This window comes from Streptomyces sp. NPDC008125 (assembly GCF_042957125.1).
Classification (GTDB): Bacteria; Actinomycetota; Actinomycetes; order Streptomycetales; family Streptomycetaceae; genus Streptomyces.
The window spans coordinates 1-56057 of record NZ_JBIBHR010000016.1 but is presented as its reverse complement, the minus strand read 5'-3'; the positions used below and the strand labels follow the sequence as shown (position 1 = coordinate 56057).

The window sequence follows — 56057 nt, the reverse complement described above, 5'->3', positions numbered from 1 at the left end:
GACCACCCCCGCCCTCCACCGCCGGCTCCCCGCGACCCCGGTTCCCCACCTGTACACCACGGGACCCGACCACCCCGACGGCCCCGGCGGCGGTACCGCCCCGGCCCGCCGCCCGCTTCCGGAGCACCCCGCGTACGTCATCTACACCTCCGGCTCCACCGGCCGGCCCAAGGGCGTCGTGGTCACCCACCGGGGCGCCGGCGCCATGGCCAGGGCCCAGCGGGAGCGGCTGCGCGTCACCCCGGACAGCCGGGTGCTGCACATGGCGTCCGTCAGCTTCGACGCCGCGTTCTGGGAACTCTGCATGGCACTGCTCTCCGGGGCCTGCCTGGAGATCGACGAACGCGACGCCCTGCTGCCCGGCCCCGCCCTCGCCGCCACCGTCCGCGAACGCGGCGCGACCCATCTCACGCTGCCACCCGCCGCGCTCGCGGTGATGCCGGCCGGCTCGCTGCCCACCGGAACCACCCTGGTCCTCGCGGGCGAGGCGTGCACCCCGGCCCTGGTTCGGACCTGGGCGGCCGGCCGCTTCCTCGTCAACGCCTACGGCCCCACCGAGACCACCGTCTGCGCGACCATGAGCGCCGCCCAGCACCCGGAAGGACCGCTCGCCCCCGATCGCACGGTGCCCATCGGAGTACCCGTCGACGGCACCCGGGTCCACGTCCTGGACGACCGGCTGGCCCCCGTCCCGCCCGGCGTCGTCGGCGAACTGTACGTCTCCGGTGCGGGAGTCGCCCGCGGCTACCACGACCGGCCCGGTCTCACCGCGACCCGCTTCGTGGCGGACCCGACCGACCCCACGGGGGGCCGCATGTACCGCACCGGCGACCTGGTCCGGTGGACCACCGGCGACGGCCTGCACGGTGAACTCGTCTACGTCTCCCGCGTGGACGACCAGGTCAAGCTCCGCGGCTTCCGCATCGAACTCGGCGAGATCGAGGCCGCGCTCACCGCCCTGCCCGGCGTGGCGGCGGCCTGCGCCGTCGTCCGCGAGGACCGTCCCGGCGACCGTCGCCTCGTCGCGTACACCGTCCCGGCCGACGGCACCGCCGGACCGGACGGGTCCGAGCTGCGCGCCCGCCTCGCCGCCGCCCTGCCCGCCCACATGGTTCCCGCCGCCTTCGTACGGCTCGACGCGCTGCCGCTGACCCCCAACGGCAAGACCGACCGGCGGTCCCTGCCCGCACCCGACCGGGCCGCGCCGGCCGGCGGTCGCGCCCCGCGCACGGACCGGGAGCGGGCCCTGTGCGAGGCGTTCGCGGAGACCCTCGGCATCGACGAGGTCGGCGTCATCGACGACTTCTTCGCCCTGGGCGGCCACTCCCTGCTCGCGGTGGCCCTCGCCCAGCGGATCGAGGAGCGCTGCGGCCGGCGCCCCTCCCTGCGCGCCCTGTTCGCGGCACCCACGGTCGAGGGGGTGGACCGCCTCCTGGGGAGCGCGGCCGGAGAGCAGAGCGCGCCGGAGACCACCGCCGAGCCGGACCTCGCCGCCGAGGTCCGGCTCGCTCCGGACATCACCGGCTCCGGCCGGAACGCTCCGGTACCCGCACCGGCCCGACGCCCCGCCCGGCCGTCCGCCCGCCCGCTGCTGACCGGCGCCTCCGGCTTCCTCGGCGCCTACCTCCTGCGCGATCTCATCGAGACCACCGGCGGACCGGTCGACTGCCTGGTACGGGCCGAGGACGCACCCGGTGCCGCCGACCGGCTGCGCACCAATCTGGAGCGCTACGGGCTCTGGCACTCCCGGTACGCCGAGCTGATCCACCCCGTCCCCGGCGACCTCGCCGCTCCCGGACTCGGCCTGTCGCCCGAGATCCGGACCGCCCTGGTACGCCGCCTCGGCCCCGTCCTGCACAACGGTGCGCACGTCAACTTCGCCGCTCCGTACGGAGACCTGCGCGCGGCCAACGTCGCCGGGACCGAGGAACTGCTGCGCCTGCTCGCCGAATCGGCCTCACCGGGGATGCACTACGTCTCGACCACCGGCGTCCACGCCCCCTCCCCGGTGCCCGTCACCCTGACGGAGACGAGCCCGACCGGCCCGGCCGCCGCACTGCCGGACGGCTACGCGCGGAGCAAATGGGTCGCCGAGGGGCTCGTCGGCCTCGCCCGGGAGCGCGGACTTCCGGTGACCGTCCACCGCCCGGGGCGCATCAGCGGCGACACCGCGACCGGCGCCTGCCAGGACCGGGACCTGCTCTGGCAGCTGATCAAGGGGTGTCTGCAGGCGGAGGCGGTACCGGACCTGGCGCACGGCTCGACCGACTGGGTGCCCGTGGACCACGTCAGCGCGGCGGTGGTGGCGCTCGTCCTCGCGAAGGGGCCGGCCGGCGAGACGTACCACCACACCAACCCGGACGCGCCCGGCCTGGACCGGGTCTTCGAGGCAGCCGTCCGCCTCGGTCACGAGGTGCGTACCCTCCCCGCCGAGGAGTGGCAGGCCCGCGTCGCGGCCCAGCCGGACAACGCGGCCCAGTTGTTCCTCGGCGACGGGGAGCGGGCGGGCGGCGGCGCGGCGGACCACCGCCGCTTCGACTCCGGCCGCACCGCCGAGGCGGTGGCCGCCCTCGGCGTCCGCCTGCCGCCCCTCACCGACGAGGTGGTGACCCGCTACCTGACGTACTTCCGGGGAACGGGGTTCCTGCCGGACCCCCGAGGGGTGCCGGCGTCGTCGTGACACACGGCGGAGGGCCGGGGAGGCGGACGCCGCTCCCCGGCCCTCCGTCCGGTCAGCCGTTGGTGATGCGCACCACCCCGGTGACGGTCCCCTGGTAGACCACGCCACCCGGGGCGATGGAGCCCACCATCTGGAGGGAGTCGAAGAGCGAACCGGTGCCGACGGACTTGGTGCGGACCGTTCTGCCGGTCGCCGGGTCGATCTCCGCGTAGGCGAAGTTGTCGAGGAGGGACGTGCTGTTGGTACCCGGGATGAGCGGGCTGCGCACGATGGTGTGGAGGAGACCGTCGGCCGTGGAGAGCCGGGGCACGGCCGAGGAGCGGATGCTGGTGTCCCACTTCAGGTCGCAGCCGGAACCGTCCGCCCGCACGTCGACCCTGCTGAAGCCGCCCGTGAAGTCGGCGGAGGCGGGGACGCTGGTGCCGGCGTTCTCCGGAAGCGCCGGGTAGGGATAGCCGTAGGTGCTGGCGACGAAGACCGAATTGCCCACGGCGACCGGTGAGTTCTCACTGCCGCTGCCCGATTTCAGCACCGGGACCGAGCAGACCTGGGCGCCCGTGTCGGTCCGGTACACGAGGAGGTTCTCGGTGGGCGAGGCGTTGTCCACGATGGTGACGTAGTCGGTGCCGGTGTTCGGGCCGAAGAACGTCGGGGTCGAACCGGTGCCCCAGCTCAGCTGGCCGGGCTTGCGGGCGGGCCCGCGGTCGTACGGCTGCCGCCAGGTGATGGTGGGCGTGCCGTCCGCGGCCGCGTTCAGCAGGTACGTGGCGTGGCTGGTGGCGACCGAGGTGCCCTCCGGCGCCGTCGAGATCGAGTTGTCGACGCGCTCCCCGGCGGGCAGGACCAGCGAGCGGACGGTGCCGGTGCGGTCGTCCGCCGTACCGACCACGCCACGGCCCGTGGCGAACCACACCCGGCCCTGCCAGTCCGGCGAGACCCCGGTGACGGCGTCGCCCTCCGGGACGGCCCCGGCCAGCGATAGCGAACTCGCCACGTAGAGCTCCCAGTTGCCCGAAGCGTTGCGGCGGTGGCCGATGCGGAGCAGGGTGCGGTTCCCGTCGACCGCCACGAGCCGGTCCTGGCCGTCGAGGTAGGCGTACACCCCGCCCAGCAGCGAGCCCTTGGCGATGGTGAGCGTCGTCAGCGAGTCGCCGGACGCGGGGTCGAGCAGATGCACCGTGGGCACCTGGCCGAAGATCGGCGTGCACAGGGCGACCGGGTAACCGTCGGAGCCGACCAGGATCGTGGGGCAGGCGGACTGGAGGGCGACCCGCTTCGAGGTCAGCGAACCGGCCCCCGGTCCGGGGAGCGGCGTGGCGTCGGACGATCCGGTGTCGCCGTGCATGGTCGCGGTGCCCTGAGGGCCGCTGTACGGGTTGTGCGGCGGCAACGGTGAGAACGCCGTCGCGGCCTGGGCCGGGAACGCGGCGGCCAGGGCGAAGAGGGCGGCGGCGCCCAGCACCGCGGCACGGGGGAACAGGGACGGACGAGGCACGGGGGAGTCCATTCGGGAGAGGACGGCAGGGGGGGTGGCCGGCACCGGCGGAGGGCGGCTGGGGACAGCGGACATCCGCGGGCGACCGGCGAAGGCTGACCGGCGGAAGGCACCGGCGGTCGGTTACCGAGGGAGGCAGCACCCGTCCGCCCGCGGAGCGGGACGCGACGGAGTGGTCCGGTGGTCGTCACTGCCAGGGTGCCGACGGGCCGGAGCCGCTGCGCGGCGGGCCGTCGGGGAGAAAGAACCCGGGGGCGGGGAGAGCGCCGCGGGACGGCGGAAGATCCCGCCGCGACCGGACCGGTGGGGTCAGCGACAGAGCGCGCTGGACTGCCTGCACTGGTCCACGTGGCGACGGGCCACGAGCAGGGCGGGCGTGTACCCGAGTTCCCCGAGGGTTGTCATGGTCATGGACCTTGGCAGTCCGTATCGCCGGGGGCAATGGGCGGTCCACATGGTGGACTCGCGGGTGCTCCCGTACCACGCCGATGCCCGGCAGGGTGACGAGCTCCCCTGCCGGGCATCGGGGCGGACCGGGTCGAACCGGAGCGGTTGCTCCGGACCGGTCAGGCGACGGCGCAGGCCGTGCCGCTGAGGTCGAAGGCGGTCGGCGCGGTGTTCGTGGACCCCCGGGTGCCGAGGAAGCCGAGGGTGACCGAGGAGCCGGCGGCGATCGCGGAGGTGTACGAGGCCGGGGCCACGCTCACCGCGCTTCCGCTCTGGGTGGGCGTGCCGCCCCACATGCTGCTGACGGTCTGGCCGTTGGCGAAGGAGAAGCCGAGCTTCCAGGCGTTGATGGCGGCGGTGCCGGTGTTGCGGACGGTGATCTCACCCTGGAATCCGCTCTGCCAGTCGCCGACCACGCGGTACGCGACCGAGCAGGCGGCCCCGGAGGAGCCGCCGCCGGTGGCGGTGGTGAGACTCACCGCGGCCGAGCGGGCCGAACGGTTTCCGGCCGCGTCGCGCGCGTAGACGGCGAAGGAGTACGCGGTGCCGGAGGTGAGGGAGCTGACCGTCACGCCGGTGGTGGTGGAGGAGGCGACCGCCGTCTCCGTGGTGCCGCTGACGCGCACGACGTCGTAGCTCTTCACGCCGACGTTGTCCGTCGAGGCGGCCCAGTTGAGGGTGGCGGAGGTGGACGTCACCGCTGAGGCGGTGGGGGTGCCGGGAGCGGTCGGGGCCTGGGTGTCGGCCGTCGCCTGGCCGAAGACGGTGGCCTCCTTCGAGGTCTGCGCGATGCCGTTGACGCCGTGGAAGATGCGCTCGCCCCAGGAGCTGAGCCGGGTCGGGTCGAAGTCGATGACCAGGTCCAGGATCGGGTCCGTGTTGCCGCTCCAGGACCAGGCCAGGTAACCGAGCTTCAGCTGCTGGGCGGTGGCCATCATGGTGTCCTCGTCCGGGTCGCCGTACTGGTCCGCCGGTCCTCCGAACTCTCCGATGAGAATGGGCAGTCCGGCATCCACGAAGGCGTGCAGGTAGTCGGTGACGGCCTGCGCGGTGTTGTAGACGCTGTACATGTGGATCGAGAAGATCAGGTTGCCGGTGGTGTCGGCGTTGTACACCGACTGGGCGTTGGCCCGCATGACGCCCTGCCAGTCCTGGCCCCAGTTGGGTGCGTCCACCATGATCGTGTGCTGGAAGCCCGCCGTCCTCAGCTTCTGGACGGCGCTGATGGTCGGTGCGGTCCAGCCGGCCGGATTGGTGTTGCCCCACGGCTCGTTGCCGATGTTGATGATGATGTAGCTCTCTTCACCGGCCAGCACGTCCTTCAGGCTGATCCAGTAGTCGGCCGCGTGGTCGAGGGTGCCCGCCGCGGAGTCCTCGCCGTAACCGGTGGTGTCGTGCACCTCCAGTACGCAGATGAGCCGGTTGGCCTTGCACTGGGCGACGATCCCGGCGACCTCGGCCGGACTGTTCTTCGTCCATCGGTACCCGTCGGAGAGTACGACGCGGACGGTGTTGGCGCCCGTCGCCTTGATGTCCGCCAACGACTGGGTCTCGCCCGGGTACCAGGTGTGCGCGTGGTTGACCCCGCGCATCACGAAGTCGTTGCCGTTGCCTTCCAGGAGACGGCCGTTACTGATGTGGAGCCCGGTGGTGGCCTCCGCCGACCGGGTCTGCGCCAGCGCTGTCGCCGGGGCCAGGGCGCCGACGAGGATGATCCCGAGGAGAGCGGTCAGCGCTCTCCTGAGGAGGGTGGTGGGGTGGGTTCGTGCCGTGCTTCTCGCTGTTCTCACTGCGGCTCCAGAGGATGGACGCGTCGAGCATCGGGCGATATGGGAGCGCTCCCACAAATGGGAGCGCTCCCATGAAGCCATTCTGTTGGGGGCACGTCAAGACATCGCGCAGGGTCGGAGTGATCAGGGGGCGATCCGGCTCACCAGGCCGGCGCGACCGACGGTGCCAAGCCGGTGACGATCGTCTCCGGCACCCTCGAACGCCAGTGGGTCGCCGAGGAGTTGGGAGACGAGAACCACGCGCTGCAACGGCGCGTCGAGGCCGCCTTCGACCCGCACGGAATCCTCAACCCGGGAAAGGCCGTCTGAGCGCGAGGGGAAGGAGGCGGCGGAGGCGGCGCGACGGGCCGGGACGCCGCCCCCGCCGAGCATCCGGGCGGCTCGGGACCGGCGTCCGAAACGGCTTGACCCTGACACGGTGACAAGGTCTTCACTGCTGTGTGAGGAGGTGGTCCCGATGACCACGACAACACCGGCCACGGACGCGGCACGAGCACTCCGGGCGCTGGAGGACAGCAGCCCGACCGTACGATTGCAGGCCGCTCTGGCCGTCGGCACGAGGCCCGACCCGTGTTTCGTCGGCAAGCTCGTCGAGCGTTGCGCGGTCGAGCCCGAGTTCTTCGTCCGCGACATGCTGACCTGGGCCCTCGTCCGACACCCGGTGAACCTGACACTCCCCGAGCTGCTCCGCGAAGTCCGCTCCGAGCGGGCGCAGGCGCGCAGCCAGGCGCTGCACACGCTGTCCAAGATCGGGGACCGGCGGGCGTGGCCGGAGATCACACCGGCCCTGCTGTCGGACGCCGACGACGAGGTGGCGCGCAGCGCGTGGCGGGCCGCGGTCGTGCTCGTACCGGAAGGCGAACAGCTCTCCCTGGCCACGGTGCTGGTGACACAGCTCGGACGCGGTGAGCGACCGACAAGGCTGAGTCTCAGCCAGGCGCTGGTCGCGCTGGGTGAGGCGATCGTGCCGGCCCTGGACACCGCGACGACGCACCCCGACCCGCGTGTGCGTACCCACGCGCTCGCCACCACAGCCCTGTTGCGCGAACCGGAGGCCGGATTCGAGTGCGCGATCGAGGAGGCCAAGCGCGTCGCGGCCCTGACCGGAGCCCCCGGGGCGGACGATGAGAACCGTGCTGATCGGTGAGGTGTCGAAAAGGTCCGGGGTCAGTTCCCGCATGCTCCGGCACTACGAATCGCTCGGCCTGGTACGGCCCTCGGGCCGTACGGGCTCCGGCTACCGGGAGTACTCCGCACAGGACATCCGGCGGATCTTCCACATCGAGAGCCTGAGGTCGCTGGGGTTGTCGCTGCGGGAGATCGGGCGCGCGCTCGACGATCCCGGGTTCACGCCCTCGGAGCTCGTGGACGACCTCGTCCGCCGGACCGGCGAGCGCATCGCGGCCGAGACCGAGCTGCTCACCCGGCTGCGCCGGATCGACGCCGCGGACCCCGCCGACTGGGAGGGCGTCCTCCAAGTCGTCGCGCTCCTCCAGGCGCTGGGGTCGCCGAGCGCCGACGCGCGCCAGCGCGCCGCGCTCTCCTCGGCCGACCGGGCTCCCGTGCCGGTGGAGGCCCTGGTCGAGGCGGTCCTGGGGGAGACGGACCCGTACGTCGCCGGTGCCCTGCGCTGGGCGCTGGCCCAGTCGGGTGCGGGCGGCACGGCGTTGCTGGCGAAGGGCCTCGGCTCACCGGTGGCGGCGGTGCGGAACCGTGCCGTGCGGTCCCTCGCCGAGATGCCCGGTGAGGAGGCGTCCGTCCACCTGCGGGAGGCCCTGGCACATCCCGACGAGGTGGTGCGCCGGTACGCGGCACTGGCGCTCGGGACACGTGGAGAGGTGGAGGCGATCACGACACTCCTCGACATGATCGTGGAGGGCGGCAACGACACCGACGCGGCCGACGCGTTGAGCGAGCTGGCGACCGACCCCGCAGCCGCTGACCGGATCGCGACGGGGCTTGTCGATCTCCTCGCCCGTGACACCACAGGCGCACCCGCACGCGGACGGCTGACCCAAGCACTGGCGGGCATCCCCGGGGCGACGGCGTCACGCGCCCTCGTGGAGCTCTCGCACGACGAGGAGCGCGCCGTCCGGCTGACCGCGGTCTACCTCCTCCGGCTGCGGGGCTGAGCGCACCGGCCGTCGCCGGGTCACGGTGCGGGACGACCAGGGCGTCTCCGTCGGGTCACGCTCCGGCGGCGTCCCCTTCCGCCTGCGGCCCGCGCCGTGATCATCGCCGCCAGCGGTTCCGCCGGCGGTCGCACGCAGACCGCTTCCGTCCCGCCCGCCGCGTCCGTCGTGAGGGTGCGGGTGCGGGTCGGGCGCGGGGCACCCGACCAGAGCCGGGGGCGCGGGACAAGCCTCCCCGCGTATCCACCTGCCGTGGAAAACGGGTTCGGCCGCCCGAGCGGTACGCCGTACGCTTCCGTCACCGGCAAGCGCACCGAGTGGCCGACGCGACAGGGGGCGGGGGATGGGCGTGAACGACGGCATCGGCGCCGGGGCGGCGCCCCTGCCGCCGGACTACGCATTCCGGCCGTACCGGGGTGCCGAGGACCACGGCGCGATGGCCGGCGTACGGCTGGGCTGCATGGCGCGGGACCGGGTGGACGCCCGCTCGGTCGTGGACGGTCTCCCGACGGCGGCCGAACTCGCCGCATCCTGCGCGGAACTGGTCGATCCGTCGCGGAACCAGCTTCTGGTGGAGTACGGCGGAAGCGTCATCGGGTACGCGACGATCAGGTGGTGGCAGGAGCGGGACGGGACATGGCTGTACCTGCACCGAGGTCATCTCCTTCCCGGCCATCGAGGCCGTGGGGTCGGCTCGGCCATGCTCGACTGGGCGGAAGCGCGGATCCGCCGGCTCGTGCGGCAGCACGGAACCGCGCCCACGGCCGTGTTCGGTGCGAACGCCGCGGCCTCGGAGCAGGACGCGACGGCGCTCCTGCTCGGAGCCGGATACCTGCGTGTGTTCAGCCTGGTGGAGCTGGAACTGGCCGACCTGCGTCAACTCCCAGGCAGCGGCCCGTTGCCGGCCGGCGTCCGTATCGGTGCCGTTGCCCGGAGCGACTACCGCGAGGCGTGGAAGACGGTCGTCGACTCGTACGCGGACGCGGCCTTCACCGAGAGCTGGACCTACGGGAGGTTCCTCGCCACGGCCGTCCCGGCCTGCTGGCGGGCCGCGCGGGACGGTGAGCGGATGGCAGGGGTCGCCCTGTGCTCCCTGCGCCGCCACGACCCCACCCTGGGCGAGGTCGAGGAGCTGAGCGTCCGCGCGGAGTCGAGGCGGCTGGGCCTCGGCCGTGCCCTCTTGCTCGACGGACTGCGGTGCCTTCGCGAACACGGCGCGCAGAGCGCCAGGTTGTACACCGGGACCGCCAATCCGTACCGGTCCTACGACCTCTACGAGAGCGTGGGATTCCGTCGCCTGAACGAGTACGTCCGCTACCGCAAGGCGGTCTCCGGCTGAACCGGCACGGGCGAGGGGCCGTCCGCCGACGACGGACCGTGGGCCCGGGTACCTACCGGTGACCGGTGTGGATCGCCTGGGCGGGGCCGGGCCACGACCGGCGATTGCCGCAGGGCCTCGGTGGACGCGTCGATCTGCGCGCGACGATGCCTGCTGCCCCGGCGGAGTACGAGGTGATCCCCGAAATCCAGCCCCTTCCACCACCCGATGTGTTGGACGGGCGGTCCGGACGGCAGCGCCCCACGCGGAAGGACATCTCCAGGGCCGAGCACGGGCGACCCCGGCTCTCCCCCTCCCACCAGGAGGGAAATGAAATCCGCCGACCGCCGGTCCGCCCGTGAAACCGATCAGCTCCGAGCGATACTCAGGCCGCAGGTGCGGGGCCTGTCGAACAATTGTGTCGAGGAATCCGGCTGGGTCGACCTAAGGGCTGTCCCGCAATTCCTGGCGGGTGCGCGACGACAGCTACGGCACCTCGCCGCGTTGTCGGAACGTCCACATACATCCAGTATGCGGACGCCCCTCCGCCTTGCGATGCACCGCATCTGACGCCGCGCACTGATCCACCACGAATTGCGGGACAGCCCTTAACTTAAAGTTAGGGTCAGCGCCATGGTCTCCATGAAGCTCTTCGACTCCGAGCGCCGCGTCATCGAGGCTGCGGAACGGCTCGCTGCCGCCCTCGGAAGCTACCCGAACCACACTGTGGCCGCAGCGGCGATGGACACGGCCGGCAGGATCCATGAGGCGGTCAACGTCTACCACTTCACCGGCGGGCCGTGCGCCGAACTCGTCGTACTCGGTGTCGCCGCAGCGGCGGGAGCCGGCCCGCTCGTCACCATCGCCGCCGCGGGAGATCAGGGTCGCGGCCTCATCCCGCCGTGCGGCCGCTGCCGCCAAGTGCTTCTCGACCTTCATCCCGATGTGTTCGTCGCCGTACCGACCGACGACGGGCCGACACTGCGGCCGGTTCGGAAGCTACTGCCGGACACCTATTTCTTCCCCGATGCGGATGCGCGACGCATGGTGCGGTTCAACAAGCGCTACTACGAGGCCATTGCCACCGCGGGGAAGACCTCCACCGTCCGCTACGACGATCCGATCGCCCTGGGTTCCGCGATCTTCCTGTTCGAGGACGACGAAGCCCACCGCACGTTGGACGGCACCGTCACCGGCGTCGAACGCCACCGGCTCGATCGCCTCACCGCCGAACAGGCCCGGCTCGATGGCGACACCAGCATCGACGAGCTCAGGAGTGGCCTCCAGGGCCACTACCCCGGCTTGCCCTCCGATGCTGAGATCGAAAGCGTGACGTTCACCGCCGAAGCGCCGGACGCTCTGCAGTGATGCCGCCGTCTGTCCGATACTGATGCGTCGCTCGCGGGGGTACTCCGAGCAGGATGATCTCGGAGCCGGCGCCATGCGCTGCGTGTTTCGCCCGCGAGGGCGTCGACGCGGTTGGCGTACTCGTGACGGGACTTGCGCTGTGAAACCGGAAGGACGGGAGTGGGGAGTGAAGAGCGGAGCCCCCGGTCCGCGAAGGTCGTGGAACCGGTCGGACGGCACTGAACATCGTGATCAATCAAAAAATGTCGTCAGGATTCCGCAGAGTCGGTGGTGCCGAATCCGCCACAGGGTACGGGTGTTCACATGCAGGGTTTCAAAGGTTCGAGCAAATCTTCCAGACGCATCCTGCGCCGCCGCTCATGGGTGGTGATGAACTGGCTCGCCATTGTCACGCTCTGGGGGATGTACTCCTTGGCCCTGTCGGTATTCCTGGACGGCGAGAATTACTCGGACGTTTTCTTTTTGGCGGCTGCGATCGCTGCAGTAACAGCTCTCGTACGCAGAATCTGCAGCTGTAGGGTGGTATTGCGTGCCGGAGAGATTGCGGTGGAAAATCCTGTATTCACCTTTCGGGTCCCTTCTGGGATTGTTCAAAGCGTAGAGACTTCACCTTCGGGTGGAGTGACGATCCAGACTCCGTGTGAATCTGTTGAGGTCTTCGCATTCGGCGGCTCGCTCGTAGATTACATATTCGGAACGCGCGAAAAAGCGGCCTCGGCGATGCGGGAGAGATTGAGGTCCGGCCGAAAGAGGGGGAGTGGTGAGCAGATGTCGACCACGACACGGCATGTACGCCACTGCTGGTCGGCCGACATCCTGCTCATCCTGGCCGCGGCATGTGCCTCGGCCGGTGCCGTGGTGAAGCTCGGCTGAACGACGTCGCATCTCTGTGTCGTGGAAGGTGCCGCGGCGAGCGATGGCCGGCACGATCCGTCGCCGGCGGATGCGGTCGCGTCGGCCGGCCGTACTTCGTCCGGGCGCTGCCAGACGTCGGACGGCTTCGTTCCAGTCCCGCAGCCGCAGCCGCAGCCGCAGCCGCAGCCGCAGCCGCAGCCGCAGCCGCAGCCGCAGCCGCAGCCGCAGCCGCAGCCGCAGCCGCCGCCAAGGTCGGCAAGCGCCACGGAACACCGGTACGGACCCGGAACCGCATGCCTTCGATCAGCTTCCGCCGAGGCCGGACGCTCCGACGACGCGGCGGGGTGCCGTAGCTGTCGGCGCGCGAACCCACCATGGATTGCGGGATGGGGCGGCCCTTGGGTTGGCGGTTGTCCCAGCCGGTTCCGGTGTTCCCTGAGCGATCCGGCGTGTTTGGCGGTTTTCTCGGGATTGCCCCGGAGAGCCCGCCGGGAGTCCCCGCGGGGCGCGGGGAGGACTTCCGGCGGGGCTCTCCCCGCTTCCTCACTGTGCGGCGTCCGCCGCCTCCTCCCGCTCGGGCCCCGGGGGCATGAGGCGCCACACGGTCCCTTCCTCGTTGGCCGACAGCAGCAAGGCGCCTGAGGGGTCCGCGGCGAGTCCGGCGAACGACTTCGGCACTCCGGGCATCCCGTGGGAGAACAGCGCCCGAGGTGTCCCCGGGGCGTCCAGGGACGGTACGACCGGCAGGTCCTCGGCGTCCGTCCGGGTCTCCCCGGTCGTGAGCGAGACGGCGACCAGCCGTCGCGTACCCGTCTCGACCGTGAAGACCTCGGCCCCGAGGACCGCCAGCCCCTGGGGCCGGTCGAGACCGTCAGCGAGCACACGCGGGCCGTCCTCGTCCACGCGGAGGACGGCACCGAGCGCCTCGTCGCTCACGTAGCAGGTGCCGTCCGCGTCCAGGGCCACGTCGACCGGCCCCGGGAGTCCTCCGGCGAACACCCCCACGACGTCGTTCTCATCGATCGTCAGGATCCGGCCGCGGTCGGCCTCGACGACGAACAGCAGACCGTCCCGGTGTGCTGCGATCCCCAGCGGCCTGGCCAGACCGGTGGCCCGGACCCGGGTGGTACCGGTCCCGGGGTCGTAGGTGGCGACTTCTCCGTACTGCGAGGTGGTGTGCAGCAGTGTGCCGTCGGACGCGATGCCGTGGGCGAACGTGCGCAGCACCGTCGAGGCGTCGGCAGCCGTCCGCGGTTCGGCGCCCTTCCGCGACGGGCCCTCGGGTGCGGTCAGCCGGTAGTGGTCCGCGGTGAAGACCGTGCTCCCCAGGCCCGTCACCCCGTAGGGGCCCACCAGCCCTCGCCTGACGACGTCGCGGGTCCGGCCGTCCGGGTGCAGTTCGCTGACACCGCCACCGGCGTAGCTGGAGACGAACATGCGGTTCTCCGCGTCGAACGCCGCATTGTCGAGCCCCACCAGGCCGGAGGTGACGAGGGAGCGGGACCCCGTCCCGTGGAGGTCGATACGCGTGACGAAGCCGGCCACGCCCCGGGAGAGCACGTGCAGGACGCCACCCCGGTCGAAGCGGACCGCGACGGGCTCGTGCACGTCCCGTGCGACCCTCTCCGGTACGCCCCCGTCGGGCGGAACCCGCCAGACCTCGCCGGTCATCATGTGCGGGTAGTAGAGGCAGCCGTCCGGACCGGTCTGCATCGCGTTGCCCATGGCGAGGCCCTCCGCCAGAACCACCGGTTCCCGGCCGTCCGTGAAGAGCTCGACCAGTCGGCCGCCCATCCTCATCTCGTTGACGAAGAGGCGGTCGCCGACGCAGGTGATGCCGTTGGGGAGCACCACCTGGTCCGAGACGACGGAGTACGCGCCGAGCGGGTCGCGGCGCCAGACGATGCCGGGCACGAGATCGGCGACGTACATCGATCCGTCGGCCCCGAAGGCGAGGTCGTCGGGGGACCGCACCGGGCAGTCCTCCGGTGTCACCGCGTCGATGTCGCCGCTCGCGAGGTCCACCGCGCTGATTGCGCCCAGCAGGTACTGGGCGACGTACAGCCGCCCGTCCGGACCGAACGCGACACCGTTCGAACCGCGCAGCGGATTGGGGTCGTTGAGGCGCTCGGCCCGCCGTCGGCGCCGCTCGGACGGCTCCGGCCCGGCCGGGAGCCGCCCAGGCCCCCCGGGCGTCCCCGCCGCCGGCTCGGCACCGATGCCGGTGCGCCGCTGCCTCACGCCCGGTCCTGACCGGCCTCGGCCAGCACCTCGTCCAGGCCGTCGCCCTCGCGCCATTCCCGCAGGAGCGAGTGGAACGCGACCGGCCCGTCCCCGAACGACTGGCCACGCTTCCTCGGGTTGCCCTCGTTGTTGTAGTAGCCGGGGGTGCACTCCGCCTGGAAGGCGTGCAGATCCGCCGCCTTCTCCCGGATGGTGGCGACCCAGGCGCTCTCCGCCTCCGCCGTGGGCTCCACGTACGCGGCCCGGCGGTCACGTGCGGCGGCGACGACCTCGGCCACGTGGCTCGCCTGTTCGTCCAGCACGTGCGTGTAGTTGACGGAACTGGCGTTCTGCAGCGGGCCGAGCTGGAAGAGGTTCGGGAAGCCGTGGCTGTAGAAGCCGTGCAGGGTCCTGGGGCCCTGCTGCCAGGCCTCCTTCAGGGTGATCCCACCCCGGCCCGTGACCGGCAGGCTGCCCGTGAGGACGCCGGAGGCGCCGACCTCGAACCCGGTGGAGAAGATGACGCAGTCGACCTCGTAGGCGGTCCCGCCGACCACGACGGCGTTTTCGGTGATCTCCTCCACCCCGTGGCTGTCCGCGGTGTCGACCAGGGTGACGTTGGGGCGGTTGAACGTCTGCAGGTAGTGATCGCTGAAGGTGGGGCGTTTGCACATGTAGCGGTACCACGGCTTGAGCAGTTCGGCGGTCCGCGGGTCGTCCACCACCGACTCCACCCGTGCGCGGATCTCGTCCATCTTCCGGAAGTCGGCCAGCTCGTAAGCCTGTTCGCGCTCCTCGCTCGAAAGGTCCTGGTATCCGTCGCTCGGGATCAGCTTCTGCTGCAGGCGCGCGGTACTGGTCCAGCCGTCGTCCACGAGATCCTCGTCCACCTGCCCGCCGGTGACGAGCGCGAGGAAGTTGTCCCGGCGGCGGCGCTGCCAGCCGGGCTCCAGCGCGGCGGCCCACGCCGGGTCGGTGGGACGGTTGCCGCGGACGTCGACGGAGGAGGGAGTGCGCTGGAACACGTACAAGTGCTCTGCGTCCGCGCCGAGATGGGGCACGCACTGGATGGCGGTGGCGCCCGTGCCGACGAGGGCGACACGCTTGTCCGCGAGTGCGCTCAGGCCGCCGTCCGCGCTGCCGCCGGTGTAGGCGTAGTCCCACCGGCTGGTGTGGAACGTGTGCCCGGCGAACTTCTCGATCCCGGGGATGCCGGGGAGCTTCGCCTCGCTCAGCGTGCCCTGGGCCGTGACCACGTACCGGGCGAGCACCTGGTCTCCGCGATCGGTGCCGACGAGCCACGCGGACTCCTCCTCGATCCAGCGCAGGCCGGTGACGCTGGTCCGGAAGAGCGCGTCGCGGTAGAGGCCGAAGGTCCGGCCGATCGCCCGTGCGTGCTGACGGATCTCCTCGCCCGGCGCGTACCTCCAACGAGGGACGTAACCGACCTCCTCCAGCAGCGGCAGATAGATGTACGACTCGATGTCGCAGTGGATCCCCGGGTAGCGGTTCCAGTACCAGGTGCCGCCGAAGTCCGCGCCGCGCTCGATCACCCGGATCGAGCCGACGCCCGCCTGGCGGAGGCGGGCCCCCGCGAGGAGTCCGCCGAAGCCGCCGCCGACGATCGCCACGTCGACGGTGTCGTGGTGCGGCTCCCGTACGAAGTCCCCTTGCGCGTGCGGGTCTTCCCGGTAGTAGCCGAAACTTCCGGTGGTCGGCCGGTACTGCTGCGCACCGTCGGTCCTGATCCGCCGCTCACGCTCGGCCCGGTAGCGGGCCCGGACCCGGTCGAGGTCGAGCGCGGAGTCGGGGCCGTGCTCGTACGACCTCCTGCCGGAGGGGCCGACGGAGGGTGCCGCGGAGGAATGGGGGGAGGGCATGCGTTCTCCTTGCGTCGTTCGGATGCTTGTCGGCGGGACGCCGCATCCCGGCCGGTGCGCAGCGGCTTCCGCGGCCCGATGCCTGTACGACTCCGATGGCGGTGTGCGTGCGTCGCGGCGGAGCGGACGGCAGCCGCCCGCTCGGCGGGGAAGGGCCGGCCGACGGGTCTCTCGTAGGCCCCCGCTCCCCTGCCGCGCCTCGCCGGGCGTCTTCTTCGCGCGCCGGCCCGACGCGCCGCCGGGGCGGAACCGGGCCGCGGGCCAGGCCCGGCCCAGGACAGGGGGCGTCCATGACGAGACTCCTCGCGTGGGGTGGGGGAGCGACGGAGTGATGCGATGCGGCGCTATGCATGATACATGCGATGTGTGTAATGCACGAGGATGGTCGGCCCTTCAACTTCCTTACGGGGAGGGCGAACCGGGAGGGGATGGGCCGATCAGGGGCGGGGTGCGCGCATGTGGATCAAGGCCGCCATCCGTTCAGGTACATACCATCCCCTGCGGCTTTTGGGTGTGTGCAAAAAGGGTGATTATGCGGTGAAAGCACCACTCGTTACGACCCACAAAGGGAGTACACATGCTTCGCCGTATCGCGATCACGGTGGCCACCGTCGCCGCTGCCGGGCTGATGGCCGCAGGTCCTGCCGCAGCTCACGACAACGACAAGGGCGGCGAGTCCGTCGAGGTCGCCGCGGGCTACTTCCAGGCCGAGGCCTCTCGTGACAGCGCCGAGTACCTCAACCTCGGTGGCCCGTACGGAATCACGTACGCCAACGAGGAGCACGAGGCCGCCTCGCTCGAGGGTGGCTTCCTCTGGGCTCAGTACCTGAACAACAACTGACCCATTCCGCCTGGTGCGGGGCCCGCTTCCCTGACGGGGGAGCGGGCCCCGTCCGCGTTCACGGAGAGGTCGTGAGCCGGGCGGCAGCCCGGACAGGGCGGCCCGGCGGGCAAAGGGAGAGGCGTGGGGAATGACCGTTTGCCGGGTTCGCCGCGCCGCACCGGCCTGGCCGTCCGGCCTGTTCCGCCCCGGCCGGTCGGCGGTCCGGCCGGCGGACGGAGGAGCCCGGGGCGGCGCACGCTCGCGGGGCCGGGAGTGCCTGGTCGCGGCGGGGTGGGAGGCCCTCCGCGCCCGGCCGGCCCCGGCGGTGGCCGAACACGTCGCACGGGTGGCGGAGCTGTTCGCCGGCCCGCGGCCCCGCCAGGCGTCCATCTGGGCGGGCACGGCCCGCGGTTCGTACGATCCGGAGGCCTTTGGCGGGGTCCTGCGCGGGGAACACCGGACGCGCCCCGCCGACTGACCGCCGGGCCGCGGTTCGGGGCATGCCCGCCCGCGGCCCGGCAGTGAGCGCCCGGCCTACTTCGTGGTGCGCCTGGTGTTCGCCGTCTTGCGCGCCGGGACGCGCTTCGTGGTGCCGGTGCTGCGGGCGGCCTGCTTCTCGGTGGCCTTGCCGCCGGTGCTGAGCGTGCCGGAGCTGGTTTCGAGGTGGGCGCGGACGAACCACTGGAACTGCTCCAGCCCGCGCAGATGCTCGATCAGGAGGTCCTCGGTGACCGGGTCGATGGCGCCGACACGTTCCACCGCCTTCCGGTGGCTCTCGATGATGCCGGTGTAGACCAGGTCCAGGGCGGCGAGATGGGAGATCGCGTCGGCCCGGCCGATGCTGTAGTCGTCCCAGGTGCGCTCGGCCACGAGGACACCCGGCGTGCCCTGCGGCTCGCCCCCGAGGGCGGAGATGCGCTCGGCCGCCGAGTCCGCCATCTCGCGGACGGCGACGGTCTGCGGGTCGAGCATCTCGTGGACCGCGATGAAGTGCGGGCCCACCACGTTCCAGTGGATGTGCTTGAGGGTGAGGGCCAGGTCGTTGAGCGCGTGCAGACGCAGCTTCAGCGCGTCGATCACCTCGGCCCCCTCCTTGGTGGAGAGGCCGGGGACGGTGTACTGGGGGGAAGGGGTCTTGGGGGGCATGTCGCTCCTGGTCGTGTGAGGGTCTACCGGGTCAGGCCGTGTCCGGCGGTTCGCTTCGGATCGGCGGGTGGCGCCCGGTGCGGTGCACCGCAGGGCGGAGGGTCACCTCTGTACTGGATGTACGCGGGTGGCCCGGCGACGCCGCGAGGTGCCGTGCCGGAGACCGCCCGCTCGGCGGAATCGGTCCGGGCACGGCGAGGGCGTGTGCCGAAAGGCCCGCCTGTCCGGCGACGCCCTGCACGCACGCGCGCCGCATTGTCGGGACCACCCCCGATACATCCAGCACCGGGGCGGCCCTCCGCCTCGCGATCGCACGCACCGGCCGCCGCCGGACCCGCCCTCCGGGCGGACGGCGCCACTTTCGAAACACGCTCCTAGGCCTGCCCCCGCTTGCCCGGACCCCACTCCCGTGACGGCGCCGTGCCACTGGACTGGTCCCGCGTCAGGTACCGGTCGGCCCACCGGACCCCGAGCCGACCGGCGGTGCGGGGTCGCGCGGGAGCCGTAGCGGTCGGGCCGAGGGGTGACCCTCAACGTCGGCGGGCGGACCAGCCGGCGCCTATCCCCGCCACATGCAGGGCAAGGGCGAGCAGGCCGAGCAGCATGACGTTTCCGGACGAGAAGACATCGTTCGTGGTGATGTCCGCGGCGTTGATCAGGAAGGAGATGAAGAACAGGACCGCTGCGACGATGGCGAGCATGGAAGGGTTCCTCTCGGAAGGAGACGGCCTTCTGGGGCCGTGTCCGCGGAATCCCGCCGCGTCCGGGGCGGGACATGACGTCCAGTACCCCCGAACACCGCGCTCAGACGGGCCACTTCACCGCTCGTGTCGCGGCGGGGCGGCCGGGTGGTGTCCGGCCGGTCGAAGCGGGACGGGCCGTCTCGGGTGCGCGGGCCCGGCCTCGATCCGCTGGACACCGTCAGGCCGCCCCAGCGCCCCCACCGTGCCCCCACCGCGCGCACCGCGCCGCGCGCACCGGACCGCGTGCCGCCGGTCGGTGCGAGAGGAATCTTGTGCAGTACGTTCGCCTGGTGACCGATGTCAACTGGTTCATTCTCAGATGAGCGATTCCTCCTCGGTGCTGCTGGTACTGGCGGCCGTGATCGTGCTGTTCTCGTTGAACCGCCTGCCCGTCGAAGCGGTCGCCCTCGGCTCCGCGCTGGCCCTCGTGGGCATCGGAGTGCTGACGCCGGCCCAGGTCTTCTCCGGCTTCGGCGACCCGGTGGTGGGTTTCGTGGCGGCGCTGTTCGTGGTCAGCGCGGGCCTCGAAGTGACCGGGGTGACGGCCAGGGCGGGACAGATCCTCGCGGCCCGTACCGGGAAGAGCCGTGGGCGGCTGATCGCGCTGACCCTGGTCTCCGTCGCCGCCCTGTCGGCGCTGATCACGATGAACGGCGCGGTCGCCGCGCTGCTGCCGGTGGTGGTGATGCTGGCGGTCCGGGTGGGCATGCCACCGTCCAAACTGGTGATGCCGCTGGCGTTCGCCGCGCACGCCGGGTCGATGCTGGTACTGACCGGAACTCCGATCAACGTGCTGGTGTCCGACGCCGCGAAGGAGGTGACCGGCCGGGGTTTCGGCTTCTTCTCCTTTCTCTGGGTGGGCGTCCCCCTGGTCGCCGGGACGGTCGCGGCGGCCGTCTTCCTCGGCGACCGGCTGCTGCCCTCCCGCCGTCCGGCCGCACTTCCGCCGGACCTGAGCAACCACACCCTCACCCTCGTCGCGCACTATGGTCTCGGCGACAACCTCGGCGGTCTCGTGGTGCCCCCGCGGGCGCCGTGCGTCGGTTCGACGTATCCCTCGCTCGGCACCGGGGGCGGCGGCCTGGTCGTGCTCGGGGCGCTGCGCGGGGACTCGGAGGACCACGAGCTGCGCAGCACCGACGAGCTCGCCCTGGGGGACCAGGTCGTGGTGCGGGGAACGCCCGAGGAGCTGAACGCCTTCGCGGAGCTCCACGGGCTGGTGCCGCAACGGGCCCGGCTGGGTGAACAGCGGGCCGGTGCGCTCGTCAACCGGGAGGTGGGGCTGGCGGAGGTGCTGATCTCGCCACGGTCGTCACTGGTCGGCGCGCGCGTCTTCCCCGGCCTGCTGACGGAGGCCCAGGACATCGTGGTGCTCGCCGTGCACCGGGACGGACAGAACGCCGACCCCGGCACCGTCACGCTGCGCGCCGGCGACACCCTTCTCCTGCACGGGCCCTGGCCCGCGCTCAGCGGAACCGCGTCGGTCCACTCCGACGATCTGCTGCTGGTCGACTCCCCGGCGGCGGTCCGCCGCCAGAACACCCCCGTGGGACCCGCCGGACGGCGGGCTCTCGCCGTGACGGCCGCGATGGTGATCCTGCTCGCTTCCGGGTTGGTCTCCCCGGCCGTCGCCGCCCTGACCGCCGCCGTGGCGATGATCCTTCTCAAGGTCGTCTCCGTGCACGAGGCGTACGGGGGCGTCTCCTGGCCGACCGTGGTGATGGTCGGAGCGATGTTCCCGCTCTCCACCGCGATCATGAAGTCCGGTGCCGCCGACTCCGTCGCCCGACTCATCGTGGACGTCGCCGGCAGCAGCCAGTACGCACTCCTGGCCGGCCTCTTCCTCGTCACGGTCGTCCTCGGACAGTTCGTCAGCAACACCGCCACCGCGCTGATCGTCATCCCGATCGCGACCGTCGCCGCCCGTGACGTGGGGGTCTCCGTGCTTCCCGTCCTCATGGTGGTCGCCGTGGCCGCCGCCGCCGCGATGCTGACACCGGTGGCCACGGCGGCCAACCTCATGGTGTACGAACCCGGGGGCTACCGCTTCGGCGACTACTGGCGCTTCGGTCTGCCCGTCGTCCTCTGGTTCCTGGTGGTGGCGCTGACGGTGGTGCCCCGGGTCTGGCCGCTGTGAGACGTACCCGGCCGGCGGTCGTCGGTCAGGCGGCGACGAGGAGGAGCGCGTCGGCGGCCGGCATCACCGCGGCGGTGTCGTGGACACCGCAGGCGGCCGACTTCGGCCCGCCGGCGCGCAGCACGATCGACGCGTCGCCCACGGGTGCGCAGGCGGTGGCCGGCATGACCCAGCCCGGCAACCGGGTCGGACCGGCGGCCAGCAGGACCGGGTGGTGCACGGGGCCGACGACGGCTGTCCGAGCGATCCCCTAACCTGCGCCCATGACCACGGAAGAGCACCTTTCGACGATTGACGCGTTGGCCGTACGGCCGTTCCCCGAGGCGCCCCGTACCGACGCCACCGGGAGCGGGGGACCGCGGCATCATGTACGCGTCCTGCAGGTCAGCCGGGACTTCTGGGACGACGACGACGGGCAGGCCTGGGTCGAGGCCGAGGCCGACATGATGGCCTGCCTCGACGACCTGGCAGCACACCTGACGACTCGGTGGGGCCATCCGTTCTTCGTGGAACTCGGACCGTTTCTCAGCGCCGCTCTGGACGGCGAGTCGGTGCCCGAGCCGCTGGACGAGCTCAGCCAGCAAGCCGTGAGCATGCGGGTGTGGCCCCTCCCCGGCGCCGATCGCTGGCTCGCGCTGGCGGTCGGCCAGGCCGACAAGGAACTGCCACTGATCCTGTTCGTTGCGATAGGCCATGCTTCCGCGCTCGACTTGGACGCGGTCAGCCGGACATGAGCGGATCCGAGCGACGGAGTCGCGGCCGAGACGGGTCCGGGGCATGCGCAGCCGCCGGGCCGTTCTCATCGGGGAGTGGCCGGTGATGTGATGGCTCCATGCGACGCGAGAACTGTGCGACGAGGAACCACATCACGGTGTGGCACGAGCGTGTCCTGCCGGCAGCTCCGGAACGGGTCACCTTCCCGACGGTGGTGCGCGGCTCTTGCCTGCCGCTCCTGGTCTGGGCCGGCGTGGCAGGTTTCGCGTGTGTCGTCCACGAACCAGGGGTGACCTTCGCGCTCGGCGGGCTCTTCGTGCTGTCGTTCGTCCTGGGATACGGGCTTCGCCGCAGAGCACGGCACACGGTCCGGTGCAGCGCCTACGGCGCGATGGGTGGCGTATTCGACAAGTCCATGGACGGATTCTGAAGCGTCGCGCCCGAGGCCGTTCGAAGTCCGGCACTCGGCCCGAGCCGCCCCCGGGCCCGCCCCGTCCGCCGGACGGCGCCCTCACTCCCGACGGTCCTCGGCCGCCGAGACCTGGTGCAGGGTGCGCCCGGTCCGGGCGGAGCGTGCGTGGTACGGGTCGGGGGTGCCCGGCCGGTCCCGTACCGCCTGCTCGTCCTTGGCCTTGATCAGCAGCCACGCCTCCTGTCCGTGCCCGTCCGGCCCCTCGCCCGTACGGAACCTGATCAGCGCGAACTCGCCGCGGAGTTTCTCGCCGACGAGCCGGAACGTGGCGTGGCCGCGCTCCAGGGACTCCACGAACGGCACCCGGACCCCGTGCTCGTCGTGGCCGAGAGGTACGTAGGTGCCCTGGTCCCAGACGATGACGGTGCCGCTTCCGTACTCTCCCGGCGGGATCACCCCTTCGAACTCGCGGTACTCCAGAGCGTGGTCCTCGGTGGGGACCGCCAGCCGCCGGTCGCTGGGGTTGTCCGAGGGGCCCTGCGGTACCGCCCAGGACCGCAGTACGCCGTCGACCTCCAGCCGGAAGTCGAAGTGCATGCGCCGTGCCGCGTGGATCTGCACGACGAAGCGCGGCAGGGGGGTTGCGGATTCGTTCTGCATGCCGGGCTCCCTCCGTCGTCCCCGGGGTGGGGCCGTTCCGCTCCTCCCTCCACTGTGCGGCCCCACCCGGACGGCCGCATGGCGGGCGGTGACCCCGTACCGGACCGGTCGGCCCGGGCGGCGCAATAACATGATCTCCATGGAACAGCGCACTCTCGGCAGGACCGGCCGTGACGTATCGGTCGTCGGACAGGGAACATGGCAGCTCGGAGCGGACTGGGGCGAGGTGGGTGAGCAGGAAGCCTTCGGCGTACTCGACGCGGCCGTCGGATCGGGCGTCACCTTCTTCGACACCGCGGACGTCTACGGCGACGGCCGCAGCGAACAGCTCATCGGCCGCTATCTCAAGGACCGGCCGGATGCCGGCGTCTTCGTCGCCACCAAGATGGGGCGCCGCGAGGCCCAAGTGCCGGAGAACTACGTACTGGACAACTTCCGCGCCTGGAACGACCGTTCGCGCACCAATCTGGGCGTCGACACCCTGGACCTGGTCCAGCTCCACTGCCCGCCCACCAGCGTCTACGCGACCGACGCCGTCTTCGACGCGCTCGACACCCTCGTCGCCGAGCAGCGGATCGCCGCCTACGGGGTCAGCGTCGAAACCTGCGAGGAGGCACTCACCGCGATCGCCCGCCCCGGCGTGGCGAGCGTGCAGATCATCCTGAACCCGTTCCGGCTGAAGCCGCTGGAGAAGGTCCTCCCGGCCGCCCTCGCCGCCGGCGTGGGCATCATCGCCCGGGTACCGCTCGCCTCCGGTCTGCTCTCCGGCCGGTACACGGCCGAGACCGTCTTCGCTCCGGAAGACCACCGGACGTTCAACCGCCACGGCGAGGCGTTCGACCAGGGCGAGACCTTCTCCGGCATCGACTACACGACCGGGATCGAGGCCGCCGCCGAGTTCTCCGGCTTCGCGCCCGAGGGCGCCACCCCCGCTCAGACCGCCCTGCGCTGGATCATCCAGCAGCCCGGCGTCACCACCGTCATTCCCGGAGCACGGTCCGTGGACCAGGCCCGCGCCAACGCCGCTGCCGCGGCGCTCGCCCCTCTGCCACAGCCGACCCTGGACGCGGTGCGCGACCTCTACGACCGCCGCATCCGCGCGGGTGTGCACGACCGCTGGTAGTCCCCGCACATCGGCAGGGGCGCGGGGCGACACTCAGTCGTCGTCCCCGCCGCCCTGCTCGTCCCCGCCGCCCTGCTCGTCCCCGCCGCCCTGCTCGTCCTCGTTGCCCTGCCCGTCCCCGTCGCCGGGGTCCTGCTGTCCGCCGCTCCGGACATCGGACGCGGTGGGGGCGGGGGAACCCTCGCCCTGCGGGGTGACGCCCTGCGAGACTCCGGGCCCCGGGGGTACGGCGGAACCGGAGTCGGGCGCGAAGATCACCGTGCCCAGATAGACGGCCACCACGAACGCGATCGAACCCGCCACCGCGCTGGCCACCCGGGGGCGCCGCCGAATGGCTTCGCTCGCGGCGAGTCTGCGACCGCCGGCTTTCGCCGTACCCCGGCCCGCGGCCCGGCTGCCGGATCGGCTCCCCGCCCGCGGCGCCGCCCGGGTCACCGGCGGCGCGGCCCGTCGCCGTCCCCCGGACGGCCCGGTCCGGTGCCCCGGACCGCCCGCGTCCACGGAAGTGACCGCCGACGCGGTGGAACGCGACCCGCCCGCCGCCCTCGGCGGCTCACCGCGTCCGCGCCACGCCGCCGTACGGAACCAGTCGGCCGCCTCCTGCGCCGTCGGCCGCTCCTCGGGCTTCTTGGCGAGCAGGCTCAGGAGATACGCGTCGAAGGCCGGCGAGATGTCGACCCCCTGGTCCCGCAGCGGTACGGGCGGAGTGTCCACATGCTGGTACAGCGTGGCGGCGGCGGTGTCCGAGCGGAACGGCGGGCGGCCCAGCAGCAGGTGGTAGATGACGCAGCCCAGGGAGTACATGTCGGAGTCCGCGCCCGCCGTCCGGCCGAGCGCCCGCTCCGGTGCGAGGTACAGGCTCGTCCCCACGATCTGGCCGGCCGTCGTGAGAGCCGTCGACGGATCGTCGACGAACTGGGCTATCCCGAAGTCGCCGATCTTCACGGAGCCCTCGGCGTCCAGCATGAGGTTGCCCGGCTTGATGTCGCGGTGCACCACACCCTGCCGGTGGGCGGCGGCGAGCCCGGCAGCCGCGTCGCCCGCGATCCGCGCCACCTGCTCGGGGTGGACGCTCTCCTGCGCCGACAGCAGGTCGCCGAGACTGCGCCCCTCGACCAGCTCCATCACGAGATAGAGCCGGTCCTCCCAGGTACCGAAGTCGAAGACCGCCACCAGGTGCGGGTGGCTCAGCCGGGCGGCCGTCTGCGCCTCCAGCCGGAAACGTGCGGTGGAAGAGGAGTCGGCCCGGTCCCCCAGCAGCAGCTTGACGGCGACGGCGCGGCCGAGGACCTCGTCCGTCGCCCGCCACACCTCGCCCATGCCACCACGACCGATGGGGGACACCAACCGGTACCGATCAGCTACCAGCACCTGTACACCTATCTCGAATTGTGGCCCGTTGCGTCAGCCGGGCGACGCACGGTCGTGCTCACGAGGAGCGGGACGGGGCGGGGCTCGCGGCGATGATCAGGATATCTGTCCGGTGGACCCGATGTTACGGCCGGTCAGTTCCGGTACCTCTCCTGGCACCCGGTGGCGGCCCGGTGCCACGGGCACTGCACACCCGACAGCACCTCCGGCGGCAAGTGACCGGCGCGCGGCGCGCGTTGCCGTGCGGGCGGCCCAAGGGCCGTTGCGATGCCCGGCGGTCGGGGGCCGCCCGCCCGTGGGACGGCGCTCAGCCGCGTACCGCGGCCGCCCGCCCCAGCGCCTCCACCAGCGGCAGCACCCGGTGCGGCACCCGTTCGCGCAGCGCCACCTCGGTCCGCGTCCGCACCACGCCGGGCAGCTGGATGAGCCGCTGGATCACGTCTTCCAGGTGGCCGTTGTCACGCGCCACGACCCGGGTCAGCAGGTCCCCGCCGCCGGTGGTCGAGAACGCCTCGATGATCTCCGGAACCTCCGCCAGAGCGTCCCCCACCTCGTCCAGGTGGCCCTGGGTGACTTCCAGGTGGACGAAGGCGAGCACGGGATGGCCGAGGGCCGCCGGAGAGAGGACGGGGCCGCTGCCGGTGATCACACCGTCCCGCTCCAGCCTGTCCATCCGGGCCTGGAGGGTGCCCCGGGCCACGCCCAGGATGCGGGCGTGCTCCCGCGCGCTGGTACGCGGCTGCTCGATGAGGAGCCGCAGGATACGGGTGTCGAGAGCGTCCACCGCCATGGTGCGTCTGCCTTCTCGGAGGGTGAGTACGGTGCCCCGAGCCTATCGGGGCCCGCCCGGCAGGATCTGAGCCGTACTGCCCCGAAGACCGCGAAGCGCTGGGCCGATGGCACAGCGCTACGCGGTCGGTCAGGGTCCGTGGATCAGGCGAGGGTGGCGGTGTCGATGACGAAGCGGTAGCGGACGTCGGAGGCGAGGACGCGCGCGTAGGCCTCGTTGACCTGGTCGGCGGAGATCACCTCGATCTCGCTGCCGATCCGGTGCTCGGCGCAGAAGTCGAGCATCTCCTGGGTCAGGGCGATGCCCCCGATCATGGAGCCCGTGAGGTTGCGCCGGCCGCTGCCGAGGAGGAACCCGCTCACCGTGAAGGGGCCCGGGGCCGCGCCGACGTTGGCCAGGGTGCCGTCGAGGGCCAGCAGACCGAGGTAGGCGTCGATGTCGAGATCGGCGCTGACGGTGTTGACGATGAGGTCGAACCGGCCGGCCAGCACGGAGAAGGTCTCCGGGTCGGAGGTCGCGTAATAGTGGTCCGCGCCCAGCCGCAGCCCGTCCTCCCGCTTCTTCAGCGACTGCGACAGCACCGTGACCTCGGCCCCCAGCGCGTGCGCGATCTTGACCGCCATGTGCCCCAGGCCGCCGAGACCGACGACGGCGACCTTCCTGCCCGGTCCGGCGCCCCAGCGGCGCAGCGGGGCGTAGGTGGTGATGCCCGCGCACAGCAGCGGAGCGGCGGCGGCCGGGTCCAGGCTCTCGGGCACCGACAGCACGTAGTCGGCGTCCACGACGACGTGGGTGGAGTAGCCGCCCTGGGTCGTGGAACCGTCGCGGTCGGTTCCCGCGTACGTGGGCACCATGCCGGTCCGGCAGTGCTGCTCTTCGCCGGCCACGCAGTTCGGGCACTCGCCGCAGGAACCGACCATGCAGCCGACGCCCACGCGGTCACCGACCCGGTGGCGGGTGACCCCGGCGCCGGCTTCGACCACCGTGCCGACGATCTCGTGACCGGGAACGACGGGGTAGGGCTGTGGGCCCCAGTCGCCGTTGACGGTGTGGATGTCGGAGTGGCAGACACCGGCGTACTGGATGGCGATGAGTACGTCGTCGGTGCCGACGGCACGGCGCTCGATGGTGGTGGGCACCAGCGGCTCCCCCACGGCGGGGGCGGCATAGGCGTTGACGAGCATGGGGGATTCCTTGTCCTGCGGTGGCGGTCGAGTCGGGCGGGTGTCAGCCGGCCGCCGGGGTGGCGGTGTACTCCTCGTCGGTGACGGGGGTCAGCCAGTGCACGACGGCGTGGTCGGCGTCGCCCTCGTTGATCGCCACGTGGACCATCAACCGGTCGGGTGCGGCGCCGTGCCAGTGTTCCTCGCCCGCCTCGAACAGTACGCGGTCGCCCGGCCGGATGATCTCGACGGGTCCGCCCCGGCGCTGGCACAGGCCGACGCCCTCGGTGACGAAGACGGTCTGGCCCAGCGGGTGGCTGTGCCAGTGCGTGCGGGCGCCGGGCATGAAGTGCACCAGGTTCGCGGTGACCCGGGACGGCGCGGGCGCCGCCGCGACGGCGTCGATGTAGACGTCACCGGTGAACCATTCGGCGGGCCCCTTGGCCGTGGTGATCGAGCTCCGGGTGATCTGCATGGTCGTTTCCTTTCGTTCCACGGATTCGGTGTGCGGTTTCGGGATCGGGCAGGACCGTCAGGGCTTGAGGAGCGCCTTGATCGCGCGGCGTTCGTCCATCGCCCGGTAGCCTTCGGCGACCTGGTCGAGCGGGAGGGCGAGGTCGAAGACCTTGCCCGGCTCGATGCGGCCGGTCAGGACGCGGTCGATGAGGTCGGGAAGGTAGCGGCGTACGGGGGCGGGGCCGCCGCGCAGGCCGACGTGGGAGAAGAAGAGTTCCTGGCCGTCGACGGAGACGTCGTGGGGCACCCCGACGAAGCCGACGCTGCCGCCGGGACGGGCGGAGCCCAGGGCCTGCCGCATGGCCTCGGCGGTGCCGACGCACTCCAGCACGCTGTCGGCGCCGATGCCGCCGGTGAGGTCCTTGATCCGGGCGACGCCCTCGTCGCCGCGCTCGGTGACGATGTCGGTGGCGCCGAACTCCAGCGCGAGCTTCCGGCGGGAGTCGTGACGGGACATGGCGATGATGCGCCCGGCCCCCATCTCCTTCGCGGCGATCACGGCGGAGAGGCCGACGGCGCCGTCACCGACGACGACGGCGGTGGAGCCGGGCTGGACCTGGGCCGCCTCGGCGGCCCACCAGCCGGTGCCCATGACGTCGGAGACGGCCAGCAGGCTCGGCCAGTACTTCTCGTCCGGGATCTCCTCGGTGGCGACCAGGGTGCCCTGGGCGTTGGGGATACGGATGTAATCGGCCTGACAGGTGCTCATGAACTCCCGGTGCAGGCAGTTCGACTGGAAGCCGTTGCGGCAGTTGGCACAGGTGTTGTCGGAGGTCGCGAAGGAACCGACGACGAACTGGCCCGGCTCGACCGAGGTCACCTCGCTGCCGACCTCCTCGACGAAACCGACGTACTCGTGTCCCATCGGGTGCGGGGTACCTACCGGCTCCAGGCCACGCCACGCCCACAGGTCCGAGCCGCACACGCACGACACGGCGGTACGGATGATCGCATCGGTGGGGTGGAGGATCTCCGGGTCGGCCAAGGTCTCGAAGCGGACATCACCGGGGGCGTGAATCACTGCGCCGCGCATGCGGGGGCTCCTTCCGTGCTGGGGGGACGGGTCTCTGGTGCCCGTACGGATTGCCCGGGGTGCGCGTGGCGGCGTCCTTGTCGACGTCGCGAGCGACCGGGCGGGCAGGCCTCGTGCCGCTGCGCCGTCGCGCCGCGGCCGGGAAGTGCCACGTCTTCCAGGTAACCCGTTTTCCGCGGGGCGAGCGAGTTACCAGTGAAGGGTGTATCAGCAGTACACCCCACGGCGTCCCGCCCGGCGGGCGAGCCCCGGACCACCGGACCGTCGGCGCCCGTACCGAATGCGGCAGGGGCACGCCAAAGTGCCCCGTCGGCGCGAAGCCCGTAACAGAGCCGGATTGTGGGTGGAGCGACCGATTGATCACGTTCACCCCGGCCGGAAAGCTTGCGGACGGCCGGTGGCCCTGGGGCGGGTCGCGGGGGACGGCAAGGCGTAACGCCGGGCTGTGCGTTGTCGGCGCCCACGAGGACGGCGAGGCGGAGTACGACCAGGCCGAGCGGTCCACGGCCACCCCGGTCGCCGGCGAGGGCCCCGAACCGGGCGGCACGCTCGGCTTCGCCCTCCCCGACGGACTCGACTCCGTCTCCTGCGACGACGCGGCACGGGTGAACGGCTGGGCCGGCACCGAGGGCCTCGCGATGCGTCCGGCCAACCCGCTCCGACCGGTACCTCCCACTGTCTCGTCCGGCCGCTCCCGCCCGGTACGGAGCCTTCGACCGGCCGCCCCCTGCCGGCGGAAGGCCGCTGGGCGCCCTCGAAGAAGCGCAGGTCACAGGTACCCCCGCCGGGGCGGGGGTACCGGCCGCGGGTCTCGTTCCCGGGGAGCGGGTCGTATCGTCGTCGTGTGGACAACCGTGAAGAGGTCCGCGAGTTCCTGACCTCGCGGCGGGCGAAGATCACCCCGGAGCGCGCCGGCCTGCCCGGCGGGTCGCGGCGGCGGGTGCCGGGACTGCGCAGGAGCGAGGTGGCCGCGCTGGCCGACATGAGCGTGGAGTACTACGCGAAGCTGGAGCGGGGCAATCTCGCGGGCGCCTCCCCGGCCGTACTGGAATCCGTCGCCCGCGCGCTGCACCTGGACGACGCCGAGCGCGCCCACCTGCTCCATCTCGCCCAGGCCGCCGACGGCTCCGACGTGCTGACGCGTCCCCGACGGCGGACCGGCCGCCGGTGGAGTCCGCATCCGAGCCTGCAGTGGACCCTCGACGCGATCACGGCGGGGCCGGCGGTCGTGTGCAACGGCAGGGCGGACATCCTCGCCGCCAACCCGCTCGGCCGTGCCTTTTACGGAGAGCTTCTCGCCAACCCGGACAACCGGGGAAACCTGGCCCGCTTCAACTTCCTCGACCCGGCCTCGCGTTCCTTCTACCCGGACTGGGAGCTCTTCGGCGACATGGCCGTGGCGATCCTGCGCCGCGAGGCAGGCCGCGACCCGCACGACAAGGACCTGCACGACCTCGTCGGTGAACTGTCCACCCGCAGCGAGGACTTCCGCACCCGTTGGGGTGCCCACGACGTGCGTCGGCACGGGACCGGCACCAAGAGGTTCTGCCACCCCGTGGTCGGCGGACTCACCCTCGCCTACGAGGTACTCGAGCTGGCCGCCGAGCCCGGACTCACCATGACCGTCTACACGGCCGAACCGGGCTCCCCCTCCGAGGAGGGCCTGCGCCTGCTCGCCTGCTGGACCGCCACCCAGGAATCCGCCGGACCGAGGACCCCGCCCTCCGGCTGACGCCGCACCCGCTGCGGCGGCACTGGCAGACCTGTCCGCCCGGCGGTGATCCGTTGGCTCTGATCCGGTCCAGCAACCTGGCGAAACTCTGGGCCAATGGACCACCTTTTTCGCCGCCGATTGAACCGTCGGCAGGGTCGATGGTGAGATGTGCGGAGCGATGGCGCTGCGGAACCCCCTGAGGGGATCCGCAGCGCCTTTCTCATGCGCTCATACGGATGGGCGACGGACGGAAGGGCGGGCGACTTGCTGAGGAGGGCGTTCATGGCGCCGGACCCCGGGCGGATGCGGCTGCGGTTCGCGGGGAGGGCCGTGCTCGGTATCGGACTGGCCGTCGCACTCTGCGGGGCCACCGGACACTCACTGGTGGCCATGGTCGCGGGGGGCCTGTCCGCACTGCTCGCCCTGTTCACCGTGGGCGACCCCACCGTGCGCGGGCAGGCCGTGACGACGGCGCTGCTGCCCGTCGTCGGGCTGCCGGTGCTGGTGCTCGCGAGCGTCCTGCACACCGTGCCCGTCGCCCGGGACCTGGTGTTCCTCGCCGCCGTGGGGGGCGGGGTGTACGCGCGGAGGTGGGGTCCGCGCGGGCACTCGCTCGGAGTGTTCGCCTTCATGACCTGCTTCATGGCGCAGTTCCTGCACGCCGTGCCGGCCCGGATCCCGGAGCTGTACGGAGCCGTCCTGCTCTCGGTGGCCGCCGCGGCGGCCGTCCGGTTCGGGGTGTGGTGCTACGAGCGACGGCTGCCGGTACCGGCAGCCGTGCCCGCCCCGGCCGGGGGAGCCGGACTCGCGCGGATCACCACGCGACAGGCCGTGCAGGCGGCAGCCGGCGCCGGATTCGCCCTCGCGGTCGGACAGGTGCTGTCGGATCAGCGCTGGTACTGGGCCGTCGGCGCCACCTGGTGGGTGTTCGTGGCCACCACCTCCCGCGGGGAGACCGTGGTGCGGAGCTTCAGGCGCGTCCTGGGGACGGTCCTCGGCATCGGGATCGGCTTCGCCGTCGCCGTACCGCTGCACGACCAGCCGGTCGCGGCGGCGTCGGTCGTCGCGCTGAGCGTCTTCGTGATCTTCTACTCCGCGGCCGTCTCGTACACCTGGATGATGCTCGGCGTGACCGTCATGGCGAGCATGCTGTACGGGCTCCTCGGCGTGCTCGACCCGGCACTCCTCGTCCTGCGGGTGGGGGAGACGGCCGTCGGTGCGCTCGGTGCCGTCCTCGCGGTCCTGCTCGTCCTCCCGGTGACCACGCACTCCGTGACCGACGCGTGGGTCGAGCGGGCGCTGCGCTGCGTGCACGCCTGCACCGCCGAGGCCGCCGCCCGCCTCGCGGGCGGCACGGACGCCGACCCGGCGCCCCTGGTGGCCGAGCTGGAGGCCATCCTCGGCCGGGTGCGGCTCTCGCTGGCACCGCTCGTCCACCCGCTGAGCCCCATGAAGGCGCGCAAGAAGCGGGCGCGCCAGGTGCTCGCCCTGCTCGACGGGTGCGCCCGCGAGGTGCGCGGGCTCGCCTCGGTGGCCGCCGACCCCGAGGCCTCGCACGACGCCCGGCTCGCCGCCGCCTGCGGACGGGTGGAGACCGCCGTCGAGGCGCTCACCGAACCGCCGGCCGTGGACCGCCGCCACCGGCACACCGCCCCCGTCGCGCCGGCGACGCGGGAGACCGAACCGGTCTTCGCCCACCTCCACGCGCTGGAGCAGACCCTGCTCGAACTCGCCGTTCCGCTGCGGCGGACCGGGCCGGTACCGACCGGCGCCTGACCACCCGAGCCGTACCCCCTCCGGTCCGGGGCGCACCGCGCGAGCGCCCCGGACCGCCGCCCCGCAACCGGGACCATCCCGTGCCTGGCCCTGCCGGGCGCCGAGTCCCTGCTACCGTCGGCCGGGCGGACCGCACGGCCCGCACCCAAGACACCAGGTACGGGCAAGAGGGGTAGCGCGATGAGCGGCAACAGCGCCGGGCGGGCGTTCATAGGGTCTTTCACCACCGCGGGCGGACAGGGCATCACCGTCGCGGAGGTGGACCGGGAGACCGGCGCGCTCACGGTGGTCGGCTCGACCGACACCGTCCCCGACCCGTCGTTCCTCGTGGCATCGGCCGACGGCACGATCCTCTACGCCGTCAGCGAGGCGTCCGAGGGCGCAGCCGCCGCTCTCGACATCACCGGAGAGGTGCCCCGGCTCATCGGCGGCTGCCTGCGCTCGGTGAACGGCGACGGACCGACCCACCTCACCCTCGCGAAGAACCACCTGGTCACCGCGAACTACGGTTCCGGCAGCGTCACCGTGCTGCCGCTCCGGGAGGACGGATCACTGCGCGCCGCCGTCTTCGTCGAACAGCACGAGGGCAGCGGCCCCGACCCCGAACGGCAGACGGAACCGCACGCCCACCAGGTGCTGCCCGACCCGTCCGGCGACTGGTTGCTCAGCGTGGACCTCGGCACCGACTCGGTGTACGTCGGCGCCGTCGACCCGGTCACCGGCGAACTGCGCCCCCACGGGGAGACTGCGCTGCGCCCCGGTACCGGACCCCGTCACCTCGCCTTCCACCCGGCGGGCGGCCACGCCTACGTACTGAACGAGCTGGAGCCGACCCTCACCGTCTGCCGCTGGGACGCGGCCTCCGGCGTCCTGGAGCCGCTCCACGAGGTTCCGGTGCTGCCCGAGGAGGCGGTCGGGGCTCCGGACCGCACGTACCCGTCCGAGGTCGTCGTCTCGCTCGACGGACGGTTCGTCTGGACCGCCAACCGGGGGCACGACAGCATCTCCGTGCTCACCGTGGACGGGACGGGCGAGAAGGCGCAGCTGGTCGCGTCCGTCCCCTGCGGCGGCAACTGGCCGCGCGACCTGGCGCTCGACCCCACCGGGCAGTGGCTGTACGCGGCCAACGAGCGCTCCGGAGACGTCAGCTGGTTCGCCGTCGACCAGGAGACCGGGGTGCCGAGCCACGCGGGCTCGATCGACGCACCGGCCGCCTCCTGCGTCCTCTTCGTCTGAGCCCGGATCCGAGCCCGCGTCCGACAGCACCGCGCGGTGCTGTCGGACGCGCGCGATCAGTGCGCCGGGACGCCCTGGGGCACCGCCGGAGAGATGCCGAGCGCCGAGGCGTACAGGGACAGCACGAGCTTGCCGATCGCCGGGTACGCGCCGAGCGGCTCGGCCGTCGCGCAGCCCGCCTCCTTCGCCGCCGCGTCCAGCAGGCCCGTGTCGACCTCGGGACCCACCAGATAGGGGGCCAGTGCGAGCTGGACGGAACCCGCGTTCTTCAGCTGGTCCGCGATCGAGGACACCGAGCCCTCCACGTCCAGCGCCGCGGCCATCACGGGCACGGCCAGCCGGGCGGCCAGCAGCATGCCGGTGATCCCGGCGGCCTTCACGGCCTCGTCGCCGCCCACCGTGGCCAGCACGATGCCGTCGGCGGCGGTGGCGACGGTGAACAGCCGGGCACGGTCGGCACGCGCCAGACCGGCCTCCGACAGCCGCACGTGCAGCGCCTCGGCCAGCAGCGGGTGCGGCCCCAGCACGTCGGTCAGCTCGACCTGCGTGCCGCTCTCCATGACCGCCTGCCGTATCCGGCGGATCAGGGCGCTGTCGGGTCCCGCGAGCAGCGGAACCACCACGGCGGAAGGGCCCTCGGGCGCAGGGACCGCGCGGCCCGCGGCGGTGGCCTGCTCGTACGCCGCGACGCGCTCGGTGGCCTGCTGGGCGAGCACGGAGGCGAGCGCCGGGAATTCCTCGTCGTCGCCTTCGAGGTAGCCGATGACCGCGTTGAGGCCGGGCAGCTCGGAGCGGGCGATGCTGATGACTTCCTCGGCCACGCTCCGGGAGGCCGGGGAAGGGGTGCCGGGAACGGCGAGAACGAGCGCGGCAGCGCCCTCGGGTGCGACCACGGGCTCCGGGCGGCGGTGCCGTCCGGACTGGCGAGGTCGCGGCATTCGTACAGGCAGGCCGGAAGCGGGCCCAGTGGGGGTGCTCATGGCGCCGCATGCTACTGGTTTTGGTTGCCCCCTCGTTCAGGGAGGGTCCAGCGGGGCGTTATCTGTCCGTTTATGTCCGATGAGCGACAAAACGGTCAACTGCCCCGCTCTGTCTGGTCTCCGTGGTTGTGTCTCAGCTGCCGCCGAGGCCGTCGCCGACGACGTGCAGCAGGGTCGGGTGGCGGGGCAGCCGAAGATCCGACCTGGCCAGAGCCCGTGCGATCAGCAGCGAACCGGCGAGCGGGTCTCCGGCGGCGGGCACCAGGGACGCGTGCGGCAGCAGCTGCTCCAACTCCTCGCGCAGCGGCCCGAGCAGCGGATCGCCCATCCGGAACAGGCCACCCGTAAGAGCTACTTCGGCGGCTTCCCCGCCCGAGTCCGTGGTACGGTCCCTGGTTCCGGACTCCGTGGGGCGCTGCCCGGTTCCGAAGTCCCCCACCCGCGGACACACGGCAGCGGCCGACTCGGCGATGTGCGTGGCCGCACGGCGCAGGATCGACGCGGCGACGGCGTCCTCCTCGGCGCACGCGGCGACCTCGGGGGCGAACGACGCGAGCAGGGCGGGCCGGTCGGCGCGGGGATAGAGCAGGCCGGGCAGACCGGCCGCCGGGCCGAACACGGCACGCAGCCGGGCCAGCAGGGCGGGAGAGCCGCCGCGCCGGCCGTCGTGCGCGCGCAGCGCGGCGTCCAGGCCCTCCCGGCCGATCCACGCGCCGCTCCCGCTGTCGCCCAGCAGATGCCCCCAGCCGTCCGCCCGCCGCCACGCGCCGAGGTCGGTGCCGAGCGCGATCATTCCGGTGCCGCCCGCGACGACGGCGCCCGGACGCTGCCCGAGCGCACCCGCGTACGCGGTCACCCCGTCCGCGGCGAGAGCCAGCAGGGGGCCCCCGAGCGAAGCGGCCAGCGCCCGCGGGAGCCGTGCGCGCAGATCGTCGCCCAGGGTCGCCATCCCGGCGGCCCCCACCACGAGCGCCGCGACGCGTACGGCTCCGCCGGACACCCGCCCACCGGTGACGTCACGCGTCAACCGGTCGACGGCCGGGAGGAGCCGGCCCAGCAGATGGTCGGCGTCGATGCCGCCGGGGCCGGTACGCACGGGCTCGGGGCAGACGGTCGTGGCAGCGGGAACGGACGCGTCGGCCGTACCGAGCGCGACCCGGAGCCCGGACCCGCCGGAGTCCACCCCGACCACGTACGCCTCGGCGCCCGGCGTCACGGCAGCTGCCAGTCCACCGGCTGCGCCCCCTGGCGCTCCAGGAACTCGTTGACCCGGCTGAAGGGGCGCGAGCCGAAGAAGCCGCGGTCCGCCGACATCGGAGAGGGGTGCGCGGACTCGATGGCCGGATAGGCGCTCAACTGCGGTCGCAGCCTGCGGGCGTCCGCGCCCCAGAGCACGGAGACCAACGGGGTGCCGCGCGCGGCGAGCGCCCGGATCGCCTGCTCGGTGACTTCTTCCCAGCCCTTGCCGCGGTGGGCGCCCGGACGGCGCGGCGCCGTGGTCAGAGCCCTGTTGAGGAGAAGCACCCCCTGGCGGGTCCAGGGCGTCAGGTCGCCGTTGGACGGCCGGGGCAGTCCGAGGTCGCTGTGCATCTCGCGGAAGATGTTGTCGAGGCTTCCCGGCACCGGACGCACGTCCGGCGCCACCGCGAAACTCAACCCGATCGCGTGACCCGGCGTCGGATACGGGTCCTGACCCACGATCAGGACCCGTACGTCGGCGAAGGGTTGCTGGAACGCCCGCAGGACGTTCGCGCCGGACGGGAGGTACGTGCGACCCGCGGCTATCTCCGTACGGAGGAAGTCGCCCATGGCCGCGATGCGCCCGGCCACCGGTTCGAGGGCTTCGGCCCAGCCGGGTTCGATGATCTCTTTCAACGGTCGTGCTGCCACGGGCGCACTCTACTGGGCGTACGACCGGAACGATCAACTGCCCGGTCGGTACGCGTGCTGCCCGGTGGTGTCGGCGGCCGGTACGCGCCGCGGCGTCACGGCACCAGGGTCGTGGCCCGGACGCAGAGCACGTCCGGCAGATGCGCGGCGAGTTGCGTCCAGCTGTCGCCGTCGTCCGCGCTGGCGAACACCTCGCCGTTGCGGTTGCCGAAGTAGATTCCCGCGGGGTCTGCGCCGTCCGTGCAGAGCGCGTCGCGCAACACCGTTCCGTAGTGGTCGCCCTCCGGCAGCCCCCGCGACAGCGGCTCCCAGCTCGCCCCCGCGTCGCCGGTACGGAACACGCGGCAGCGGTGCTGCGCGGGCACCCGGTCGATGTCGGCGTTGATCGGGAAGATGTAGGCGGTCCCGCCCCGGCGGGGATGCGCCACCGCCGCGAAGCCGAAGTCGGACGGCAGGTCCGCCCCGATGTCCGTCCACCGGTCGCCCCCGTCGTCGCTGCGGAACACGCCCCAGTGGTTCTGCAGATAAAGACGGTCGGGATCGGCCGCGTCGCGGGTGACCTTGTGCACGCACTGGCCGAACTCCGGTTGCGGGTCGGGCAGATGGGCCGCGGACACCCCCCTGTTCGCGGGCTCCCAGCTCTCGCCCCCGTCGCCGGTCCGGAACACGCCCGCCGTGGAGACGGCGACCGTGACGGCCCGGGGGTCGCGCCGGTCGGTGAGGATGGTGTGCAACCCCTCGCCCCCGCCGCCCGGAACCCAGCGCGAACGCGTCGGGTGCTCCCAGAGTGCCCGGACCAGTTCGAAGGACTCGCCCCGGTCCTCCGAGCGGAACAGGGCGGCGGGCTCGGTCCCCGCGTAGACGACGTCCGGCGCCTCGGGACCGGCTGGCTGCAGCTGCCAGACGCGCTCCAGGGACGCTCCGGTGAACTCCGGGAACTTCACCGCGGGCCGGGTGGGCTCCACCCAGGTCGCGCCGAGGTCGTCCGAGTGGAAGACGGACGGCCCCCAGTGCGAGCTGTCCCCGCCCACCAGCAGCCGCGGTGCCGGGCCGCGGGTGTCGATGGCGATCGAATAGATGGCCTGCGCGTTGAAATGGGGGGCGCCGAACTCCCACGTGCCGTGGTGTCTGCGCCCGATGAAGAGTCCCTTGCGCGTGCCCACCGTGAGCAGAACGTCGGTCATGGCCGAACCTCCCGAAACGCCGTAATTGCCGGATGCAGGCCAGTTTGCACCTGTACGCGGGGGGTTGGGTGGCCGCCGGGCCGGTGAGGCCCCGGGGCGGTGGGGTGCGGGGCGCCGGGCGGCGGCGCACGCCGGCCCGGACGTACTGATGGGGCGGATGCGGCGGATGTGCTGGAATGCCGGGGCGGGCCCGGTATCCAGATCGCGCGGCCCCGGAGCGGGAGCGGAGCACCAGGATGAGCAGCGGGTTCGAGGACGCCGAGGGGCGCACGGCGGCCTGGGAGGTGGAACCCGGCACGCCGGGAGATCCGCTCCGGGTCGGGCTCAGGATCGTGGCCCCCGACCGGCGCCTGGATCTCGGGTGCACCGCTGCGGCGGCCCGGGAACTGGCGGCGGCGCTCCTGGCCGCAGCCGACCTGGTGGAGCGTTCCAGTCCGTCCGGGCCCGTCATCGTACGGGCGGACGAGCTGCTCCGGGGCGACGTGCGCGACGGCCCGCGGGTGATGACCGTGGAGGGCGCCAGGGTCGACGGGGGGAGCGTCCATGTCACCTGGACGTCCGGGGGCGGCCGGAGCTGGACGCAGGTCTACGACGCCGCGACGCCGATCACCCTGCGGCGACGGCTCCGGGCGGAGGGCTGACGGCGGAGGGCCGGAGGCTCGGGGCCGAGGGCGGAGGGCGGGGCGCCGAAACATCCCTCTGCGCGCTCGGCTGCACACGTCCCTGTGCGCACGGCTGTATGAACGCCGTAAGACGATCTCCTTAGTTCGCCGATCGTCGTAGTACGGTGGATCTCGTACTAACGTCGTCGGCGCCCTACGCCCGACGGCGCGGTCGTTCCTGCGAAACGGAGTCCGGCGTGAGCGCCCTTTTCGAGCCCTACGTCCTGCGGTCGGTGACCGTGCCCAACCGCGTCTGGATGCCGCCGATGTGCCAGTACAGCGCGGCGCCGACCGGCCCGGACGCCGGAGTGCCCAACGACTGGCACTTCGCGCACTACGCCTCCCGTGCGGTCGGTGGCACCGGCCTCATCCTGGTGGAGGCGACCGGGGTCAGTCCCGAGGGCCGCATCAGCCCCGCCGACCTCGGCATCTGGAACGACCGCCAGGTGGAGGCGTTCCGGAAGATCACTTCCTTCCTGGCCGCACAGGGGACGGTGTCCGGCATTCAGCTCGGTCACGCGGGTCGCAAATCGTCGACCGAGGCGCCCTGGCTCGGTGGTGGCGCGCTGTCCGAGACGGACGGCGGCTGGCAGCCGCTCGGACCCAGTCCGCTGGCGTTCGATGAAGGAAGCCCCGTCCCGGCCGAATTGACGGTCGATCAGATCAAGGAAGTGGTAGGCCAGTTCGCCGACGCCGCTCGGCGCGCACTCGCCGCCGGCTTCCAGGTCGTCGAGATCCACGGTGCCCACGGCTACCTGATCGGGGAGTTCCTCTCTCCGCACAGCAACCACCGCACCGACGCCTACGGTGGCTCCTTCGAGAACCGCACCCGCTTCGCGCTCGAAGTCGTCGACGCCGTACGGGAGGTGTGGCCCGAGGAACTGCCGCTCTTCTTCCGCATCTCCGCGACGGACTGGCTCACCGAGAACGCGGACGACCCGCGCGAGGGCTGGACCGGCGACGACACCGTCCGCTTCGCACACGACCTCAAGGCGCACGGCGTCGACCTGCTCGACGTCTCCACCGGTGGCAACGCGCCCCGCGCGGAGATCCCCGTGGGCCCCGACTATCAGGTTCCCTTCGCCGAGCGCGTCCGGACGGAGACGGGGCTGCCTGTCGCCGCGGTCGGTCTCATCACCGAGCCGGTGCAGGCCGAGAAGATCCTCGTCGACGGCCGGGCCGACGCCGTCCTCATCGGCCGGGAACTGCTGCGCGACCCCTACTTCGCCCGCAGCGCGGCGCGCGAAATGGGCGGCGACGTCCGCGTCCCGAACCAGTACGGCCGCTCGGTCTGACTCCGGTCCGGCCCGTAAGCGGATCCCCCGGCCCGCGACTCCTCGGGAGGTGCGCGGGCCGGGGGAGCGGCGGGCTCCTCGGTAGGCTGGCAGCGATGCCTACCACACAGGGCCCCACCTTCCGCGAACTCGCCGTCCAGGCGCTCTCCTCGACCGAGCGCGGCTACGACCTGATCGCACCGAAATTCGACCACTCGCCCTACCGCACCCCGGACCGCGTCCTCGACGCCGTGACCGGGGCACTCCGGCCGCTCGGGCCGTTCGCCCGCGGGCTGGACGTCTGCTGCGGCACCGGCGCGGGTATCGGTGTACTGCGCCAGGTGTGCCACGAGCGGGTCACCGGCGTCGACTTCAGCGCGGGCATGCTCGCCGTCGGCCGGTCCTCGCTGCCGGACGCGGCGGCGGGCCCGGGCGGGGCGACAAAGGCCCCGGCCGGAGCGACAAAGCCCCCGGCCGGAGCGACAAGGGCCCGGGCCGGAGGTGAGGAGCCCAAGGCCGCCCCGCCCGGGCCCGTGGTCGACTGGGTGCGGGCCGACGCCAGGGCTCTGCCCTTCGCGCCGGCCTTCGACCTCGCCCTGAGCCTCGGCGCGTTCGGCCACTTCCTGCCGCACGAACGCCCCGCGCTCTTCGCCCAGGTGCGCGCCTCGCTCCGGCCCGGCGGACGGTTCGTCTTCCCGGTGGGCGCGCCGCCCGCCGTCGGCTCGCGCGGGTACTGGACGCTCCTCGGTTTCGACGCGGCGATGCGCGTGCGCAACGCCCTGTGGCACCCGCGCTTCATCATGTACTACCGCACGTTCCGGCTGCCCGACGTGCTCGACGACCTCGCGGCCACCGGATTCTCGGTGCGTCTGAGCTCCCTCCCGGACCTGGGGACGCGTCCGGACGGCAGTCCGCGGGCCCGGCTCGTCGTGGCCACCGCGCGATGACCCGTACCGCGTGGCCGCCCACGCGGCTTTCGTACCATGGAGACCTTCGGACGAAGTGGAGCCCACCGTGACCCCCGCCAGCGACACCGTTCCGGCCGCGTCCCTCACCCGGGGACGCCTGGCGGCGGCCGGCGGTGCCCGCGTGCTCGCCCATCCCGCGCTGGACGAGATCCGGCTGGAGCACGTACTGCACGCGCTGTCCGATCCGATACGGCTCCGCATCGTCCGGCAGATGGCTGTCGCCTCGACCGGGCTGGTCTGCTCGTACTTCGAACTCCCGGTCGCCAAGTCCACTCTGACGCACCACTTCCGCGTGTTGCGGGAGAGCGGGGTCATCCGCCAGATCTACCGGGGCACCGCGAAGCTGAGCGAACTGCGCGGCGCGGACCTGGAGAAGCTCTTCCCCGGCCTGCTCGACAGCGTCCTGCGGGCGGCCGACGAGGAAGCGGCACGACTTCCGGGAGCCTGACCGGTGAAGCATCCGGCCTGAACGACGGGCGCGCGAACCCGGTTCCGGTGGCGGATCAGGTCTGCAGCGCCCGCATCCGGTCGATCTCCGCGGCCTGCTGTGCGGCGACGTCGGTGGCCATCTCCTCCACCCGGACGTTGTTGCCGTCGGTGAGCGCCGCTGTGGCCATCGTGATGGCCCCCTGGTGATGGGTGATCATCAGGGTGAGGAAGAGCTGGTCGAAGCCGTTGCCCCGTGCGGCCTTCAGCCGCGTCAGCTGCGCCTCGGTCGCCATGCCGGGCATCGCGGCGTGATCGTGTGCCGCACGCTGTTCGCCGTCGTTGTCCTTCAGCCAGCCTCGCATGGCCTCGATCTCCGGCTTCTGCCCGGCCGCGATGCGCTCCGCGAGCCGGCGCACCGAGGGCGAGGTGGCGTGCTGCGCGGCCAGATCCGTCATCACGAGAGCCTGTTGGTGATGGTGGATCATCCTCTGCACGTACTGGAAGTCGGCGGAGTTCGGGGTGTCGGTGACCGCCTCCTTCCGCGCCTCGTCCGCCGTCAGGGTTCTGGCCTTCTCGCCAGGCTTCCCGGGGGCGACGACGCTCTGGCCCGTGGTCTTCCGGGACGACGTCTCCTCGTCCGCGTCGCACGAGGAGAGGACGAGTACGGACACGGCGGCGACCGTGGCCACGGCAAGGGCCGCCGCACGCGGGCGGGACGTCTGTCGGTCGAACAGCACGGCGGCCTCCGTTGCCAAAGGGAGTGTTGGTGACCAACAACTAGCATGCTTCCGCGCCACGTTGATCAAAAACTTTCATTACGTCTCTGTTGCCTTCTGTTGATGTGTACATGGAAGAAGCCATACTTCCGAGGACCGAGAACCGTTCGACCCCGAACGGCATCAAGGGAGGAAGAAGTGACCTTGTTGCACACCACCAGCGTGCGACGGAGACGACTGGGCGCGGCAGCCGCCGCGGTCGGGCTCCTCGCGACGCTGTTGACAGCCACCAGCGCCGTCGCGTCGCCCGGACCCGCGAACACCACCACGAGTGCGGTCGCGACGGTGTCGTCGGACACCCGCGCCCGGGCGGAGGCGGCCATCGCGAGGGGCGACATACCCGGCGTCGACGAGATCGTCCACAGCGACAACATCGAGCACCTCGTCAACGTGCCGAAGGACGCGCTGCAGGGCATCAACACGGACCTGGCCTTCCAGGGAAAGTACGCCTTCGCCGGCAACTTCGACGGTTTCCGCATCTTCGACATCGCCAATCCGAAGAAGCCGAAGACCGTCGCCCAGGTGCTCTGCCCCGGCTCGCAGAACGACATCTCGGTCTCCGGTGACCTGCTCTTCCTCTCCACCGACTCCTCGCGCAGCGACAACTCCTGTGCCAGCACCACCCAGCCCGCCACCGAGAAGTCGTCGTGGGAGGGCATCAAGGTCTTCGACATCAGCGACAAGCGCCACCCTGAGTACGTCGCCTCCGTCGAGACGGCCTGCGGCTCGCACACCCACACGATCGTGCCGAAGCGCAACGACGTGTACGTGTACGTGTCCTCGTACTCGCCCAACGCGACGTTCCCGGACTGCCAGCCGCCGCACGACGGTATCTCCGTCATCAAGGTGCCGCGCAGGGCGCCCGAGCAGGCCCGGATCGTGAACTTCCCGGTGCTCTTCCCGGACGGCGGCAACCCTGGGGCTCCGGAGAACCCGGGTGTCGCCAAGACCACCGGCTGCCACGACATCACCGTGCTGCCTTCCCAGGACCTCGCGGCGGGCGCCTGCATGGGTGACGGCCTGCTCTTCTCCATCAAGGACCCGGCCAACCCGAAGATCATCGACCGGGTGCAGGACAACGTGAACTTCGCGTTCTGGCACTCGGCCACCTTCAGCCAGGACGCCGACAAGGTCGTCTTCACCGACGAGCTCGGCGGCGGCGGCGCGGCCACCTGCAACGAGGAGACCGGACCGAACCGGGGCGCCGACGGCATCTACGACATCGTCGGCAAGGGCGATCACCGCAAGCTGGTCTTCCGCAACTACTTCAAGATCGACCGCTATCAGGCCGACGTCGAGGTCTGCGTCGCCCACAACGGTGCGATCATCCCGGCCAAGGGCCGGGACCTGATGGTCCAGGCCTGGTACCAGGGCGGCATCTCCGTCTGGGACTTCACCGACTCCAGCAAGCCCAGGGAGATCGCGTACTTCGAGCGCGGCCCCGTCAACCTCGACGCCGTCACCACGGCCGGCTCCTGGTCGGCGTACTACTACAACGGCTACATCTACTCGAACGACATCGCGAAGGGCCTGGACGTCCTCGCCCTGCACGACCGCAGGACCGACCCCGCGAAGCGGGTCCGGCTCGACGAGCTGAACGTCCAGACGCAGCCCGACTACTTCGCCCGCTGACTCACCGCCACATCAACGGCGTGGCAGAAGGGGGAAGTCGCCACACGGTCCGCCCGGTCTCGGTCCGGCGGACCGTGTGGCTTCACCCGTCACCCGTCCCCGGCATCCGACACGGGGCGGACGACGGAGTAATGCGTTGACCGGTGAGTAGGGGCGGGGAGATGCTGGAACCGCCGATTTCCGGCGGCGCGGGGGACCGCCGGAATCGGATCAGCTTCCGGAGCCCAGGCGATGCTCCATGCAGACGAGCTCACGCCGGTCCTCCCAGGACTCGACGGCGGTGAAGCCGAGGCGGACGTACAGCGCGATCGCGCCGGCCCGCCAGTTCCAGACGGAGAGACGCACCGTGCGGGCGCCGTTCCTCCCGGCCGCCGCGAGCGCCTCCCGGAGCAGACCGGACGCCACGCCGCCGCCGCGGAAGGCGGGGCCGACCCACAGCCGCTTGATCTCCGAGCGCCCGTCTCCGTCGGGGGCGGTCAGGATCGCGCACCCCACGGCGGTGTCGCCGGCGAGGGACAGCAGGACGAGGTCACCGGCGAACGCGGTGGCCGGTGACCGGATCTCGGAGAGATACCGCTCGGGAAGGTCCTCCGGGCGCGTCACCCCCAGGCCCTTCTCCTCCTCCGTGCGCAGATGGTAGGCGGTGAGGAGATCGGTGAGGCCGTGCGCGGGAGACAGCTCGGCGCCGGGAAGGTGCAGGATGCGGAGAGCAGGCCGGTCGTTCATCCCGGGATCATCGCAGCAGGCCCGACGACGGATGCGCCCGGGCCCGCCCGGCGGTTCAGGCCGCCGACCGCCGGGCGCTCGTTCCCGTCGCGGCGGCCCATTCGACCAGCAGCCCCTGGTACGTCGCCTCGTCCGACGCGGACAGCACGAGGCCGTCCGAGCGCTGCAGCAGATCGCGGATCTCCTGGTTGATCACTGCGGCAGGACGGACGGAACGGGACGGAGTGGTAGGACGGGACATGTCCACCAGGCTACGGCGCCGAAAGCGGCGATCCGGCCGCCGGACGGGCGGGACATCTCACACCCGGCGCACCTCACACCGCCCCGTTGCCCGCCGGTGTCACCAGCCCCAGGCGCCGCAGCCCGTCCGGCCGCTCGGTCACCGGCAGGTGGTCCACGAAGCGCACCCCGCACCCCAGTGCGGCGGCGCCGCCGTCCGCGTGACGGTCGTCACCGACCATCACCACGTCCTGGGGACGCAGGGAGAGGCGCTCGCACGCGGTACGGAAGAGCCGCACATCCGGCTTCTGCACTCCGTGCTCGAACGAGAGGACGTACGTGTCCACGAACTCGTCCAGCCCATGGGCCCGGAAAACCGGGCGCAGGTCCCACCCGATATTGCTGACCACTCCGACCGCCGTGCCGTTCGCCCGCAGACCACGCAGCACCTCGGCCGCGTCCGGGTAGGGGAGCCAGGCGTCCGGCGACATGTGGCGCGTGTAGAGGGCGTCGTGCGTCCCCTCCCCGGGCAGCTCGACCTCGCGCGCAAGCCCCGAGTACGCGGCGCGGTGCAGCTCGGCGCTCACGTCGCGCGCCGCGTACGCCTCGGCCAGCGCGGCCGGTACGCGCACGGGGCTCGGCCCACCCGGCAGGGCTCCGGCCTCCGTCAGCTCGTGCACGTACCGGGCGAAGCTCTCCTCATCGGTCTTCGTGCCCTGCCCGTCGAAGACCGCGCGGAGCCAGGAGGAGACCGACTCGATGCGGAAGAGGGTCCCGGAGAAGTCGAAGAGCACGCCCTTGATCGTCATGGGGCCGATCCTGCCGCCCTCAGGACCGGGGTGACAAATTCCCCGCCCCGTTCCGGCCGCCGCCCGACCGGGCGCGGACCACCGTGTGGCCCGCCACCGAGAACGCCACCACGCTCACCCCGAGCAACACCCCGGCCACCACGTCCGAGAGCCAGTGCACCCCCAGATAGACCCGGGTGAAGGAGACACCCGCGACCGAGACACCCGCCAGAACGACGCATGCCAGGGAGGCGCAGGCCACCGGGACCGCCGCCTCCCGGACCGGGGGAGCGGGCCGCGCCCGCCACAACAGCCACAGCAGCAGGCCGCCCGCCACCGTCGCCGACATCGCGTGGCCCGAGGGGAACGCCGCGTACTGCGCGGAATCAACCGGATCCTGCCAGTGCGGGCGGTCCCGGCCCACGGCCGCCTTGACGCCCTGCTGGAGGAGGGCGGAGAAGAGCATGGTCGCTGCGACCCAGCCGGCGAGCAGCCGGGCCCCGCGCCACCACAGCGCCACGACGGCGACCGCGATCAGGGCGCGTGCGGTCCACGGATCCCACACCCAGTCCGTCAGCACCCGGGCGACCCGTACCTCCCCGGGCCGGGCGACCGCACGGCGGTGGAGACCGTCGGCGACGGCGTGGTCCAGCGCCGTCAGCGGCGTCCAGGCCGTGGCCACCATCACCAGCAGGACGAGGGCGAGCACACCGCAGACCGCCCCGGTCCGCACGGCGCGCGTGACCGTCGCCGGTCCGGAGGGCCGCGCCGGGGGAGAGGCAGGAGAGGACATACGGCAATTTTCGCCGCGACTGCCCGCATTCCGGCGGATGCGGCCCCGCACGGACGGTTGATTCCGGCCAGGACCGACCCGTGTCCCCAGGCCGTCCGACCCTTCGCGTCGGATCACCGGACGCCGACCGCCCGACGGGAACAGCCGGGAACAGCCGGGAACAGCCGGGAACGGCCGGCGCCGGTCGGGTACGGCCTACGGTCGCAGCGTGCCGAGTGCCGGTACGAACGCCACCAGCAGGGGCACGACCGGGACCAGCGAGGCCGCGGCGGTGAGCCGGAGCCGGTGCCCGGCGGTGAGTCGTTCCACCGGCTCCAGCAGCCTGTTGACGCGCCGCGGCACCTGTCCGTCGTGGGCGCGGCACGGATCGAACACGCCCCGGTCCTCGTTGAGTCCGACCAACGCGAGGGCGGTCGTCAGCCGGCCGAAGCGCCGGGAGGCCATGTCGTCGGCGGCCAGTTCGACCAACCGATGCATCTCGTCGCGGAACGCGGCGAAGACCGGTACCTGAGGGAAACCGTTCGCCAACGCCGCCGAGCAGTGCAGCAGCCAGTCGTGCCGGGCCCGGGCGTGCCCCTGCTCATGGGCGAGGACCGCGTCCAGCTGACGGCCCTTCAGGCGTCCCAGTGCCGCGGTGGTGACGACGAGCCGGGGCGTCGGTCCGGGCAGCCACCAGGCGTCCGGGTGTCGGCCCTCCAGGATGACCAGCCGCTCGTCGCCCGGCTTCTCGCCGTCCAGCAGCGGGGAGCGGACCAGGAGTTCGGTGCGGCGCAGACGCCGGCGGGTGCGCGCGCGGCGCACCTCGCGCAGCAGCATCGCCCCGCTCCACACACCTGCCGAGGCCAGCACCACGGCCACCACCGCCGACCAGGGGTCGTACCCGGCCAGCGCGTATGCCTCGACCACCGCGTGCGGGGCCGGTGCGAAGACGTGGCCCCGGACCGCCTGCCACGCCGCGGCCGCGCTGAACGTCATCGACAGGGCGAAGGAGACCAGTACTCCGGCGACCACGCACTGCCAGACCCACAGCGCCACCACGGGCTCGCGCTCCGGCCACCGGGCCCGCGCCATCAGGCGGGGAGCCACCACGGCGGTCAGTGCGCCGAGCGACAGCAGGGCGAGGGAGACCAACATGCGGTCAGCCTATGAGCGCGCGGAAGGCGCCGATACGGCTCCGGCCGTCAAGTGACGTACGCCACGGCGCGCGGACGCATGGGAGCGCACGACGCGGACTTGGGCACGACGCAGGAGCGCCTCGCCCGGCCGTCGCGTCAGAGGCCCGCCAGCATCGCGAGCATGGCCAGGCCCATCGTCACCCGGCAGGCGAGCGCCAGTTCGGGCCGTGCGCGCCGGCTCCCGGTCACCGGGGCCGTACCCGCACCCGCACCTGCGGCGACGGGTATCAGACGCCCGGCGGCGCCCAGCACGTAGAGCGCGTAGTAGACGAGGAGCGCCCCGGTGAGCAGGGGCAGACCCGCCCCTGTGCCCATCCCGGCGTGTCCGGCGTGAGGGCCGCCGCCGGGTCCGGGCGCCGTGGAAGGGGCCATGGTCACGGCCATGTAGACCATCGCCAGGGAGCCGACCAGATGGTGGAGATGGTGCCCGCCCCGGCGTGCCGACCAGGCCGACCGTACGGCGGCCCCGCCGAACAGCACGGCGTACGCCGCCCACGCCCACCCGGGGGGTGTGAGCAGAGCGGCCGGAACGGCCATCGCGGCCATGCCGAACCCCATGAGTGCCTCGGCGTGAGCGACTCGCCGCTCCTCCCCGGTTCCGGCGCGCGCCCGCAGCAGGCAGTAGGCGCCCGTCGCCGCGCACAGCACCATGAGCAGCCAGCCGGACAGCGCCGGTCCGTGCACAGCGCACCTCCCCCTCCGGTGTGCCAAAGCTGTCCCGTACTCGATTCCCGGCGTGCTGCCGCGACAACCCGGCGCACAGTGGCGCGTGGGGTGCACAAGGGGGAGTGACCGGGTTCGTGGTGGGCTCGGGCGGCCGGGTTACCCTCGTGCGCGGCGCCGGAGCAGAGGTCCGGCGACGAAGCAGAGCACCGCCCGGCGGGGGCCCGAGGGCCCCTGTCGCGCCGGGCGGAGAAACGGAGACCGTTCCATGGAGATCGCCCCGCCGCGCGTCACGCACCGGCTCACCTTCCGCGACGCGGCCGAGGACGACGTGCCGGCGCTCGTGGAGCTGGTCGAGTCCGCCTACCGGGGAGAGTCCAGCCGCACGGGCTGGACCACCGAGTCGCACATCCTCGAAGGCCGTCGGACCAACGACGAAGAGGTGCGCGGGATCATCGCGGCCTCCGGCGGACGCCTGATCGTGGCCGAGCAGGACGACGCGATCGTCGCGTGCTGCCAGCTCGAACACCGGGGCGAGGCGGCCTACTTCGGCATGTTCTCGGTCCGGCCGGGCCATCAGGGCGCCGGACTGGGCAAGACCGTCATCGCCGAGGCGGAGCGGGTGGCCCGCGAGGAGTGGGGCGCCACCGAGATGCACATGACGGTGATCTCCGTGCGCGCCGAGCTGATCGCCTTCTACGAGCGCCGCGGGTACAGCCGTACGGGCCGGATGAGCCCCTTCCCGTACGGCGACGAGCGCTTCGGCGTCCCGCTCCGCGACGACCTGGAGTTCGAGCTGCTGGTCAAGGTGCTCCGCTGAGGGCTGTCCCGATTCCGCTCCCGCACGGGTGAAGGTCCACGCCGCGCGGCGGGGACCTTCACGTTTCTCCGCTCGCCCGGCCACGCTCAGGCCCCGATGATCTCCGGGCGGTCGGTCGTCGCGCCGTCGAGCCCGAACGCCCGCACGAGAGCGAGCTGTCCGGGAGTGTTCACCACCCATGCGATGACGCGAAGCCCGGCCGCGCGCGCCTGCTCCACGGTCTCCAGCGTCAGCCGCCGGATGTTGAGCGCGAGCGTGTCCGCCCCCGCCGCCCGCGCGCGGTCCACCACGTCCGGGCCCCAGCGGCTCGCGATCAGCACGGTCGGCACACCCGGCAGAAGCTCGGCGATCTCCGCGACCGCCTCGTCGTGGAAGGACGACACCTCCACCCGGCCCGCCAGGCCCCGCCGGGTGATCACCTCGGCCAGCGCCCGGGCCGCCGCGACATCCTTGATCTCCGCCTGGACCGGCGAACCCACCGCGTCGAGCACCTCCTCGAAAAGGGGGATCCGCTCGCCCTGTCCGGCGTCCAGCTCGCGCAGCTCCGCCAGCGTCCTGTCCGCGATCCGGCCCGTGCCGTCGGTCGTGCGGTCCACTTCCGCGTCGTGCATCACCACGAGAGCGCCGTCCTTGCTCAGGTGCAGGTCCAGTTCGACGGCGTCCACCCCCGCCCGCTCCGCCCGGACGAAGGACCGCAGGGTGTTCTCCGGCTCGACGCCCATGAGCCCGCGATGACCGATGGTGACGAAGGGCAAGGCACTCTCCTGATTCCTCGCGTGGCCCGGCACGTTCCTCGCCCCGTTCCGGCTGCCGGGGGCGTACCTACCCAGCCTTCGAGGCGGCACGACACGAGTGACGGAAGTAACGTGGTTGTGAGCAGTAGCAGGAAAATCATCGGTGACCATGGGGTCGAGCAGGATAATTTATTGGATGTCACTTGTCCCGGGGAACCGTGCCCGGATACGCTCGCCGAACGCGAGGCCCTGTGGAGGAAACGGTTATGACGGAAATTCTGGTACACGACGCCCCCGGCAGCGGCGTGGTCGCGGCCGAGCGGGTGGTCGACCACCCGGCGTGGCCCGTGCTCAGGAATGCCGTGGAGGAGATCAGGCCCTGGCAGTCCAAGGACGGCTCGATCGACTTCGAGTCCGAGGGCGCCCCCACGGCCGCCGTCGTGGGCGTCACTCTCGACCGGGTCGTCGGCGCGCTGGAGGAGCTCTCCCCGCTGCTGCCGCACGACGCCGCCTATCACCGCGCCCTCGTCGGCGATCTGCGCCGCTGGGCCGAGGGCGGCTTCGGGGTGCCGGACTTCCTTGACTCCCTGCTCGCCTTCCAGCCGGCCAGGAACCGGGCGGACGGCCTCCAGCACCTCGTCGTCTTCGCGATGTACACGCAGAACGGCAACCCCGACCGCAACCTCGAAGCGGTCGTGCTCCGCATGGTCTGGCCCGAGTGGCTCGCCGACCTGGAGGCGACCCGCTACGACAACCCCCTGTTCTGCGGCATCACCTTCGAGGACTTCACCTCCGGGTACGACACCAACTCCGCGGTGCTCTTCCCGGAGACCATCGCCGTGCGCGAGGCCCCCGAGCGCTTCAGCTGGGGCGGCATCTTCTGCGACCGCGAGGCCGCGCGCTTCCGCAGGGTCACCAAGGCCGCGGTCGACCTGCTCGGCCTGGAGCTCCCGGCGGACATCCAGGAGATGGTCGGCGACCAGCGGCGCTGCGAGCAGGCCTTCGTACTCTGGGACATGGTCCACGACCGCACCCACAGCCACGGCGACCTGCCGTTCGACCCCTTCATGATCAAGCAGCGCCAGCCGTTCTGGATGTACGGACTGGAGGAGCTGCGCTGCGACCTCACCGCCTTCAAGGAGGCGGTGAAGCTGGAGGCCGACGGCTTCCCGCAGGGCCGCGACGTCCAGTACGCCGTGCTCTTCGACCGCATGTTCCGCTTCCCCGTCACCGGTGAGCGGGTGCGCAACTACGACGGCCTCGGCGGACAGCTGCTCTTCGCCTACCTCCACAAGCACGACGTGGTCCGCTGGACGGACAACACCCTGAAGATCGACTGGGACCGTGCCCCGCAGATCACCAATCAGCTCTGCGGTGAGATCGAGAAGCTCTACCGCGACGGTATCGACCGCCCCAAGCTCGTCCACTGGTTCGCCGCGTACGACCTGGTCGCGGAGTATCTCGCCCCGCACCCGGGCTCGCGCTGGGCCAAGGGTCCCGATGCCCTGGACCTGACACTGCCGCCGCGTAAACTCGTGGACGACGTGCTTGCGGACGAGTTTCCCCTGAGCATGTTCTATGAGGCGCTCTCCAAAAAACTGAAGCACGTGATCGCGTCCACGGTGGGGATCACCGCGGCGAGCGCCGGGCAGGTGGCCGCGTGAACGAGGGTCCCAAGGAGGCGGTGGCCATGAACGGTGTCCGTAGCGGAACCGGCCCGCTCGAAGGCGCGGTGATCGCGGTGGCCGGCGCGGCCGGTCCGGCGGGCCGCGCCACGCTGCTCCGCCTCGCCGAGGCCGGTGCGACCGTGGTCGGGGCCGACGCCCACCCGGAGCGGCTCGCCGAGGCGGTGGACGCCGCGCGGTACGCGCACGGCGGGGCCGCCGTCACCGGGGAGACCGTCGACCTGCTCGACCCGGACGCCGCCCGCGAGTGGGCGGACAAGACGGAGACGGAGTTCGGCCGGATCGACGGCCTGGTCCACCTCGTCGGCGGCTGGCGGGGCAGCGCGAACTTCGCCGACACCAATCTCTCCGACTGGGACGCGCTGGAGAAGCTGCTCGTCCGCACCGTGCAGTCCACCTCCCTCGCCTTCCAGGCGGGCCTGCAGCGCAGCGACCGGGGCCGTTACGTCCTGATCAGCGCCTCCGGTGCGACCCGGCCCACTGCGGGAAACGCGGCGTACGCGGCGGCGAAGGCCGCCGCCGAGGCGTGGACCCTCGCCCTCGCCGACGCCTTCCGCAAGGCGGGGGGCGAGGAGGGGCCCAGGACGGCGGCTGCGATCCTGATCGTGAAGGCACTGGTGCACGACGCCATGCGCGCCGAGCGCCCGACTGCGAAATTCGCGGGATTCACCGACGTGACGGAACTGGCCGAGGCCATCGCCGGCGTCTGGGAGCGTCCCGCCCCCGATGTGAACGGAAAGCGCCTGTGGCTGACCCCGCAACCGTAACGACCGACGCGCGTCGTCATCACGACCCGGAGATACGCGGCTTCGCCAGTGACAACTACGCGGGCACCCACCCGGAGATCCTGGCCGCCCTCGCCCTCGCCAACGACGGCCACCAGGCCGCCTACGGCGGGGACGCGTACACCGACCACCTCCAGGACGTCGTACGCGGCCACTTCGGCGAGGCCGCCGAGGCCTACCCGGTCTTCAACGGAACCGGCGCCAACGTCGTGTCCCTCCAGGCCCTGGCGGACCGCTGGGGCGCGGTGATCTGCGCGGAGTCCGCGCACATCAACATGGACGAGGGCGGGGCCCCGGAACGCGTGGGAGGGCTGAAGCTGCTCACCGTTCCGGCCCCGGACGGCAAGCTGACGCCCGCGCTCATCGACCGCCAGGCGTACGGCTTCGACGACGAGCACCGCGCGATGCCCCAGGTGGTCTCGATCACCCAGAGCACCGAGCTCGGCACCCTGTACACCCCCGAGGAGATCCGCGAGATCTGCGACCACGTCCACGGACTCGGGATGAGGGTCCACCTCGACGGTTCCAGGATCGCCAACGCGGCGGCCTCCCTCGACCTGCCGATGCGCGCCTTCACCACCGACGCGGGCGTCGACGTGGTCTCCCTGGGCGGCACCAAGAACGGCGCGGTCTTCGGCGAGGCCGTCGTGGTGCTCGACCCCGACGCGGTCCGCGCGATGAAGCACCTGCGCAAGACGTCGATGCAGCTCGCCTCCAAGATGCGCTTCGTCTCCGTGCAGCTGGAAGCCCTGTTCGCGGGTGACCTCTGGCTGCGCAACGCCCGGCACGCCAACGCGATGGCCCAGCGCCTCGCCGAGGGCGTCCGCGCCCTGGACGGAGTGGAGATTCTCTACCCCGTGCAGTCCAACGGCGTCTTCGCCCGGCTGCCGCACGACGTGGCCGAGCGGCTCCAGAAGCGCTTCCGCTTCTACTTCTGGGACGAGGCAGCGGGGGACGTCCGTTGGATGTGCGCCTTCGACACGCGCGAAAGCGACGTGGACGCCTTCCTCGGGGCGCTCGCCGAAGAACTGAAGAGCTGAGGTCCGCGACGTAGGCTCGCATGCATGAAAATGCGGCCGACCGGAAAAGTATTTGCTTTCGGTCGGCCGCGCTTCTATGGTCGGCGCGCATGGAACTGATCCAGGAGTACCCGGACCTCGACGCCTATCTCGCGGTGGACGAGGCGATCGACCACCGCCATCCGTACGTGCGGGAGACCGCGCAGCGCCTCGGAGCCGAGACCAGCGACGCATACGCATACGCCGAGGCCGCGTTCATCTTCGTCCGGGACACCATCCCGCATTCCGCGGACTCGGGGGACTCCCGGGTCGCCTGGCGCGCCTCCGACGTCCTGGCCACCCGGAACGGCATCTGCTACGCCAAATCCCACGCCCTGGCCGCTCTGCTGCGGGTCGCGGGCATTCCCGCCGCGCTCTGCTACCAGAGGCTCGTGGACGAGGAGGGCGGCGTCCCCGCGGTGCACGGGCTCGTCGCCCTGCGGCTCCCGGGCCGGGACCACTGGTCCCGGATCGACCCGCGCGGCAACAAGCCCGGCGTCGACGCACGGTTCTCCCTCGACCGCGAGCGGCTGGCCTGGCCGGTGCGCCCGGCCTTCGGGGGAGTGGACTACCCGGTCCTGTACGCGAGCCCCCACCCCGCGGTGCTGGAGGTGCTCCGCCGGGCGCGCGACCGCCACGAGCTGTGGGAGACGCTGCCCGACACACTCTGAGCCACCGGACGCGGTACGTCCGGGCCCGCGCGCGTGGGCCCGCGCGGGCCGGTCGCACGGATCAGCCGCGCTCGCGGACCTCCGCCGCCGTCGGAGCCGTACCGCCCAGATGCGCGGGCACCCACCAGCTGTCGCCCGCGTCCTTCGGCCGTACGGGATAGGCGCGCTGCGCCGCTTCCAGGAGCTCCTGGACACGCTCCCGCAGCCGCCGGGTGATGGCCCCCGCGTACTGGTCCACCGGGGCCTCGACCGGGGCGCCGACCCTTATGGTCACCGGGATGTGGTTCCGACGGAAGTTGCGCGGGTGTCCCTTGGTCCAGATCCGCTGGGTGCCCCACAGCGCCATCGGGATCAGAGGAACTCCCGCTTCCTGGGCCAGCCGTGCGGCGCCCGACTTGAAGCTCTTCAGGGTGAAGGACGAGGAGATGGTCGCCTCGGGGAACACCCCGACGATCTCGCCGGACCGCAGCGAGGCCAGCGCGTGCGCGTAGGCGTCCTCACCCTGCTTCCGGTCGACCGGGATGTGCTTCATCCCGCGCATCAGCGGACCGGACACCTTGTGCCGGAACACCGACTCCTTGGCCATGAACCGGACGAGGCGCTTCTGCGGAAGGGCGGCGAGGCCGGAGAAGATGAAGTCGAGATAACTGATGTGGTTGCTGACCAGCACCGCGCCACCGGTTCTCGGGATGTTCTCCGAACCCTGAGTGTCGATCTTCAGGTCCAGCGCCTTGAACATGGTGCGAGCGGCGCCGATGACCGGTCGATAGACGAGTTCTGCCATCTGGAGAAGACTCCTTCTTCTGCGCCTGGGGGGTTCTCCCGGCGGAAGTTACGCGGCCGTAGGTTTTCGGCATTGTGGCGATGGTGCCCCATGCGCGACGCGGTGGCCAGTCCCGGTGGGGCCGGGCGGCGAGATTCTCATCACGTGCCCCTGCCGGGAATGCGCCGCCGTCCCCCGGCGCTGACCTCCTGCGAGGAACTCCGACGGAAGGACGACGGTGGACAGGACCACGGGAGCACAAAGGCTGGACGCGTCCCAACTCGGCGCGGAGCTCGGCGAACGGGCGACACTGGTGCAGTTCTCCACCGCCTTCTGCCAGCCCTGCCGCGCCACGCGCCGCACGCTCGCCGAGGTCGCGGGCATGGTCGAAGGCGTCGCCCACGTCGAGATCGACGCCGAGGCCCGTCTCGCGCTCGTCCGCCGGCTCGGCATCCGCAGCACGCCGACCGTTCTCGTCCTCGACGCCGTGGGCACGGTCGTCCGCCGCGCGGCCGGGCAACCACGCACCGTCGACGTCGTCGCCGCACTCGGACAGGCGATGTGACGGGCCGTGACACCGCTCCCACATGGCGATACACACTTGACGGTAGCGGTCGCACATCGTCAGCCTGACGTTATGCCACCGGAAATCCTTCTCTACGGCCGGGTCCACGTCGACCTGGCACGCAACGCGAGTGCGCGCTGTCCGGGTGCCTGAGCACCTACGGCCCCGTACACCCGACTCGCAGAAGGCCAATTCCATGACGGTTTCGCCCGAGCTCCGCACCGCCGTGCCCGCCTCCCCCCAGCTGCTGCGCTCCGTCTTCCGGCAGCACGCCGCCGGGGTCGCCGTGATCACCGCCTCCGGTGGGAAGCCCGTCGGATTCACCGCCACCTCACTCAACTCCGTCGCCGCCGAGCCGCCGCTGATCTCCTTCGGCGTGTCCACCACGTCCTCCAGCTGGCCCGTCGTCGCCGAGGCCGCGCACATAGGCGTGCACATACTCGCCGAGGACCAGGCCGAACTGGCCGCCACATTCGCCCGCTCCGGGGCGGACCGCTTCGGCCCGGACACCGACTGGCACCGCGGGCCCGAGGGCGTACCGCTGCTCGGCGGGGTGCTGGCGTGGCTGGTCTGCCGCGTGGTGGCCCGGGTTCCCGCGGGCGACCACTGCATCGTCATCGCCCAGGCCGAGGTCGGAGACCCCGAGGGCGGGGGCCGTCCGCTCGTCTACCACGAGGGCCGCTTCACCGCGCTGCGGGACTGACCAGGGATGCCGTCGCGGGGCGTTCCCGACCCCGGGACCCCGGGGGCGCGTCTGCGAAGTGCCTTCTGCCGGGCGACGCCCGGCTGACACGCCTACGGTGTTGTCGGATCGTCCTCGTGCATCCCGTACGAGGACGATCCTCCGCCGTGCGGGCGCGCGCACCGGACGCCCGCCCGGCCCGGCTTCCGCCCGGACGACGGCACTGTGACGCCGCGCCCCCTGGAGCCGGCCTGCTCCGGCCCGCGGCAGCCGCGATTCTCCGGCCGGCCCCGCCCGCGGCTGCCTTTCTCCGGGCCCGCCGCGTTGGCCACATCACAGTTCCAAGCGCTTGCTTACCGGGCATGTGAAGGGTGTACTGACGAGTAATATTTCGCTCGGTGTGCCGGTCGCCCTGACCGGGAAACCGCCTCCTGGGGCGCCTATGCTGCGACCGACCGAGGCAGCCCAGAATTCACGATGCAGTAGGAGAGCCGGCGTGAGCTTGAGGATCGTTGTCTGTGTGAAGTACGTGCCCGACGCGACCGGTGACCGGGGGTTCGCCGATGATCTGACGGTGGACCGTGAGGACG

54 protein-coding genes and 1 pseudogene (1 of these 55 running past the window's edge) are annotated in these 56057 nt (G+C 72.0%); 28 read left to right on the top strand and 27 right to left on the bottom strand.

Features of this window, described 5'->3' with window-relative positions; genetic code table 11:
- Positions 1-2680, top strand: the 3' end of a protein-coding gene (locus tag ACFZAX_RS25540; RefSeq protein WP_390964475.1) for an amino acid adenylation domain-containing protein. It extends 4943 nt beyond the left edge of the window; the window shows 2680 of its 7623 coding nt (coding positions 4944-7623); its start codon lies off the left edge, out of view; the stop codon is at positions 2678-2680.
- Positions 2681-2732: 52 nt separating this feature from the next.
- Here ACFZAX_RS25540 and ACFZAX_RS25535 read toward each other — a convergent pair whose 3' ends face one another.
- The 3 genes from ACFZAX_RS25535 to ACFZAX_RS25525 all read right to left on the bottom strand — a co-directional run bounded on the left by ACFZAX_RS25535 (position 2733) and on the right by ACFZAX_RS25525 (position 6412).
- A complete protein-coding gene (locus ACFZAX_RS25535; protein ID WP_390964473.1) occupies positions 2733-4187 on the bottom strand; it encodes a hypothetical protein in 1455 nt (484 codons plus the stop codon).
- Between the two features lie 297 nt (positions 4188-4484).
- Complete coding sequence (locus ACFZAX_RS25530; protein ID WP_390964472.1) at positions 4485-4586, bottom strand: putative leader peptide; 102 nt, start codon at positions 4584-4586, stop codon at positions 4485-4487.
- 155 nt (positions 4587-4741) lie between these two features.
- On the bottom strand, positions 4742-6412 hold the full coding sequence (locus ACFZAX_RS25525; RefSeq protein ID WP_390964470.1) for a cellulase family glycosylhydrolase: 1671 nt from the start codon (positions 6410-6412) through the stop codon (positions 4742-4744).
- Positions 6413-6586: 174 nt separating this feature from the next.
- On the opposite strand from ACFZAX_RS25525, the gene ACFZAX_RS25520 reads away from it, so the two are divergent.
- The 6 genes from ACFZAX_RS25520 to ACFZAX_RS25495 all read left to right on the top strand — a co-directional run bounded on the left by ACFZAX_RS25520 (position 6587) and on the right by ACFZAX_RS25495 (position 12103).
- Complete coding sequence (locus tag ACFZAX_RS25520) at positions 6587-6721, top strand: FAD-linked oxidase C-terminal domain-containing protein (protein WP_390964469.1); 135 nt, start codon at positions 6587-6589, stop codon at positions 6719-6721.
- Between the two features lie 148 nt (positions 6722-6869).
- Complete coding sequence (locus tag ACFZAX_RS25515; protein WP_390964468.1) at positions 6870-7559, top strand: HEAT repeat domain-containing protein; 690 nt, start codon at positions 6870-6872, stop codon at positions 7557-7559.
- Positions 7546-8544, top strand: a complete 999-nt coding sequence (locus ACFZAX_RS25510; protein ID WP_390964467.1) for a MerR family transcriptional regulator — start codon at positions 7546-7548, stop codon at positions 8542-8544. The genes ACFZAX_RS25515 and ACFZAX_RS25510 overlap by 14 nt, the downstream gene beginning before the upstream one ends.
- Positions 8545-8887: 343 nt before the next feature.
- Entirely contained in the window at positions 8888-9883 is a 996-nt protein-coding gene (locus tag ACFZAX_RS25505; RefSeq protein ID WP_390964466.1) for a GNAT family N-acetyltransferase, read from the top strand.
- A gap of 612 nt (positions 9884-10495) precedes the next feature.
- Entirely contained in the window at positions 10496-11230 is a 735-nt protein-coding gene (locus ACFZAX_RS25500) for an ASCH domain-containing protein (RefSeq protein WP_390964465.1), read from the top strand.
- Between the two features lie 303 nt (positions 11231-11533).
- Positions 11534-12103 (top strand): hypothetical protein, encoded by a 570-nt coding sequence (locus ACFZAX_RS25495; protein ID WP_390964464.1) that lies wholly within the window; start codon positions 11534-11536, stop codon positions 12101-12103.
- 525 nt (positions 12104-12628) lie between these two features.
- On the opposite strand, the gene ACFZAX_RS25490 is transcribed toward ACFZAX_RS25495, so the two are convergent.
- Complete coding sequence (locus tag ACFZAX_RS25490) at positions 12629-14383, bottom strand: PQQ-binding-like beta-propeller repeat protein (protein WP_390964462.1); 1755 nt, start codon at positions 14381-14383, stop codon at positions 12629-12631.
- Positions 14323-16188, bottom strand: coding sequence for an FAD-dependent oxidoreductase (locus ACFZAX_RS25485; RefSeq protein WP_390964461.1), 1866 nt, complete (start codon positions 16186-16188; stop codon positions 14323-14325). Before ACFZAX_RS25485 ends, ACFZAX_RS25490 begins: the two co-directional genes overlap by 61 nt.
- Positions 16189-16765: 577 nt before the next feature.
- Here ACFZAX_RS25485 and ACFZAX_RS25480 point away from each other — a divergent pair.
- Entirely contained in the window at positions 16766-17029 is a 264-nt protein-coding gene (locus ACFZAX_RS25480) for a hypothetical protein (RefSeq protein WP_390964460.1), read from the top strand.
- A 516-nt stretch (positions 17030-17545) separates the two neighbouring features.
- On the opposite strand, the gene ACFZAX_RS25475 is transcribed toward ACFZAX_RS25480, so the two are convergent.
- Together ACFZAX_RS25475 and ACFZAX_RS25470 are read right to left on the bottom strand one after the other, a co-directional pair.
- Positions 17546-18157, bottom strand: a complete 612-nt coding sequence (locus ACFZAX_RS25475) for a ferritin-like domain-containing protein (protein WP_390964459.1) — start codon at positions 18155-18157, stop codon at positions 17546-17548.
- A gap of 530 nt (positions 18158-18687) precedes the next feature.
- Positions 18688-18858: a hypothetical protein gene (locus ACFZAX_RS25470; protein WP_327174161.1), complete on the bottom strand. Its 171-nt coding sequence runs from the start codon at positions 18856-18858 to the stop codon at positions 18688-18690.
- A 361-nt stretch (positions 18859-19219) separates the two neighbouring features.
- On the opposite strand from ACFZAX_RS25470, the gene ACFZAX_RS25465 reads away from it, so the two are divergent.
- Positions 19220-21037, top strand: a complete 1818-nt coding sequence (locus ACFZAX_RS25465) for an SLC13 family permease (protein WP_390964458.1) — start codon at positions 19220-19222, stop codon at positions 21035-21037.
- Between the two features lie 25 nt (positions 21038-21062).
- Here the strand turns inward: ACFZAX_RS25465 and ACFZAX_RS25460 are convergent, their stop codons facing one another.
- Entirely contained in the window at positions 21063-21257 is a 195-nt protein-coding gene (locus tag ACFZAX_RS25460) for a DUF4267 domain-containing protein (RefSeq protein WP_390964457.1), read from the bottom strand.
- A gap of 43 nt (positions 21258-21300) precedes the next feature.
- Here ACFZAX_RS25460 and ACFZAX_RS25455 point away from each other — a divergent pair, with 43 nt between their 5' ends.
- Together ACFZAX_RS25455 and ACFZAX_RS25450 are read left to right on the top strand one after the other, a co-directional pair.
- Positions 21301-21771, top strand: coding sequence for a hypothetical protein (locus ACFZAX_RS25455; protein WP_390964456.1), 471 nt, complete (start codon positions 21301-21303; stop codon positions 21769-21771).
- Positions 21772-21869: 98 nt separating this feature from the next.
- Entirely contained in the window at positions 21870-22181 is a 312-nt protein-coding gene (locus ACFZAX_RS25450; protein ID WP_390964454.1) for a hypothetical protein, read from the top strand.
- An 81-nt stretch (positions 22182-22262) separates the two neighbouring features.
- On the opposite strand, the gene ACFZAX_RS25445 is transcribed toward ACFZAX_RS25450, so the two are convergent.
- Entirely contained in the window at positions 22263-22823 is a 561-nt protein-coding gene (locus ACFZAX_RS25445) for a DNA polymerase ligase N-terminal domain-containing protein (protein WP_390964453.1), read from the bottom strand.
- Between the two features lie 130 nt (positions 22824-22953).
- Here ACFZAX_RS25445 and ACFZAX_RS25440 point away from each other — a divergent pair, with 130 nt between their 5' ends.
- A complete protein-coding gene (locus ACFZAX_RS25440; protein WP_390964451.1) occupies positions 22954-23946 on the top strand; it encodes an aldo/keto reductase in 993 nt (330 codons plus the stop codon).
- Between the two features lie 33 nt (positions 23947-23979).
- On the opposite strand, the gene ACFZAX_RS25435 is transcribed toward ACFZAX_RS25440, so the two are convergent.
- The 5 genes from ACFZAX_RS25435 to ACFZAX_RS25415 form a co-directional block, all read right to left on the bottom strand.
- A complete protein-coding gene (locus ACFZAX_RS25435) occupies positions 23980-25266 on the bottom strand; it encodes a protein kinase (RefSeq protein WP_390964653.1) in 1287 nt (428 codons plus the stop codon).
- Between the two features lie 358 nt (positions 25267-25624).
- Positions 25625-26107 (bottom strand): Lrp/AsnC ligand binding domain-containing protein, encoded by a 483-nt coding sequence (locus ACFZAX_RS25430; RefSeq protein ID WP_390964450.1) that lies wholly within the window; start codon positions 26105-26107, stop codon positions 25625-25627.
- A gap of 143 nt (positions 26108-26250) precedes the next feature.
- Positions 26251-27291, bottom strand: coding sequence for an alcohol dehydrogenase catalytic domain-containing protein (locus ACFZAX_RS25425; protein ID WP_390964449.1), 1041 nt, complete (start codon positions 27289-27291; stop codon positions 26251-26253).
- Between the two features lie 43 nt (positions 27292-27334).
- Positions 27335-27745: a cupin domain-containing protein gene (locus tag ACFZAX_RS25420; protein ID WP_327174150.1), complete on the bottom strand. Its 411-nt coding sequence runs from the start codon at positions 27743-27745 to the stop codon at positions 27335-27337.
- Positions 27746-27802: 57 nt separating this feature from the next.
- A complete protein-coding gene (locus ACFZAX_RS25415; protein ID WP_390964448.1) occupies positions 27803-28819 on the bottom strand; it encodes a zinc-binding dehydrogenase in 1017 nt (338 codons plus the stop codon).
- A gap of 844 nt (positions 28820-29663) precedes the next feature.
- Between ACFZAX_RS25415 and ACFZAX_RS25410 the strand changes: the two genes are divergently transcribed.
- The 3 genes from ACFZAX_RS25410 (at position 29664) to ACFZAX_RS25400 (ending at position 33545) form a co-directional block, all read left to right on the top strand.
- On the top strand, positions 29664-30551 hold the full coding sequence (locus ACFZAX_RS25410; RefSeq protein ID WP_390964447.1) for a helix-turn-helix domain-containing protein: 888 nt from the start codon (positions 29664-29666) through the stop codon (positions 30549-30551).
- A gap of 264 nt (positions 30552-30815) precedes the next feature.
- Entirely contained in the window at positions 30816-32309 is a 1494-nt protein-coding gene (locus tag ACFZAX_RS25405; RefSeq protein ID WP_390964445.1) for an FUSC family protein, read from the top strand.
- Positions 32310-32489: 180 nt separating this feature from the next.
- Positions 32490-33545 carry a beta-propeller fold lactonase family protein gene (locus ACFZAX_RS25400; protein WP_390964444.1) on the top strand — a complete coding sequence of 352 codons (1056 nt, stop codon included), beginning with the start codon at positions 32490-32492 and terminating at the stop codon, positions 33543-33545.
- 56 nt (positions 33546-33601) lie between these two features.
- Here the strand turns inward: ACFZAX_RS25400 and ACFZAX_RS25395 are convergent, their stop codons facing one another.
- The 4 genes from ACFZAX_RS25395 to ACFZAX_RS25380 form a co-directional block, all read right to left on the bottom strand.
- Complete coding sequence (locus ACFZAX_RS25395; RefSeq protein WP_390964443.1) at positions 33602-34525, bottom strand: sirohydrochlorin chelatase; 924 nt, start codon at positions 34523-34525, stop codon at positions 33602-33604.
- Positions 34526-34658: 133 nt separating this feature from the next.
- A complete protein-coding gene (locus tag ACFZAX_RS25390) occupies positions 34659-35741 on the bottom strand; it encodes a BadF/BadG/BcrA/BcrD ATPase family protein (RefSeq protein ID WP_390964441.1) in 1083 nt (360 codons plus the stop codon).
- Positions 35738-36415: a uracil-DNA glycosylase gene (locus ACFZAX_RS25385; protein ID WP_390964440.1), complete on the bottom strand. Its 678-nt coding sequence runs from the start codon at positions 36413-36415 to the stop codon at positions 35738-35740. Before ACFZAX_RS25385 ends, ACFZAX_RS25390 begins: the two co-directional genes overlap by 4 nt.
- A 95-nt stretch (positions 36416-36510) precedes the next feature.
- On the bottom strand, positions 36511-37599 hold the full coding sequence (locus ACFZAX_RS25380; RefSeq protein WP_390964439.1) for a WD40/YVTN/BNR-like repeat-containing protein: 1089 nt from the start codon (positions 37597-37599) through the stop codon (positions 36511-36513).
- Between the two features lie 236 nt (positions 37600-37835).
- On the opposite strand from ACFZAX_RS25380, the gene ACFZAX_RS25375 reads away from it, so the two are divergent.
- The 4 genes from ACFZAX_RS25375 to ACFZAX_RS25360 all read left to right on the top strand — a co-directional run bounded on the left by ACFZAX_RS25375 (position 37836) and on the right by ACFZAX_RS25360 (position 40951).
- Complete coding sequence (locus ACFZAX_RS25375; RefSeq protein WP_390964438.1) at positions 37836-38240, top strand: hypothetical protein; 405 nt, start codon at positions 37836-37838, stop codon at positions 38238-38240.
- A 218-nt stretch (positions 38241-38458) separates the two neighbouring features.
- Positions 38459-39556, top strand: coding sequence for an NADH:flavin oxidoreductase/NADH oxidase (locus ACFZAX_RS25370; protein ID WP_390964436.1), 1098 nt, complete (start codon positions 38459-38461; stop codon positions 39554-39556).
- 95 nt (positions 39557-39651) lie between these two features.
- Complete coding sequence (locus ACFZAX_RS25365; protein WP_390964434.1) at positions 39652-40482, top strand: methyltransferase domain-containing protein; 831 nt, start codon at positions 39652-39654, stop codon at positions 40480-40482.
- A 118-nt stretch (positions 40483-40600) separates the two neighbouring features.
- Complete coding sequence (locus ACFZAX_RS25360; protein WP_390964652.1) at positions 40601-40951, top strand: ArsR/SmtB family transcription factor; 351 nt, start codon at positions 40601-40603, stop codon at positions 40949-40951.
- A gap of 55 nt (positions 40952-41006) precedes the next feature.
- On the opposite strand, the gene ACFZAX_RS25355 is transcribed toward ACFZAX_RS25360, so the two are convergent.
- Positions 41007-41669, bottom strand: coding sequence for a DUF305 domain-containing protein (locus ACFZAX_RS25355; RefSeq protein ID WP_390964432.1), 663 nt, complete (start codon positions 41667-41669; stop codon positions 41007-41009).
- Between the two features lie 177 nt (positions 41670-41846).
- Between ACFZAX_RS25355 and ACFZAX_RS25350 the strand changes: the two genes are divergently transcribed.
- Complete coding sequence (locus tag ACFZAX_RS25350; protein ID WP_390964431.1) at positions 41847-43340, top strand: LVIVD repeat-containing protein; 1494 nt, start codon at positions 41847-41849, stop codon at positions 43338-43340.
- A 210-nt stretch (positions 43341-43550) separates the two neighbouring features.
- Here ACFZAX_RS25350 and ACFZAX_RS25345 read toward each other — a convergent pair whose 3' ends face one another.
- The 6 genes from ACFZAX_RS25345 to ACFZAX_RS25320 form a co-directional block, all read right to left on the bottom strand.
- A complete protein-coding gene (locus tag ACFZAX_RS25345) occupies positions 43551-44066 on the bottom strand; it encodes a GNAT family N-acetyltransferase (protein ID WP_390964430.1) in 516 nt (171 codons plus the stop codon).
- 55 nt (positions 44067-44121) lie between these two features.
- Positions 44122-44307, bottom strand: a complete 186-nt coding sequence (locus ACFZAX_RS25340; RefSeq protein WP_390964429.1) for a hypothetical protein — start codon at positions 44305-44307, stop codon at positions 44122-44124.
- 73 nt (positions 44308-44380) lie between these two features.
- Positions 44381-45094, bottom strand: a complete 714-nt coding sequence (locus tag ACFZAX_RS25335) for an HAD-IA family hydrolase (protein WP_390964427.1) — start codon at positions 45092-45094, stop codon at positions 44381-44383.
- A gap of 19 nt (positions 45095-45113) precedes the next feature.
- On the bottom strand, positions 45114-45866 hold the full coding sequence (locus tag ACFZAX_RS25330) for a phosphatase PAP2 family protein (protein ID WP_390964425.1): 753 nt from the start codon (positions 45864-45866) through the stop codon (positions 45114-45116).
- Between the two features lie 195 nt (positions 45867-46061).
- Complete coding sequence (locus tag ACFZAX_RS25325) at positions 46062-47000, bottom strand: M48 family metalloprotease (protein ID WP_390964424.1); 939 nt, start codon at positions 46998-47000, stop codon at positions 46062-46064.
- A gap of 137 nt (positions 47001-47137) precedes the next feature.
- Positions 47138-47725, bottom strand: coding sequence for a DUF5134 domain-containing protein (locus ACFZAX_RS25320; RefSeq protein ID WP_390964422.1), 588 nt, complete (start codon positions 47723-47725; stop codon positions 47138-47140).
- A 247-nt stretch (positions 47726-47972) separates the two neighbouring features.
- On the opposite strand from ACFZAX_RS25320, the gene ACFZAX_RS25315 reads away from it, so the two are divergent.
- Positions 47973-48524 (top strand): GNAT family N-acetyltransferase, encoded by a 552-nt coding sequence (locus tag ACFZAX_RS25315; RefSeq protein WP_390964420.1) that lies wholly within the window; start codon positions 47973-47975, stop codon positions 48522-48524.
- Positions 48525-48610: 86 nt separating this feature from the next.
- On the opposite strand, the gene ACFZAX_RS25310 is transcribed toward ACFZAX_RS25315, so the two are convergent.
- The gene (locus ACFZAX_RS25310; RefSeq protein WP_390964651.1) at positions 48611-49246 is read right to left on the bottom strand and encodes a glycerophosphodiester phosphodiesterase family protein; all 636 of its coding nucleotides are present in this window, start codon (positions 49244-49246) and stop codon (positions 48611-48613) included.
- A gap of 278 nt (positions 49247-49524) precedes the next feature.
- On the opposite strand from ACFZAX_RS25310, the gene ACFZAX_RS25305 reads away from it, so the two are divergent.
- From ACFZAX_RS25305 to ACFZAX_RS25290, 4 genes are all read left to right on the top strand, one after another.
- Positions 49525-50922 (top strand): DUF6421 family protein, encoded by a 1398-nt coding sequence (locus tag ACFZAX_RS25305; protein WP_390964419.1) that lies wholly within the window; start codon positions 49525-49527, stop codon positions 50920-50922.
- 26 nt (positions 50923-50948) lie between these two features.
- Positions 50949-51710 (top strand): SDR family NAD(P)-dependent oxidoreductase, encoded by a 762-nt coding sequence (locus ACFZAX_RS25300; RefSeq protein ID WP_390964650.1) that lies wholly within the window; start codon positions 50949-50951, stop codon positions 51708-51710.
- The gene (locus ACFZAX_RS25295) at positions 51689-52768 is read left to right on the top strand and encodes a beta-eliminating lyase-related protein (protein ID WP_390964417.1); all 1080 of its coding nucleotides are present in this window, start codon (positions 51689-51691) and stop codon (positions 52766-52768) included. The genes ACFZAX_RS25300 and ACFZAX_RS25295 overlap by 22 nt, the downstream gene beginning before the upstream one ends.
- An 89-nt stretch (positions 52769-52857) precedes the next feature.
- Complete coding sequence (locus ACFZAX_RS25290; protein ID WP_390964416.1) at positions 52858-53457, top strand: transglutaminase domain-containing protein; 600 nt, start codon at positions 52858-52860, stop codon at positions 53455-53457.
- Positions 53458-53518: 61 nt separating this feature from the next.
- Here the strand turns inward: ACFZAX_RS25290 and ACFZAX_RS25285 are convergent, their stop codons facing one another.
- Positions 53519-54241, bottom strand: coding sequence for a 1-acyl-sn-glycerol-3-phosphate acyltransferase (locus tag ACFZAX_RS25285; protein WP_390964414.1), 723 nt, complete (start codon positions 54239-54241; stop codon positions 53519-53521).
- Positions 54242-54458: 217 nt separating this feature from the next.
- Here ACFZAX_RS25285 and ACFZAX_RS25280 point away from each other — a divergent pair, with 217 nt between their 5' ends.
- The 3 genes and pseudogenes from ACFZAX_RS25280 to ACFZAX_RS25270 all read left to right on the top strand — a co-directional run.
- On the top strand, positions 54459-54785 hold the full coding sequence (locus ACFZAX_RS25280; protein ID WP_390964412.1) for a thioredoxin domain-containing protein: 327 nt from the start codon (positions 54459-54461) through the stop codon (positions 54783-54785).
- A 196-nt stretch (positions 54786-54981) separates the two neighbouring features.
- Positions 54982-55488 carry a flavin reductase gene (locus ACFZAX_RS25275; RefSeq protein ID WP_390964411.1) on the top strand — a complete coding sequence of 169 codons (507 nt, stop codon included), beginning with the start codon at positions 54982-54984 and terminating at the stop codon, positions 55486-55488.
- 475 nt (positions 55489-55963) lie between these two features.
- Positions 55964-56057 (top strand): annotated as a pseudogene (locus ACFZAX_RS25270) (electron transfer flavoprotein subunit beta); the annotation flags it as partial.

Coding starts and splice junctions, on each gene's coding strand:
- ACFZAX_RS25535 (WP_390964473.1), bottom strand. CDS start 4,187: ATGGACTCCCCCGTGCCTCGTCCGTCCCTGTTCCCCCGTGCCGCGGTG.
- ACFZAX_RS25530 (WP_390964472.1), bottom strand. CDS start 4,586: ATGACCATGACAACCCTCGGGGAACTCGGGTACACGCCCGCCCTGCTC.
- ACFZAX_RS25515 (WP_390964468.1), top strand. CDS start 6,870: ATGACCACGACAACACCGGCCACGGACGCGGCACGAGCACTCCGGGCG.
- ACFZAX_RS25505 (WP_390964466.1), top strand. CDS start 8,888: ATGGGCGTGAACGACGGCATCGGCGCCGGGGCGGCGCCCCTGCCGCCG.
- ACFZAX_RS25500 (WP_390964465.1), top strand. CDS start 10,496: ATGGTCTCCATGAAGCTCTTCGACTCCGAGCGCCGCGTCATCGAGGCT.
- ACFZAX_RS25495 (WP_390964464.1), top strand. CDS start 11,534: ATGCAGGGTTTCAAAGGTTCGAGCAAATCTTCCAGACGCATCCTGCGC.
- ACFZAX_RS25490 (WP_390964462.1), bottom strand. CDS start 14,383: ATGGCGCGAGGGCGACGGCCTGGACGAGGTGCTGGCCGAGGCCGGTCA.
- ACFZAX_RS25485 (WP_390964461.1), bottom strand. CDS start 16,188: ATGCCCTCCCCCCATTCCTCCGCGGCACCCTCCGTCGGCCCCTCCGGC.
- ACFZAX_RS25480 (WP_390964460.1), top strand. CDS start 16,766: ATGCTTCGCCGTATCGCGATCACGGTGGCCACCGTCGCCGCTGCCGGG.
- ACFZAX_RS25475 (WP_390964459.1), bottom strand. CDS start 18,157: ATGCCCCCCAAGACCCCTTCCCCCCAGTACACCGTCCCCGGCCTCTCC.
- ACFZAX_RS25470 (WP_327174161.1), bottom strand. CDS start 18,858: ATGCTCGCCATCGTCGCAGCGGTCCTGTTCTTCATCTCCTTCCTGATC.
- ACFZAX_RS25465 (WP_390964458.1), top strand. CDS start 19,220: ATGAGCGATTCCTCCTCGGTGCTGCTGGTACTGGCGGCCGTGATCGTG.
- ACFZAX_RS25455 (WP_390964456.1), top strand. CDS start 21,301: ATGACCACGGAAGAGCACCTTTCGACGATTGACGCGTTGGCCGTACGG.
- ACFZAX_RS25450 (WP_390964454.1), top strand. CDS start 21,870: ATGCGACGCGAGAACTGTGCGACGAGGAACCACATCACGGTGTGGCAC.
- ACFZAX_RS25445 (WP_390964453.1), bottom strand. CDS start 22,823: ATGCAGAACGAATCCGCAACCCCCCTGCCGCGCTTCGTCGTGCAGATC.
- ACFZAX_RS25440 (WP_390964451.1), top strand. CDS start 22,954: ATGATCTCCATGGAACAGCGCACTCTCGGCAGGACCGGCCGTGACGTA.
- ACFZAX_RS25435 (WP_390964653.1), bottom strand. CDS start 25,266: ATGGGCGAGGTGTGGCGGGCGACGGACGAGGTCCTCGGCCGCGCCGTC.
- ACFZAX_RS25430 (WP_390964450.1), bottom strand. CDS start 26,107: ATGGCGGTGGACGCTCTCGACACCCGTATCCTGCGGCTCCTCATCGAG.
- ACFZAX_RS25425 (WP_390964449.1), bottom strand. CDS start 27,291: ATGCTCGTCAACGCCTATGCCGCCCCCGCCGTGGGGGAGCCGCTGGTG.
- ACFZAX_RS25420 (WP_327174150.1), bottom strand. CDS start 27,745: ATGCAGATCACCCGGAGCTCGATCACCACGGCCAAGGGGCCCGCCGAA.
- ACFZAX_RS25415 (WP_390964448.1), bottom strand. CDS start 28,819: ATGCGCGGCGCAGTGATTCACGCCCCCGGTGATGTCCGCTTCGAGACC.
- ACFZAX_RS25405 (WP_390964445.1), top strand. CDS start 30,816: ATGGCGCCGGACCCCGGGCGGATGCGGCTGCGGTTCGCGGGGAGGGCC.
- ACFZAX_RS25400 (WP_390964444.1), top strand. CDS start 32,490: ATGAGCGGCAACAGCGCCGGGCGGGCGTTCATAGGGTCTTTCACCACC.
- ACFZAX_RS25395 (WP_390964443.1), bottom strand. CDS start 34,525: ATGAGCACCCCCACTGGGCCCGCTTCCGGCCTGCCTGTACGAATGCCG.
- ACFZAX_RS25380 (WP_390964439.1), bottom strand. CDS start 37,599: ATGACCGACGTTCTGCTCACGGTGGGCACGCGCAAGGGACTCTTCATC.
- ACFZAX_RS25375 (WP_390964438.1), top strand. CDS start 37,836: ATGAGCAGCGGGTTCGAGGACGCCGAGGGGCGCACGGCGGCCTGGGAG.
- ACFZAX_RS25365 (WP_390964434.1), top strand. CDS start 39,652: ATGCCTACCACACAGGGCCCCACCTTCCGCGAACTCGCCGTCCAGGCG.
- ACFZAX_RS25345 (WP_390964430.1), bottom strand. CDS start 44,066: ATGAACGACCGGCCTGCTCTCCGCATCCTGCACCTTCCCGGCGCCGAG.
- ACFZAX_RS25340 (WP_390964429.1), bottom strand. CDS start 44,307: ATGTCCCGTCCTACCACTCCGTCCCGTTCCGTCCGTCCTGCCGCAGTG.
- ACFZAX_RS25335 (WP_390964427.1), bottom strand. CDS start 45,094: ATGACGATCAAGGGCGTGCTCTTCGACTTCTCCGGGACCCTCTTCCGC.
- ACFZAX_RS25330 (WP_390964425.1), bottom strand. CDS start 45,866: ATGTCCTCTCCTGCCTCTCCCCCGGCGCGGCCCTCCGGACCGGCGACG.
- ACFZAX_RS25325 (WP_390964424.1), bottom strand. CDS start 47,000: ATGTTGGTCTCCCTCGCCCTGCTGTCGCTCGGCGCACTGACCGCCGTG.
- ACFZAX_RS25315 (WP_390964420.1), top strand. CDS start 47,973: ATGGAGATCGCCCCGCCGCGCGTCACGCACCGGCTCACCTTCCGCGAC.
- ACFZAX_RS25310 (WP_390964651.1), bottom strand. CDS start 49,246: ATGGGCGTCGAGCCGGAGAACACCCTGCGGTCCTTCGTCCGGGCGGAG.
- ACFZAX_RS25305 (WP_390964419.1), top strand. CDS start 49,525: ATGACGGAAATTCTGGTACACGACGCCCCCGGCAGCGGCGTGGTCGCG.
- ACFZAX_RS25300 (WP_390964650.1), top strand. CDS start 50,949: ATGAACGGTGTCCGTAGCGGAACCGGCCCGCTCGAAGGCGCGGTGATC.
- ACFZAX_RS25290 (WP_390964416.1), top strand. CDS start 52,858: ATGGAACTGATCCAGGAGTACCCGGACCTCGACGCCTATCTCGCGGTG.
- ACFZAX_RS25285 (WP_390964414.1), bottom strand. CDS start 54,241: ATGGCAGAACTCGTCTATCGACCGGTCATCGGCGCCGCTCGCACCATG.
- ACFZAX_RS25275 (WP_390964411.1), top strand. CDS start 54,982: ATGACGGTTTCGCCCGAGCTCCGCACCGCCGTGCCCGCCTCCCCCCAG.